Origin of the sequence: Pseudomonas sp. SIMBA_067 (genome assembly GCF_046534675.1) — a bacterium.
Classification (GTDB): Bacteria; Pseudomonadota; Gammaproteobacteria; order Pseudomonadales; family Pseudomonadaceae; genus Aquipseudomonas; species Aquipseudomonas putida.
In genome coordinates, this window is the sequence record NZ_JAWRYH010000001.1 from 283896 (window position 1) to 340726 (window position 56831).

The 56831-nt window shown below is 59.4% G+C and carries 53 protein-coding genes and 3 pseudogenes (2 of these 56 cut by a window edge); 33 read left to right on the plus strand and 23 right to left on the minus strand.

Features of this window, described 5'->3' with window-relative positions; genetic code table 11:
- Positions 1 to 917, minus strand: the 5' portion of a protein-coding gene (locus SB765_RS01355; protein ID WP_027609232.1) for a tyrosine-type recombinase/integrase. Its footprint begins 25 nt before the window's first position; 917 of the gene's 942 nt are visible here — the first part of the coding sequence; its start codon is at positions 915 to 917; its stop codon lies beyond the left edge, outside the window.
- Positions 918 to 1123: 206 nt separating this feature from the next.
- Between SB765_RS01355 and SB765_RS01360 the strand changes: the two genes are divergently transcribed.
- The 5 genes from SB765_RS01360 to SB765_RS01380 all read left to right on the plus strand — a co-directional run bounded on the left by SB765_RS01360 (position 1124) and on the right by SB765_RS01380 (position 12560).
- The gene (locus SB765_RS01360; protein WP_033693255.1) at positions 1124 to 2116 is read left to right on the plus strand and encodes a DNA-binding protein; all 993 of its coding nucleotides are present in this window, start codon (positions 1124 to 1126) and stop codon (positions 2114 to 2116) included.
- 329 nt (positions 2117 to 2445) lie between these two features.
- A complete protein-coding gene (locus SB765_RS01365; RefSeq protein WP_027609234.1) occupies positions 2446 to 9072 on the plus strand; it encodes a DUF3320 domain-containing protein in 6627 nt (2208 codons plus the stop codon).
- 532 nt (positions 9073 to 9604) lie between these two features.
- Entirely contained in the window at positions 9605 to 10609 is a 1005-nt protein-coding gene (locus tag SB765_RS01370) for a hypothetical protein (RefSeq protein ID WP_027609235.1), read from the plus strand.
- Between the two features lie 266 nt (positions 10610 to 10875).
- Entirely contained in the window at positions 10876 to 11259 is a 384-nt protein-coding gene (locus SB765_RS01375; RefSeq protein WP_027609236.1) for a Pycsar system effector family protein, read from the plus strand.
- Complete coding sequence (locus SB765_RS01380) at positions 11247 to 12560, plus strand: adenylate/guanylate cyclase domain-containing protein (protein WP_410930799.1); 1314 nt, start codon at positions 11247 to 11249, stop codon at positions 12558 to 12560. The genes SB765_RS01375 and SB765_RS01380 overlap by 13 nt, the downstream gene beginning before the upstream one ends.
- A 478-nt stretch (positions 12561 to 13038) precedes the next feature.
- Here the strand turns inward: SB765_RS01380 and SB765_RS01385 are convergent.
- The 3 genes and pseudogenes from SB765_RS01385 to SB765_RS01395 all read right to left on the minus strand — a co-directional run bounded on the left by SB765_RS01385 (position 13039) and on the right by SB765_RS01395 (position 15671).
- A pseudogene (locus tag SB765_RS01385) lies at positions 13039 to 14221 on the minus strand (Fic family protein).
- Positions 14222 to 14299: 78 nt separating this feature from the next.
- Positions 14300 to 15058, minus strand: a complete 759-nt coding sequence (locus SB765_RS01390) for an SIR2 family NAD-dependent protein deacylase (RefSeq protein WP_027609238.1) — start codon at positions 15056 to 15058, stop codon at positions 14300 to 14302.
- Positions 15059 to 15209: 151 nt separating this feature from the next.
- Positions 15210 to 15671 (minus strand): hypothetical protein, encoded by a 462-nt coding sequence (locus SB765_RS01395; RefSeq protein WP_176431015.1) that lies wholly within the window; start codon positions 15669 to 15671, stop codon positions 15210 to 15212.
- Between the two features lie 142 nt (positions 15672 to 15813).
- Between SB765_RS01395 and SB765_RS01400 the strand changes: the two genes are divergently transcribed.
- A complete protein-coding gene (locus SB765_RS01400; protein ID WP_027609240.1) occupies positions 15814 to 16089 on the plus strand; it encodes a helix-turn-helix domain-containing protein in 276 nt (91 codons plus the stop codon).
- Between the two features lie 350 nt (positions 16090 to 16439).
- On the opposite strand, the gene SB765_RS01405 is transcribed toward SB765_RS01400, so the two are convergent.
- From SB765_RS01405 to SB765_RS01420, 4 genes are all read right to left on the minus strand, one after another.
- Positions 16440 to 16880 (minus strand): hypothetical protein, encoded by a 441-nt coding sequence (locus tag SB765_RS01405; RefSeq protein WP_033693257.1) that lies wholly within the window; start codon positions 16878 to 16880, stop codon positions 16440 to 16442.
- A gap of 118 nt (positions 16881 to 16998) precedes the next feature.
- On the minus strand, positions 16999 to 17310 hold the full coding sequence (locus SB765_RS01410) for a hypothetical protein (protein ID WP_027609242.1): 312 nt from the start codon (positions 17308 to 17310) through the stop codon (positions 16999 to 17001).
- Positions 17311 to 17383: 73 nt separating this feature from the next.
- Complete coding sequence (locus tag SB765_RS01415) at positions 17384 to 18664, minus strand: tyrosine-type recombinase/integrase (RefSeq protein WP_027609243.1); 1281 nt, start codon at positions 18662 to 18664, stop codon at positions 17384 to 17386.
- A 309-nt stretch (positions 18665 to 18973) separates the two neighbouring features.
- Positions 18974 to 20173, minus strand: a complete 1200-nt coding sequence (locus SB765_RS01420) for a hypothetical protein (RefSeq protein WP_143512516.1) — start codon at positions 20171 to 20173, stop codon at positions 18974 to 18976.
- A 573-nt stretch (positions 20174 to 20746) separates the two neighbouring features.
- Between SB765_RS01420 and rfaD the strand changes: the two genes are divergently transcribed.
- A complete protein-coding gene (rfaD, locus tag SB765_RS01425) occupies positions 20747 to 21778 on the plus strand; it encodes an ADP-glyceromanno-heptose 6-epimerase (RefSeq protein ID WP_410911773.1) in 1032 nt (343 codons plus the stop codon).
- Between the two features lie 240 nt (positions 21779 to 22018).
- Here the strand turns inward: rfaD and SB765_RS01430 are convergent, their stop codons facing one another.
- Positions 22019 to 22906: a MerR family transcriptional regulator gene (locus SB765_RS01430; RefSeq protein ID WP_410930800.1), complete on the minus strand. Its 888-nt coding sequence runs from the start codon at positions 22904 to 22906 to the stop codon at positions 22019 to 22021.
- A gap of 154 nt (positions 22907 to 23060) precedes the next feature.
- Between SB765_RS01430 and SB765_RS01435 the strand changes: the two genes are divergently transcribed.
- From SB765_RS01435 to SB765_RS01460, 6 genes and pseudogenes are all read left to right on the plus strand, one after another.
- Positions 23061 to 23507: a PAS domain S-box protein gene (locus SB765_RS01435; RefSeq protein WP_197897503.1), complete on the plus strand. Its 447-nt coding sequence runs from the start codon at positions 23061 to 23063 to the stop codon at positions 23505 to 23507.
- A 250-nt stretch (positions 23508 to 23757) separates the two neighbouring features.
- A pseudogene (locus tag SB765_RS01440) lies at positions 23758 to 23956 on the plus strand (short-chain dehydrogenase); the annotation flags it as partial.
- A 6-nt stretch (positions 23957 to 23962) separates the two neighbouring features.
- Entirely contained in the window at positions 23963 to 25210 is a 1248-nt protein-coding gene (locus tag SB765_RS01445) for an NAD(P)/FAD-dependent oxidoreductase (protein ID WP_410911617.1), read from the plus strand.
- Complete coding sequence (locus SB765_RS01450) at positions 25207 to 26016, plus strand: DUF1365 domain-containing protein (RefSeq protein WP_341795572.1); 810 nt, start codon at positions 25207 to 25209, stop codon at positions 26014 to 26016. The genes SB765_RS01445 and SB765_RS01450 overlap by 4 nt, the downstream gene beginning before the upstream one ends.
- Entirely contained in the window at positions 25991 to 27253 is a 1263-nt protein-coding gene (locus tag SB765_RS01455; RefSeq protein WP_063424247.1) for an SAM-dependent methyltransferase, read from the plus strand. The genes SB765_RS01450 and SB765_RS01455 overlap by 26 nt, the downstream gene beginning before the upstream one ends.
- Complete coding sequence (locus tag SB765_RS01460) at positions 27253 to 27741, plus strand: DUF2878 domain-containing protein (RefSeq protein WP_341795570.1); 489 nt, start codon at positions 27253 to 27255, stop codon at positions 27739 to 27741. The genes SB765_RS01455 and SB765_RS01460 overlap by 1 nt, the downstream gene beginning before the upstream one ends.
- On the opposite strand, the gene SB765_RS01465 is transcribed toward SB765_RS01460, so the two are convergent.
- From SB765_RS01465 to SB765_RS01490, 6 genes are all read right to left on the minus strand, one after another.
- Entirely contained in the window at positions 27679 to 27861 is a 183-nt protein-coding gene (locus tag SB765_RS01465; RefSeq protein ID WP_082421981.1) for a DUF2256 domain-containing protein, read from the minus strand. The two genes, SB765_RS01460 and SB765_RS01465, sit on opposite strands and share 63 nt — an antisense overlap.
- Positions 27858 to 29384: a cryptochrome/photolyase family protein gene (locus SB765_RS01470; RefSeq protein WP_410930801.1), complete on the minus strand. Its 1527-nt coding sequence runs from the start codon at positions 29382 to 29384 to the stop codon at positions 27858 to 27860. The genes SB765_RS01465 and SB765_RS01470 overlap by 4 nt, the downstream gene beginning before the upstream one ends.
- An 8-nt stretch (positions 29385 to 29392) precedes the next feature.
- A complete protein-coding gene (locus SB765_RS01475; RefSeq protein ID WP_016499695.1) occupies positions 29393 to 29698 on the minus strand; it encodes a DUF6482 family protein in 306 nt (101 codons plus the stop codon).
- A complete protein-coding gene (locus tag SB765_RS01480) occupies positions 29695 to 30231 on the minus strand; it encodes a DUF3833 domain-containing protein (protein WP_341798883.1) in 537 nt (178 codons plus the stop codon). The genes SB765_RS01475 and SB765_RS01480 overlap by 4 nt, the downstream gene beginning before the upstream one ends.
- An 11-nt stretch (positions 30232 to 30242) precedes the next feature.
- Complete coding sequence (locus tag SB765_RS01485; protein ID WP_410930802.1) at positions 30243 to 30770, minus strand: chalcone isomerase family protein; 528 nt, start codon at positions 30768 to 30770, stop codon at positions 30243 to 30245.
- A gap of 100 nt (positions 30771 to 30870) precedes the next feature.
- Positions 30871 to 31041, minus strand: a complete 171-nt coding sequence (locus SB765_RS01490) for a hypothetical protein (protein WP_341798942.1) — start codon at positions 31039 to 31041, stop codon at positions 30871 to 30873.
- Between the two features lie 217 nt (positions 31042 to 31258).
- Between SB765_RS01490 and chrA the strand changes: the two genes are divergently transcribed.
- A complete protein-coding gene (chrA, locus tag SB765_RS01495; protein ID WP_410911623.1) occupies positions 31259 to 32476 on the plus strand; it encodes a chromate efflux transporter in 1218 nt (405 codons plus the stop codon).
- Between the two features lie 102 nt (positions 32477 to 32578).
- On the opposite strand, the gene paaX is transcribed toward chrA, so the two are convergent.
- Together paaX and paaY are read right to left on the minus strand one after the other, a co-directional pair.
- Positions 32579 to 33502 carry a phenylacetic acid degradation operon negative regulatory protein PaaX gene (gene paaX / locus SB765_RS01500; protein WP_410911625.1) on the minus strand — a complete coding sequence of 308 codons (924 nt, stop codon included), beginning with the start codon at positions 33500 to 33502 and terminating at the stop codon, positions 32579 to 32581.
- Between the two features lie 77 nt (positions 33503 to 33579).
- Positions 33580 to 34179: a phenylacetic acid degradation protein PaaY gene (gene paaY, locus SB765_RS01505; RefSeq protein ID WP_016499682.1), complete on the minus strand. Its 600-nt coding sequence runs from the start codon at positions 34177 to 34179 to the stop codon at positions 33580 to 33582.
- Positions 34180 to 34532: 353 nt separating this feature from the next.
- Here paaY and paaF point away from each other — a divergent pair, with 353 nt between their 5' ends.
- The 16 genes and pseudogenes from paaF to SB765_RS01585 all read left to right on the plus strand — a co-directional run bounded on the left by paaF (position 34533) and on the right by SB765_RS01585 (position 50424).
- Positions 34533 to 35306, plus strand: a complete 774-nt coding sequence (gene paaF, locus SB765_RS01510) for a 2,3-dehydroadipyl-CoA hydratase PaaF (RefSeq protein WP_410911626.1) — start codon at positions 34533 to 34535, stop codon at positions 35304 to 35306.
- Between the two features lie 34 nt (positions 35307 to 35340).
- The gene (paaG, locus tag SB765_RS01515; RefSeq protein WP_410911628.1) at positions 35341 to 36132 is read left to right on the plus strand and encodes a 2-(1,2-epoxy-1,2-dihydrophenyl)acetyl-CoA isomerase PaaG; all 792 of its coding nucleotides are present in this window, start codon (positions 35341 to 35343) and stop codon (positions 36130 to 36132) included.
- Between the two features lie 2 nt (positions 36133 to 36134).
- Positions 36135 to 37652 carry a 3-hydroxyacyl-CoA dehydrogenase PaaH gene (paaH, locus tag SB765_RS01520; RefSeq protein ID WP_410911630.1) on the plus strand — a complete coding sequence of 506 codons (1518 nt, stop codon included), beginning with the start codon at positions 36135 to 36137 and terminating at the stop codon, positions 37650 to 37652.
- Positions 37645 to 38085, plus strand: a complete 441-nt coding sequence (paaI, locus tag SB765_RS01525) for a hydroxyphenylacetyl-CoA thioesterase PaaI (protein ID WP_264363306.1) — start codon at positions 37645 to 37647, stop codon at positions 38083 to 38085. The genes paaH and paaI overlap by 8 nt, the downstream gene beginning before the upstream one ends.
- Positions 38078 to 39298 (plus strand): 3-oxoadipyl-CoA thiolase, encoded by a 1221-nt coding sequence (pcaF, locus tag SB765_RS01530; RefSeq protein WP_410911632.1) that lies wholly within the window; start codon positions 38078 to 38080, stop codon positions 39296 to 39298. The genes paaI and pcaF overlap by 8 nt, the downstream gene beginning before the upstream one ends.
- A gap of 121 nt (positions 39299 to 39419) precedes the next feature.
- On the plus strand, positions 39420 to 40739 hold the full coding sequence (paaK, locus tag SB765_RS01535; RefSeq protein WP_410930803.1) for a phenylacetate--CoA ligase PaaK: 1320 nt from the start codon (positions 39420 to 39422) through the stop codon (positions 40737 to 40739).
- A gap of 215 nt (positions 40740 to 40954) precedes the next feature.
- Positions 40955 to 41944, plus strand: a complete 990-nt coding sequence (gene paaA, locus SB765_RS01540; protein ID WP_049276226.1) for a 1,2-phenylacetyl-CoA epoxidase subunit PaaA — start codon at positions 40955 to 40957, stop codon at positions 41942 to 41944.
- A gap of 25 nt (positions 41945 to 41969) precedes the next feature.
- Positions 41970 to 42251 carry a 1,2-phenylacetyl-CoA epoxidase subunit PaaB gene (paaB, locus tag SB765_RS01545; protein ID WP_004374528.1) on the plus strand — a complete coding sequence of 94 codons (282 nt, stop codon included), beginning with the start codon at positions 41970 to 41972 and terminating at the stop codon, positions 42249 to 42251.
- A gap of 8 nt (positions 42252 to 42259) precedes the next feature.
- Positions 42260 to 43018 (plus strand): 1,2-phenylacetyl-CoA epoxidase subunit PaaC, encoded by a 759-nt coding sequence (gene paaC, locus SB765_RS01550; protein WP_410930804.1) that lies wholly within the window; start codon positions 42260 to 42262, stop codon positions 43016 to 43018.
- The gene (paaD, locus tag SB765_RS01555) at positions 43005 to 43538 is read left to right on the plus strand and encodes a 1,2-phenylacetyl-CoA epoxidase subunit PaaD (protein WP_132845513.1); all 534 of its coding nucleotides are present in this window, start codon (positions 43005 to 43007) and stop codon (positions 43536 to 43538) included. The genes paaC and paaD overlap by 14 nt, the downstream gene beginning before the upstream one ends.
- Positions 43539 to 43553: 15 nt before the next feature.
- A complete protein-coding gene (paaE, locus tag SB765_RS01560; protein WP_049276231.1) occupies positions 43554 to 44630 on the plus strand; it encodes a 1,2-phenylacetyl-CoA epoxidase subunit PaaE in 1077 nt (358 codons plus the stop codon).
- 102 nt (positions 44631 to 44732) lie between these two features.
- The gene (locus SB765_RS01565; protein WP_016499671.1) at positions 44733 to 45041 is read left to right on the plus strand and encodes a DUF485 domain-containing protein; all 309 of its coding nucleotides are present in this window, start codon (positions 44733 to 44735) and stop codon (positions 45039 to 45041) included.
- Positions 45038 to 46600 (plus strand): annotated as a pseudogene (locus SB765_RS01570) (cation acetate symporter); the annotation flags it as partial. The gene SB765_RS01565 and the pseudogene SB765_RS01570, both read left to right, overlap by 4 nt.
- Before the next feature lie 39 nt (positions 46601 to 46639).
- Positions 46640 to 47872: an OprD family porin gene (locus tag SB765_RS01575; RefSeq protein ID WP_410930805.1), complete on the plus strand. Its 1233-nt coding sequence runs from the start codon at positions 46640 to 46642 to the stop codon at positions 47870 to 47872.
- A gap of 37 nt (positions 47873 to 47909) precedes the next feature.
- Entirely contained in the window at positions 47910 to 49964 is a 2055-nt protein-coding gene (gene paaZ / locus SB765_RS01580; RefSeq protein ID WP_410930806.1) for a phenylacetic acid degradation bifunctional protein PaaZ, read from the plus strand.
- A gap of 160 nt (positions 49965 to 50124) precedes the next feature.
- A complete protein-coding gene (locus tag SB765_RS01585; RefSeq protein ID WP_341795556.1) occupies positions 50125 to 50424 on the plus strand; it encodes a hypothetical protein in 300 nt (99 codons plus the stop codon).
- A gap of 32 nt (positions 50425 to 50456) precedes the next feature.
- Here the strand turns inward: SB765_RS01585 and SB765_RS01590 are convergent, their stop codons facing one another.
- The gene (locus SB765_RS01590) at positions 50457 to 52079 is read right to left on the minus strand and encodes a hybrid sensor histidine kinase/response regulator (protein ID WP_410911639.1); all 1623 of its coding nucleotides are present in this window, start codon (positions 52077 to 52079) and stop codon (positions 50457 to 50459) included.
- A gap of 116 nt (positions 52080 to 52195) precedes the next feature.
- Between SB765_RS01590 and SB765_RS01595 the strand changes: the two genes are divergently transcribed.
- On the plus strand, positions 52196 to 52810 hold the full coding sequence (locus SB765_RS01595) for a response regulator transcription factor (protein WP_341795554.1): 615 nt from the start codon (positions 52196 to 52198) through the stop codon (positions 52808 to 52810).
- Between the two features lie 38 nt (positions 52811 to 52848).
- Here the strand turns inward: SB765_RS01595 and SB765_RS01600 are convergent, their stop codons facing one another.
- Both SB765_RS01600 and SB765_RS01605 read right to left on the minus strand, forming a co-directional pair.
- Positions 52849 to 53118: a DUF6555 family protein gene (locus SB765_RS01600; RefSeq protein ID WP_016499664.1), complete on the minus strand. Its 270-nt coding sequence runs from the start codon at positions 53116 to 53118 to the stop codon at positions 52849 to 52851.
- Between the two features lie 176 nt (positions 53119 to 53294).
- Complete coding sequence (locus SB765_RS01605; RefSeq protein WP_341795553.1) at positions 53295 to 53507, minus strand: general stress protein; 213 nt, start codon at positions 53505 to 53507, stop codon at positions 53295 to 53297.
- Positions 53508 to 53766: 259 nt separating this feature from the next.
- Here SB765_RS01605 and SB765_RS01610 point away from each other — a divergent pair, with 259 nt between their 5' ends.
- Complete coding sequence (locus tag SB765_RS01610; protein ID WP_410930807.1) at positions 53767 to 54165, plus strand: NUDIX hydrolase; 399 nt, start codon at positions 53767 to 53769, stop codon at positions 54163 to 54165.
- Positions 54166 to 54235: 70 nt separating this feature from the next.
- On the opposite strand, the gene SB765_RS01615 is transcribed toward SB765_RS01610, so the two are convergent.
- A complete protein-coding gene (locus SB765_RS01615; RefSeq protein WP_410911642.1) occupies positions 54236 to 54787 on the minus strand; it encodes an ATP-dependent Clp protease proteolytic subunit in 552 nt (183 codons plus the stop codon).
- A 244-nt stretch (positions 54788 to 55031) separates the two neighbouring features.
- Here SB765_RS01615 and SB765_RS01620 point away from each other — a divergent pair, with 244 nt between their 5' ends.
- Positions 55032 to 55448 carry a hypothetical protein gene (locus tag SB765_RS01620; protein ID WP_341795550.1) on the plus strand — a complete coding sequence of 139 codons (417 nt, stop codon included), beginning with the start codon at positions 55032 to 55034 and terminating at the stop codon, positions 55446 to 55448.
- A 137-nt stretch (positions 55449 to 55585) separates the two neighbouring features.
- Here the strand turns inward: SB765_RS01620 and SB765_RS01625 are convergent, their stop codons facing one another.
- Both SB765_RS01625 and SB765_RS01630 read right to left on the minus strand, forming a co-directional pair.
- Positions 55586 to 56173: a nucleosidase gene (locus tag SB765_RS01625; protein ID WP_410930808.1), complete on the minus strand. Its 588-nt coding sequence runs from the start codon at positions 56171 to 56173 to the stop codon at positions 55586 to 55588.
- 56 nt (positions 56174 to 56229) lie between these two features.
- Positions 56230 to 56831: the 3' portion of a carboxylate-amine ligase gene (locus tag SB765_RS01630; protein WP_410930809.1), read on the minus strand. Its footprint extends 505 nt past the window's final position; 602 of the gene's 1107 nt are visible here — the last part of the coding sequence; its start codon lies beyond the right edge, outside the window — the gene reads right to left on this strand; it ends in the stop codon at positions 56230 to 56232.

Consider the following 56831-nt stretch of genomic DNA (forward strand, 5'->3'; position numbering starts at 1 on the left):
CCGCCGAATTGCAGGGCGGGCTCCACATAGCGCAGCGCCGACTTCATGTCACTCCAGCCTACGTATTCCATCAAGGTCTTGATGTCCCAGCCTGAACTCGCCGCCCATGTGGCAAAGCCCCGCCGGATGGAGTGAGCGGTAAACGTTTGAGAGGGTAGGCCGCAGCGCTCTAGGGTGCCCCGAAGAAGGGGGATGAGACTGTGGGCAGCGAGAGGTCGATCGCTGATGTTGCCCCAACGATCAATGCCCCGGAATACGCCGCCGCGGGTGAGGCCAGAAGCTTCCAGCCAATTGAGGTATGCCTCCACAGGACATAGCTTGGTCAATGAAGGGGTTTTGTACTCCCTCCCGATATTTTGTCGATCCCCCTTGCTAGTTCCCAAGTAAAACCTTATCCCAACGTAGCGCTCGGCATGTGTGTTCTCGATGGTGAGCCTGGCGAGTTCGTCTCCGCGAAACCCTCTCCAAAAGCCGATCGTCAGCAGGGCGATATCGCGAGTCGCTTTGAGTAGGCTAGACATGTTGCCGGCAGCTCTTGCCTGAACAACCTCCTCCTGGAGATGCGCCACTGCCTTTTCGAGATGCAGCAATGCTAGGGGTGCCGCTTGCTTTTGCTGCACAGGGTGTAGTGCCCGAATGCCTTTTAACAATTGCCTGACCTTGGGTGCTTTAGTGGGGTCAGGGAATCCGTTGCTTTGATGCCAGTTGGCTAGGGCAGCCAAGCGCTGCTTGAGGGTACTGAGCGCCAGTTGGTCAGCGTACTCAGCGATATACCGTACCACTGACTCAGTGGTAGTGGGCAGATAGCCGCCCCAGGTCACCTCGTAGTGGGCGAGGGCAGCCGCATAGCTCTTCGAGGTGTTCTCTCGAATGCTCGCCTCTAGGTACCTCTCTGCCTTGCTGACCACTTCAACCACGCAATTTTCCCCGCTTCGAGCCATCAGTTGCTCGCTTTTACCATTTGTACGGCATTTCTAACCATTTTACTGCCGCTCAACGGCATGACAAGCCATAAACCTCGATTATGTCTTGCCAAAAACTAAGGAAAACTTTGTATCTAATGGTGTTAAAGTGGCACGTAATTACATGAAACGTAAAACGGTACGAAATCGTAGGGATAGACATGGCTAGAGGCGGCATTAACCTGGTACTGGTGCGCAAGGCTCGCGAGGCTCTGCTGTCGAGAGGGCAGAACCCTAGTATCGACGCGATACGCATCGAACTTGGAAATACCGGCTCAAAGACAACGATTCAGCGTTTTTTGAAGGAGATTGAATCACACGATCCCCGACCCTCGGCTTCGCCTTCGCGCTTAAGTGATGAACTCACGGAGCTGGTGAGCAAGATGCTTGAACGCCTGGTTGAGGAGGGAAACGAAGCCTTGGCGCGTGAGCGAGCCGCTTTTGAGCTGGAACGCAAAGCGCTGAAAGCTGAGAGCAGTACACTTCAAAGCAAGCTTGAGCAGTCGCAATTGGAGATGGCCAAGCTGCAGTCAGCCCTGCAGGCCCAGGGCGAAGAACTCAACATCGTTCAATCCAGCCTTCAAACTGAGATCACTCGAAACGCCCGGATCAGCCAGAGCTGCAGCGACCTTGAGATTCGCGTGCAAGAGAAGGACGCCCAGATCGAATCTTTGGAGGAGAAGCATACGCACGCCAGAGAAGCACTCGAGCACTACCGAATAGCAGTAAAGGAACAGCGCGACCAGGATCTAAACCGTCACGAAACTCAGATCTACCAGATGCAGCAAGAGGTGACAGTCCTCCAGCAGACGCTCATGGTTAAGCAGGAAGAGGCCACTCGACTGATTCGCGATAATGAGCGATTGATCGCCGAAAGCCGCCAGCACGCCAAGGAGGCCAGCCTGCATCGTGACGCTATCGAGCATCTGAGAGGCGACCTGGGTATTGCCAATGCTGCAACTGCTCGCGCGGAAGGGGCCAAAGAGCTGCTGGCTCACCAGCTCGAAACCAAGACCAAAGAGGCGAGCGAGGCACGCTCCAAAAACTTGGAGGTACAGCAGAGAGAAAGGGATTTGGTACAGAAGCTCGCAATCGCAGAAGCTGAGATCAAGGAACTGCGGGCCTCGGACGATACGGATATTGCTCGAGAGTGAACTGGCCATGAAGGGTGAAGAGCTGACGGCCTCCCGCGAGAAGATCGCCACGTTGGTGTTGATGTGGACAAGTATCAAGAGCGAGCTTCGGCAGGCTGAGGCAGAGTTGAGCAAGGTGAGATATCAGCTTCAGGTAAGCGCTACGGCACACTGATAGGCCATTTTGTTCATTGCTGAAACCTTTCAATGGTTAGCGATCGTCTAGGCGCGACCAAAGGCTCATTACGACTGTAACTGGAAGCGCTATCATCTCGCCATTCGCTCAAGAGGGGCCCTCTGGCCGGCCAATTCCGGCACTCCCTTGGGCATAACGACAAGGAAGGTTGCGCATGGACGACATCGTTCAGCCCCTCACGCACCAAGACGAAACCCCTCCTAAAGAAGTGAAGATCCTGGCCACCTTGGTGGCGAAGCTGAACCTTGCCGACTTCCAGAACGCCATTCCCGTGATTCGCGAGCTTCGCATCTCGAACGAGACAGAAGACCGCTTCGTCAATGCGACCCTGACGTTGACCTCGGAACCTGAAGTGTTCAAGGCCAAGGTCTGGCGGATCGATGAGGTTGCGGCAGACAGCTTCCGAATCATTCCAGGGCTTGATTTGGTGTTGGACGGCCCGTTACTTAGCCGCTTGACCGAAGCAGAGCTATCGACTTTTTCTTTCGTGCTCGAGGCCGATGACAAAGAAGCAGAGGGCGGTAGGAAGGAGATTGCCCGTTTCGAGCAGGTCGTAGACCTGCTGCCCCGAAATCAGTGGGGTGGTTTGCGGCATATTCCGGACATGACGGCCGCCTTCGTCCAGCCGAATGATCCGGCTGTCGAGCGTCTGCTGAAGCAGACAGCTGACTTGCTTCGTCAAAGTGAACTGTCCTCGTCACTGGACGGATATGAGGGTGGCGCCAAACGAGCCTGGCAATTGGCGTCTGCAGTGTGGAGCGCCGTTGCACGGATGAAGCTCGACTATGCATTGCCGCCCGCAAGCTTTGAACAGTCTGGTCAAAAGGTGCGCAGCCCCAGCCAGATTGCCGATACCGGCTTGGCTACCTGTATGGATCTGACCCTGCTGTTCTGCGCCGCCTTGGAGCAAATCGGCCTCAACCCGGTAATCGTATTCACCCGTGGACACGCCTTCGCGGGCCTGTGGATGAAGCCTGAAGAGTTCACCACTGCCCTTGTCGATGATGTGACGGCGGTGCGCAAACGGGTGAAGCTGCGGGAGCTGGTTCTATTCGAAACTACGCTCAGTACGCAGAATCTCGTTCCAACTTTCTCCTACGCGGTGGAGAGAGGTGAAAAACAGATTGCCGAAGACGCGGATAGCGAGTTTGAAATGCTGCTCGACATTCGCCGGGCTCGACTGCAGCGGATCAAGCCGCTTGCGAGTGCTGAGGCTCAGATCGCGCGGATTGCTGATGAGATATCGGACGATGCTCCAGCCCTCCTGGTCGAAGACGGAGCGGGTATTCCAGACGAGAGACACGAGGTGGTCGTCGAAGATCTTTCGAAGCTCGACCCAGCCGATCGTCTTGGTCGTTGGCAGCGTAAGCTCCTGGATCTCTCTCTTCGAAACAACCTCCTGAACTTCAAGACGGGCAAGCGGGCGCTGAAGCTAGAGTCCCCAGACCCGGGTGCTCTTGAGGACGTACTGGCCAGTGGTCAGTCGCTGAAGCTGCTCACCCGTCCAGACCTCATGGATGGTGCTGATCCGCGGGAGCTTGCTCTTTACGAGCAACGTGAACATGAGGATGTTCGTCGCCGGCATGCGGAAGACGCCCTCAAGCGTAGAGAGGTGTTCGTTGCCCTGAAATCTAATGAGATGGATGTGCGACTCACTGAGCTTTACCGCGGGGCTCGTACAGCCTTGCAGGAAGGTGGCTCGAACACACTCTTCCTGGCTATCGGTTTCTTGAGCTGGACGCGTGAAGACAGGGAAGGGCAGAAGTACAAGGCGCCTCTGGTTCTGGTTCCCGTCACGCTGGAGCGCAAGAGCGCTCGATCCGGGTTCACCATGGTGCTCCACGATGATGAGCCACGCTTCAACCCGACGCTGATTGAGATGCTCCGGCAAGACTTCGAGTTGGGATTGGGCTCCCTGGAGCATGAGCTGCCGCGGGACGATTCAGGTCTGGACATCGCCGGCATCTGGAACAAAGTTGGTCACGCTATCAAGGACATTCCTGGCTGGGAGCTGAGCGAGGATGTCGTGCTGTCGATGTTCTCGTTTGCCAAGTACCTCATGTGGAAGGATCTGGCCGAGAACGCCGAGCACCTACGGCAGAGCCCAGTGGTTCAGCACCTCCTGGATACGCCGCGCGATTCGTTCGTTTCGGACACCCCGTTCCCAGATGCGCAGTCGCTGGATCGTGATTACGGCCCGACGGATGTTTTCTGTCCGCTGCCTTCTGACTCGTCTCAACTAGCAGCTGTGATGGCGGCAGCCAAGGGCAAAGACTTCGTGCTCATCGGCCCGCCCGGTACCGGCAAGAGCCAAACGATCTCCAACATGATCGCTCAGTCGATTGCCCAAGGGCGTCGAGTGCTGTTTGTCTCGGAGAAGATCGCGGCGCTGGATGTTGTGTACCGTCGACTACGTGAGATTGGCCTGGGCGAGTTCTGTCTTGAGCTTCACTCGAGCAAGGCTCGAAAGACCGACGTCCTTGCCCAGCTGCAATCTGCCTGGGAAGCCAAGGGGCAAGTGGATTCCGCGGCATGGGAGGTTGAAGCGCAGCGCCTTGCCACGCTACGCGATAGCTTGAATATTTACGTCGAGCGCCTGCACCGGCGCCATCGCAACGGTTACACCATCTACGATGCGATTGGCACGGTCACCTCGGGTGGCGATGAAGCTGTTGCGCCGGTTGGCTGGGCTTCACCTGACACGCACGACCAGAAAGCCATGCTTGAGCTTCGTGAATTGGGCGATCGCCTCGAAGTGAACGCGCATGCCGTGGGGTACAGCCAGCTTACTGGCAATGCGTTGGCCACGATTGGTCAGGCGGAATGGTCACCCCATTGGCAACAACAGCTCGTGCAGGCTGCTCGAGATGTGCTGCCTGCCGTGCTGGATGTGCAGCGTGCTGCTGATCGATTCGTAGAGCTAGCCGGGCTCCCAGCTACGGATTACACCCCGACTGCACTGGAGGGGCTGTCAGTCCTTTCCCAGGCACTCCCTGCGGCTGCAGGACAAGATTGGCGATTCGCATTGCGTCCTGATGCTCGTTCGATTTCCCAGCGGTTGAGCGATGGTTGTGCGTGGGTTGAACAGCATCGAGAGATCAACGCCAAGCTATCCGCTCTCTGGCCCTCGCGAGTTATCGCAGATGCAAAGCAGGGTATCGAGTTACTACAGCAACGTCGTACCACTTTTGGTGAGCTCAGCGCAGCCTGGCCAGAGAGTGTCACCGATGAGCTTGCTCAGGCGGTGGCACTGCTTGGCCAAATAGTAGAGCTCAAGCATCAGCTCAGTGCGACCTATGGCGATGTGATTGAGTCGCTCGACATTGATCTGTTGCTGCGTGAGTGGAAGGAAGCAGAGGAGGCGTTCTGGCCAAAATCCTGGTTCGGAAAGCGTCGTATCGCAGGTTTGTTGGCTCCGTCTCAAACCACTTCGGGTGAAGCCGATCACGGTAAAGATCTGGCTACTTGGGCAGAGATCCGCGCCGTGCGCCGCGCAATTGATGAGCTCGAACCCGGGCACGAGTGCGTTGCCGTTTGGCAAGGTTCAAAGTCTGACGCTGAGCAGATCTCGACGTCGATCAAGCTTCAAGAGGCCATTCGGCTCCAGCAAGCTGACTTGGCCTGGATCGATGAGGGGTTCCAGTTGGTCGAGCAGGGCCAGCTGGGAGACGCATTGAAGGAAGAGCTCCGGCGGCTTCGCACGCTGACTCGTCTTGATAGCGATATGGCCGCGCTGTCCGAACTTGGCTCGAGCACTCAACAGCTGTGGTGCGGTGAGGGCACTAACATTGATCACCTTACCGCAGCACTGCGTTTCCAGTCTGAGCGTCGAGATATCGAAGAGCGCGGTCGCCTCGTTGATGATCACTCCGAAGTAGCAGAGGGCCGTTGTGGATCGTTGCTGAAGGGTGACTTCGATCTGCTGAAACAGCGGGCAACGGTTGAGCGTGATTTGGCCGACTTGGCTGACCTGCGGGAGTTGGTGCCTGTCTGGAGCGAGCTGAAGACCAAGCTGGAGATAGCTCGTCAGGCCGTGGTGTTCCAGGGGAAAATAGCGACTGCTGTCGCGAAGCTCGCGCTGAACCCGGAGCAGATTGCTGCTTACAAGGCGCCTCTGCAAACACTGTTGGGCGATGGCAACGCGCTGCTGCAGTCGGAAGGTGCCATCTCACTTGCTGGCGCTGCCCTGCGTGAAAAGCTTGGGCTGCTGGAGGAGCGTTCATCGCACCTGACGTCGATAGGCCACTTCACCGAATCAGGTACTGATGAGACCGCTCACCTGTCATTGAGTGACCTCAAGAAAAGCTGCGAGACCGTAGTTTCTTCTGAGGCGCGACTCAAGGCTTGGTGTTCCTGGAGAAAGGTGCGCGATGAGGCCTTCGCCGTTGGCCTCTCGCCGATTGTTCAGGCCATGGAAAGCGGAGCGATCACCTCCGGGAAAGTCCGTCGCGCCCTTGAGGTGAATTACGCTCGCTGGTGGCTGAATACCACTGTCGACAACGAGGAGGTCATTCGGACGTTCGTCAGCGTCGAGCACGAACAACGCATTCGCGACTTCCGCGCGCTGGATGACAAGTTTACCGAGCTGACGAAGGACTGGCTCCGGGCGCGGCTGTGCGCTGACCTGCCAAGCCAGGACAGCGTGAGTCGCTCCTCTGAGTGGGGCCTGCTGCGGCATGAAATGGGCAAGAAGACTAAGCACATTCCATTACGGGAGCTCATGACTCGAGCACCCGAGGCGCTGACGAAGCTGACACCTTGCTTGCTGATGAGCCCGCTTTCGATCGCTCAGTACCTACCGCCGGCTTCGACCCCGTTTGACATCGTCATTTTCGACGAGGCCTCTCAGATCCCAGTCTGGGATGCGATTGGTGCGATGGCGCGAGGGAAGCAGGTTGTCATGGTGGGCGACCCGAAACAGCTCCCGCCGACCTCGTTCTTCGACCGTGCTGAGTCTACGGCTGATGATGAGGATGTCGAAGCAGATCTGGAGAGCATCCTGGATGAGTGCATCAGCGCAAACCTACCGATGCGAAACCTGAACTGGCACTACCGTAGCCGCCATGAGAGCTTGATCGCCTTCTCGAACCAGCGTTACTACGGCTCGAAGCTTGTGACCTTCCCATCGCCGTTCACAGCTGACAAGGCTGTGCGATTGTGCCCAGTGGCAGGTGTCTACGACAAGGGCGGCTCACGTACCAACCTGATCGAAGCAAGAGCCCTAGTTGCTGACCTCGTCACTCGCCTTCAGTCGCCGTCTTTCCGTGAGAGCCGTCGTACCGTGGGAGTCGTCACGTTCAACGGTGAGCAGCAGAAGCTCATCATGGACATGCTTGATGAGGCATGCCGGAAGGATCCGTCGCTCGATTCGTATTTCGCTGAGTCTGAGCTCGAGCCTGTGTTCGTGAAGAACCTGGAGAGTGTGCAGGGCGATGAGCGAGACATCATCTACTTCTCGACCACCTACGGGAAAGACGCTGCTGGCGCGATGTCTATGAACTTCGGCCCGATGAACCGTCCAGGTGGCGAACGCCGACTCAACGTTGCAATCACGCGTGCTCGCCAAGAATTGGTGCTGTTCTCGACCCTGCGCCCAGAGCACATTGACCTTGCTCGGACGCAAGCCGTCGGGGTGCGCGACCTGAAACACTTCCTCGAGTTCGCCGAGCGTGGGCCGCAGGCGTTGGCAGAGGCTAACTTTGGCAGCGTAGGTGGATTCGACAGCCCGTTCGAAGAGGCGGTCGCAGCTGCTTTGGCCAAGAAGGGCTGGCAGGTTCATACCCAGATTGGTGTCTCCTCCTTCCGAATAGACTTGGGTGTTGTACACCCTGATGCTCCAGGACGATTCCTCGCCGGCGTCGAATGCGACGGTGCTACCTATCACCGAAGTGCGACTGCGCGTGATCGCGACAAACTGCGGGAATTTGTATTGCGGGGACTTGGCTGGGAGATCGTGCGGATCTGGTCGACCGACTGGTGGGTTGATGCCGTAGGGACTGCAGAAAAGGTTCATCAAAAATTGACGGAGCTACTCGCTGAGTCGAGAGCCAAGCAAGCCGTCATTGATGCTGCGCATGAGGCGGAGCGCCTGAAAGTCGATGCTGCTATGGCTGAAGTCATTGAGGTGGTGGATCAGGTGGCTGTTGTAGCTTCGACTTCAGTTGCCGAAGCCAATGATCCGTCTGGCGCAATGCCAGAGTTGAAGTACGCGAGAGCTGCCGCGGCTCAAGCAGCAGAAGATACCGTGATTCCTTATGTGCCAGTGGAGCACCTGGTTTACAAGGAAGCAGACCCTGCCGAGGCTGTGGAAGCGGTTGATCCAGACCGATTCTTCGAACCGAGCTACACAGCTACCTTGGAGCAGATGATTGCCCATGTGGTAGCAGAAGAGGGGCCTGTGCTCGATATGGCGCTTGCACGGCGTATAGCGCGTGCTCATGGCTGGGTTAGAACGGGCTCGCGCATTCGTGATCGCGTCGATCAAATAGCGCGGGCACGATTCCGATCCCATGAAGAGGAGCAGGCAGGAACATTCTTCTGGCCGACTCATCTCGACTCGGATATGAACGTTGTCTTCCGTAGGCCGGGTGATGACGATGCCATTCGCCCACTCGCTGAAATCTGCTTGCCTGAACTACGTGCCTTGGTAGATGAAATGACCAAGCATGGTCACGTAGGAGAGGGGCTGGTTTACGCGGTGGCCAAGGAAGCCGGGGTCGGTAAGCTTGCCCACGCGGGCCGTCAGCGTATCGAAAAAGCGATAAAGCGGATTGCTGAGTGATACTCGAAAGGGGCGCATTACCAGCGCCCCTTTTCGAGTCAGGGTGTAGCACTGGTGCTTCGAATTGCGCTGCTTCTGTGCATACACCAAGGCTAATTTGTAGAGGCAGAACAAGTCAGCAGCGAGATCGTACGCTGATGACCTGCAAGCCGTCATTTGCCGCGCGGTTTACCAGCATCGCTCCGTTTATCGCGGACTTGACCGTCCTTGTTGCGAGACCGTGGTTGTTCACCACCGCCAGGCTTTGGAACGTTCACGTTGGGGTTGAGAGGGCGACGATCTGTCATACGGAATCTCCTTCATCCAGCAATGTGAGATACAAGAGGTTTGCAGTAAATCGTGAGCCGCGCAGAAAGTCATAAACACATCATGTAGTGTTTTTCTTTCTGCGTGACACAACATAATGCGCTTAGCTGGTGTTCGCAAGCGTTTTGGATCCCTTTGAGTGTCAAAATTTTACGCCCGTCCGACGTGCCGACGATTCGATGGCGTATGCTAATGTGCCATCACGCATTCGGTATGGAGCCTCGTGATGGGTTGGAAAGGGACTGTAAGATCGCTGCAGGCATCAGCCAGACGAGCTGAGCGCAACGCTCATCGTCGGCAACGTGAGCTCGAGAAGCGGCAAAAAGAGTTCGATAAGATGGAGGCTCTAGAGCAAGCAGCGTACGAGGTAGAGGTCTATGAAAATCACATCGATCTCCTGCTTTCCATGCACAAAGAATGCGCTGAGCCGGTGCAATGGAAGAAGATCCTCTCAACGCCAGAGCCAAGGCAACCCTTGAAGGCCGGATCGCTCGAGCAAGCCGCACATCATGCATCTGCTACTTATCGCCCTAACTTCTGGGCACGGCTTTTCAAGCTTGAGCGTCGGCAGCGCGAAGCGCTTTTGGTGAGAATCGGCGTTGCCGCTGCCGAAGACGAAAGACTGTTTCAGGCAGAGCTTGATGAATGGAAGACTGCACACGACGACTGGGCTGAGGAGCGTGATATTGCTCTGCGTATCCTCGATGGTGACCGCCAAGCGAAGCTTGATGCTATTGAGGCTTTCGAGTCTTTGGAGGAAATCTCACACCTAGGCTCATCTATCCAGATGATCGTCCATGAGGGCGGAGTTCTGGAAGCGAAGCTGGCCATCCACGGTTCACACGTTATCCCTTCCGAAATCAAGTCTCTACTCAAAAGCGGCAAGCTCTCAACCAAAGCGATGCCAGCTGGACGTTTCAATGAGCTCCATCAGGATTACGTCTGCAGCTGTGCTTTGCGTGTGGGAAGAGAGTTGTTGGCCATCCTCCCGGACGACCTAGTGATCGTGACGGCGATGGATAACGTGCTCAACAGTTCGACAGGGCATATGGAGGATCAACCGATTCTCAGCGTCGCATTCTCTCGGATCGCAGTCGATGGCCTGAACCTTGAGGCAATTGATCCGTCAGACGCGATGAAGAACTTTGTGCACAATATGAACTTTAAGAAGGGTACTGGCTTCTCTGCTGTATGTTCCCTGGACTCCGAAAGGTTTGCCGTAAAAGTATAAATACAGGTAACTCCTATCCAGCCATCGCATGGATTAGAAACCACTAATTCTCAGTATTGATTCAGAAGTATCGACAATTTGAATGGGTGCGATTTGTGACAATTTCAGACGACCAAAAAATACGAATTTCGGGAATGTGGGACACACTAAAGAGATATGATGGCTATATATCTACGGTTAATTTTCGCTGTGGACTCATAGCGTCGTTCTCAGCCGCGGTCTTCGGCGGAGTGCTACTAAAAGCCGATGCAATACTGAAGTCTGGAATGGAAAGCAATTATCTGCTTGCTGGCTTGCTGGTGTTGTTAGCGTTTCTTGCTCTCCTGAGCATATATTGGGTTATAAAGACGATTTGGCCCGATTTGTCAACCAATGCCGGTGGGGCGAATAAGCCATCATTGTTTTTCTTCGGTTCGGTGGCCAAGGAATTCAACGCATTGACATATGCCTCGGAAGCGGCAGGTCGATCCATAGAGGAATTTGAAAAAGATCTGGCGATTCAGGTTCACGAGGTCGCTCAAGTAACTTTAAAAAAATTCCAAGTGGTATCGAAGGCGGCCAATTGCGTCAAATGGTGCTTGTTGGTTATGGGGTTGATCGTTCTAGTTGTTGTCATGGACAGTTTAGGAGTTAAATTATGTCTTCGCTGAAAAGTGTCTACAAATCGTTCGATTCAGTTTTCGAACGGTCAATCCCTAAAAGCACGCCTGTGTTCGATTCTGCCTTTGAGTCGTATGGGGCTAGGTCACCACGAGTATTGAATGAGCGTCAGACAATCCTCGCCAAGTCTAATATTGCTGAGGCGGAGTACGGTATTCAAGAAGCGATTAGAGGTTTATTTGGTAAAAAGAGAACGAATGCGCATAGTATAGGTGGTCATCCTGACTTTGATCATCTGGCGGAGTCTGAATCTACGGAGCGGGGGTTTAATGTTTCGCTGTTCATGGATATCAAAGGCTCGACAAAGCTCGGCCTGATATACAGTCCTGAAGAAGTGTTCTTTATCAAAAATAGCATAATTCGGTGTGCTATAGAAACTATCAGGGCTTTCGATGGTCATGTGCACCGAATTATGGGTGACGCAGTTCTGGCATTCTTCCGCTCAGATGGTGAGTCGGCGCGCAACGCGGCCATTGATGCTCTGAATTGCGGGTGCTATTTAGTGGAGTTTATGCGGCAACATGTTGCGCCGAAGCTTCGAGAGAATGATGTAGATGATGTCGGTATTCGCGTTGGTATTGATTATGGTCAGCATGATGATGTGCTATGGGGCATGTATGGCTATCAAGGCTCGTCAGAGGTGACTGCAACATCATTTTTCGTTGACGTTGCGGCAAAGCTTCAGCAGAGCGCACCTCGAAACAGGGTCATGATAGGCGAATCGATTAGGACGCTACTCGACTTGCATGATGAACTGTTAGAGCCCAAATGGGTAAATAACAAAGAGTCAATTGAGCGATACATTCTTCCCAATTATACTGGTAATGACGGGCGACCAGTAAATTACCGGAAGCATGTTTTAGTGCAGAAAAAGTACTTTGATTTACTGCCGAAGCCAGAGTGGAGCGAATCTCCTATCCAAATATCTGCTTTGCTCAAGCCAAGGGCTGATGTTGTGTATGCAGATCCTGAGCACTATCATGCTTGCTCACGTGCCATTCCAAAAGGTGCGGGCATTGAGTTCAAAGCCAGGTTCGTGATTGCAGGGAATCCGGATAATGTGAGAGTGCGATTCCGAGTTAAAAACCACGGCGAAGAGGCTGGCGCGGATAACACCTATCACGAAGACATTGAGGCGAAATTCAATCGAGAGCGACAGGAGTATTGGGCGGGTTATTGGCGGGATGCTATGTATACAGGACTCCACTACATGTCGGTATCGGTGCTAGTGGACGATAGAACGATAATCCCAGAGCAAGATTTTGGCGTTTATATTGGGGTGCCAATATAAGCTTTTTAACAAGAGAGCCTAGTTTATGCCGCAGGCAGGATTCGCTGGTCAAGCGCACGCGACGCTTGGGTGATTCGAGGATTGTTCAGGCATGACAGCCCCCAATATTAAGCTCGCAGTAACATCGCACCTGGATCCAGCCCAATGGTGCGTCGGGCTCGGGGCGGGACGCGGCTCAAGTATTTGGAATTTGGTAGAATAGGTGAAAGGCCACCGCCCGCTAGTTTAGTATATCTAGGGAAAGATTTACTCACCAAGCCATTGAGGGAAACTAATGTCTCATCTAGCCGAGACCAATGGGCGGTCTGAAGCGGGCGAGGGCGACCAGGCGCATGGGAGAGGTGCAGAGTTTGCTGGCACCCCGAAGGGGTACAAATGTACTCCTCCCCAGGTTCAGGGCTATTTGTCGATCATATACACCGCTAACGGCTTGGCTTTGAGTTAGCTACTCGATAACCAAAATGCTCGCGGGAGCAAACTACCAGAGAGAGGGGAACAGAAAATCTATCGAATGCCGCGAAAGCTTCAGGGATACCGACTGACGGCAGTCCAAAGTGATCAACCCCTCTAAACACATCAGGCTTAGTAGGCTGTGCGTGGTAGCCTCATCGAGACCCAGGCGCGCACGGATATCGGCGCGTTGCTGGTCACCCAGGCAGAGAAGCGTTTTGTAGATATCACGGCACTTAATCTGCAGTTCATGCAGGTGCTCGCCCTTACTGGCTGACAGTACGCGGCGGCTCCGCATCTCAAAATAGCCGTCGATCCGATCATTTAGCCTTTCCGGCTCCAGCAGCTTACTGAAGTACTGCAACTGTTCCAGTGCTGTCTCAGTGAAGAATCTAGTCCAGCGCAGCAAACCGCTATCCGAAAGTTCGCCACGGCCGTCTAATCCGCCTTGGCGCTGAGCATCCGCAGCGCGCAGCATCTCGTAATAGGCGGCGATATTGCGAGCGAACCCACGGCTCATGGACCACAAGCCAGACCCACTCAAGCCAGAAGCCTTGAGGTACTGATCTGTGAATAGGCGGCCCGTACGTCCATTGCCGTCCATGAATGGGTGGATCCACATCAGGCGGTGGTGCGAGGCAGCAGCGGCTAAGAGCCGCGATTGCCCATGGATCCAATCTAGACGGTACACGCGCGCAAAGTCGTTTAGGTGCAACTGCATCTGCTGCGAAGTAGGGGGGATGTGTTGGCCAACGCGGACCTCACATTTGCGAAATTCACCAGGGACCATGCGCGCGGAAATCGCTGGCTCGAATGATTGCATTTCCAGCATCCGTTCAGGCACGCCAACATAGAGTTCGCGATGTAAGCGTGCGATTGTGACCTTCGCACACACGGTGACTTTGTTGATTGGCTCATTGACGAGCCGGCGCTGGGCGTCAATGAGCCGTTTAACCTCTTGCAGGCCTTGGTCGCCTTCGATCTCATGAGGACTATCCTCGGCCCTCAGAATGTCGATCGGTGCGCTTGAGTTCCCCTCGATCTTGTTGCTGTAGTACGAATTTACAAGCTGTACCAGGTTCATCATAGGCACGCGTAATGGGACTGGAATCCCGGTGTGAAGAGCCTCGTCGAGCCTTAATGATCTGAATGATTTGTTCCAGCAGTTCCTCCGTGGCCTTGTCTTGGGTGATGTACGGAGTGAATGCCATTGCCACATTGTCCTTTGCACAGCTAGTTACCAAGGCTTAGAACGTTTCAAAGCTTTCTCTTTGCCGGGTAGTGGATGGTCATGTCAACGCCAGAGTAATCAGCTGTGGCAGTATTTTCTCAGCAGGGCCTATCAGCATGATCTCGTTCGGCCCATTCATGGATACATCTACGTTATTGACGTGTACGACCACTGCACCAGAAGCTATCGCGATATCTGGTAAGTCAGCAGCAGGCCTTACCACACCGGATGTCCCGATAGAAAGCATGACGTCACACTGTCGTGCTGCTCGGCTGGCGGTTTTCCATGCGCCTGGCGGAAGATCTTCACCAAACCACACCACAGCTGGACGCAAGCGGCCGTTGCATCGTCGGCAGCGGGGCGGTTCTATCAATGCGCCTTCCGCTGGAATGCTCGGAAATTCCAGCGATCCCGCGACGAAGCGATGACAGGTGAAACACTTGGGAAGCGTCAGGCTGCCATGGAGATGAAGCACGTCCTGATTGCCCGCCCGCTCGTGCAGGTCATCAACGTTCTGAGTGACCACAGTGACATTCCGACCGCTGCCAGATAACCGGTGGATCGCCTGATGTGCCGCATTGGGCAGAGCTTGCGTGACCTGCTGGCGCCGCCATAGGTACCAGCCCCAAACCAGCGCCGGATTTTCGCGAAATGCCTTCGCGGTTTCTAAGCGTTGAGGGTCTTGGCGCTCCCACAACCCGGTTAGTCGGTCGCGAAAAGTCGGAATGCCGCTGCCGGCAGAAACGCCAGCGCCGGTAAACACCATGATATGTTGCGCATCCCGCAATGCGTCTGCCGCTTTTGCTAAGGTGTCCATGAGCATTCATCATCGTAACGCGTGGTAGGGAAGGCTGCCAGGAGAGCGGCCGCGGGAGGCATCGGATCAGTGAACAGCCAATTCGATGGCCTTGCGCCGAAAAACCCAAGTGTGGAGGCTTCACCGTTCAACGACGGTGTGCGTTCCTGCATCAAAAGTGCGCGTACAACTGCGGTTCGTCAGCAGACTTAGGTGGAGGGGCCGTGCTGGTGATTCGCGCTTTCAGGTTTCGCGCCGAGTACAACGCGTGTGACCGTTTCCGCAGGCGTAAATCGAGATCCCCTAATTTGTAGGTGGCCACCGCAGTCTCGTAAATCACTGCGCTTTGCGAGGACTCAAGTCCACGGTGAATCACTATCTTACGAAGCTCTTCCAGGCTCCAGTGCGGACGTCCGGTGATGGAAGGAGGGCATAGCATTTGTACCTGCGCGATCTCGACGCCCGTTGCCTGAGACAGGAAGACGTTGAGTTCGTAGGCATCTTCAACCACAGCTGCTCGCTCGCTCTCACCGTTGAAAAGCGGCCGCAAGGTTACCCAAAAGCACATCCCTTCAATTTCACAATAGGAACCCGTACGGACAGTACGGGTGTGAGATTCGGACAAATAGATCAAAACGGGCTCCACTGAGCGCTGCATACCCCTAGGCGACCAGTCACCAGGGCTGGAAAGCTCAAATTATCCCACAATGAACACTATAGATTGTAGCCCTATCGTGTTCGATAGCGCTTCATCATTCCTTTTATGAGGAATGATGATGGAAATCCGTGAGTCCCTGGGTGAAGCACTGCGGCGCATGCGCATTCTTCACGGCCTGACGCAGGAAGATTTTGGAGTAGTCAGTAGTAGGACCTACGTCAGCACCCTCGAACGCGGACTCAAGGCGCCAACTATTCAAAAAATTGAAGAGTTGGCCGGCCGCATGGGGGTCCACCCACTCAGCCTCATCGTATCTGCATATCTCATCCAGAATCCGGATGTGGGCATCGACGGGCTCATCAAACAGGTGAAAAAAGAGGCGCTCAAGCCTTGACCGTAGATCCACAGCCTAAAATGAGCGCTATAGTGTTCACGCCGCCCTGAATCGATTACCATCGCTGCTCACTGAAACCCCCTTCGGGGAGCAGCGTAGCTATGCGTAGATGATTCCATGGCTAAGGTGGCCCCTTCTACATCCAAATGCCTATGGCCACCGCCGCTGCTCCCCATTTTTCAATTGGCCTGTACAGGACACCGTGTCGAGAATCGTGGAAGATTCCTGACTAGCACTGCCGAAGACTGCCGGCCAGAAGCCTGGATGGAGGAGGGCGTCGCTAAATAAAGCGGTTTTGTCTCTTGGTTATAGCGAGCGAGCCGCGGCGATGGGCCTAGCTACGAGCACCGCTAGCCATGCAAGACCCCATCTATCTCGTCCTGTGCGGCTTGAACAACCGCGTCGGGGTCGGAGGATATGATGTCCTTCGGCAGCTTACCGCCCAGATACGAATTGGATGATTCGAACCATAACGCCATGCCCCAGCCATTCAGCCTGGTGGCCAGCACAGCGATGACGCGCTGCATTCCCTGGGCCGCATTGGCCAAGGCGCAGGCATCGATGGCAAAACGTGAAAAGTACTCCACGCCCTCGTAGTTGATAGAGAAGATCACACCGTCTAAATACCGGCCAGGAGTGCCGGCGCTGAGTTGCTCAGCTAACGCCGGCAACAGCGCATTTAGCTCAGCCCAGGTCAACCAATCTCCGCTGGCCATGACTCTGGATTGTGCCTTTGACTGGAAAATCGCCTCTCGGCCGGCAATATTCCTCGCCTGTCGAATTTCGCGCATCTGCGAGACCCTCCTTAAGAATCAGGGGGTAGGGGATGTCAGCAACCCGTTCTGAGCTGCCCGCTGAGAGATAGACCACCACCAATTCGGATCCACCGGCTGACTGAGGGTCGACCAGTCAACGGCGGCCGGTGTCCTGGAAGTAGTCGTCCTGGGCAACCAGGCCCAAATTACCGTCCTCAGCCGTCGGTTCATCACTGAACAGCTGTTGAAGGCGACGCTCCTGCTTCACGTACGCCAGGGTCTGGAAAAAGTAGTGCTCGCAGAGGTGTACCTCGAATCGCTGGCCGTCGTGTTCGCTGCCATACCCCCAGCGGGCTTGTAGGGTTCCATACTGGTAACTGCCCGCAGCCAGGCGCGTAGAACTACCGCAGACGTCACACGTGACATCAGTGATGCACTCAATCTCGACCCGCCCGGTAATTTTCACTGTGAATTCCTAGAAAATGGCTTCGTGCCATGTTGGACGGCAGGCTGGCGATCGGCGACCAGGTGATTCGAGTTCAACCGCGGTCACGCATGCCAATGCGCTTAACCGAATGTGCGCGCTCCTGATCATGCGAGTGATAATAGGTGTTCTGGGTTGTACTGAGGTTGCTGTGACGCAAGTCTTCCTGCAGGTCCTTAGGATTGCGCAGCGGCGCGTCAAAGGTGGCGGAGGTGTGACGCAGCCAGTGCGCGGACGCACAGCGCAGACTTTCCATCTCGTGGTTCGCGCGGCCTTCGCTGCGCATCTTCTCTACGGCTTTATCAAACACGGTTTGGAGGAGGGCGCGGATCTGCCGATCAGACAAACCGGCGCGGCCGTTGAGCGTGGTGATCAGCGGCGTAGTTTCTCCTGAATGAGGTAGCTCGGGAAGTCCCAGGAATCGCCGATAACGTTTCAAATAGCGCTCTACGTAGATATCCCGCACGGCAATCTTCGCCGCCTTGTTGCCTTTACCCACCGCGAAGTACCACCAATTGCCTTCATCATCTAAGCGGAAATCACCCATGGTGGGTTTCCAGTTTTTGCGACCGGCGAGATCGGAAACCCGCAGGTACATGGCGAACAGCGTAGCAACAATAAATAATGTTCGCTCATGCCGCTCCGGTTCGGCGTTCGCCATTGCTTCAACGGTATCCAGGACAAAGTCCCACTGCAGCGGCGTAAGTGCCCGCGAAGAAGAAACTTCAAGTTCTTGCGTAGAAAAACGGCTGCCTTTCTTGAGGAGCCGAAACGGATTCGTTTGGGCGAAGCCATCTTCAATCAGAAATTCATAGAAGCGACTGCAGACGGTAAACACCTGGTTCAACGTGCCATTCGCAGCATGATACTCCTGGGTGCTCGGAGTTTCTGCAGCTATTACTTTGCGCGACTTGAGATTAAACGGATGCCATTTGGGGTTGGGGATGTAAGCCTCGCGAGCGTCGAGCGCGTGCGGGTTACTAACAAACCGGCTGCGGGTTACCGGACCCATCCAGTCATCTGGCGGGTTTCGACAGAAGTTCAGATAGTCTTGGGCATCCTGGCGTTTGAGTTGATTCAGCGGTTTGCCTTGGATCAGCAGCGCCCACAGTAGTAAGCGCTCGGTATGACTGCGGTACGAGTTGAACGTCTGGGCGTTGTCGGAAAAGGCGCGCAGGAACGCACGTACCGCGGCGTAGCCGCGGTCAGCCTCCAGTGCGGCGTCACACTCGCCCAGAAAGGCGCCGACGCAGGCCAGCGGTGAGCCGTGCAAACTGAAGTCTTGCTCGATGAAGTTATCGTGGGTTTCGAACAAGGGTTGGGGTGCGCGCGCCATGAAATACCAGCCAGAATTTTGAAGACAATAGACTTCCAGTTATGACAGTAATCGGAAGTCAGAAGCATTTTGGTCAGAATGATCTCAACCGATCGATGGTACCCGCCAGGCCTTAAACACGCAACGTACCCATGGACGCTTGGGGCAACGATAGTCAGCATTCAAGGATTCACATTGAGTTAAAAGGCTGAGATTGCTTTTGATGGCAAACGATTCATTTCCGGCTTACCACTAAGGCGGAAATCATGAAAATATGCCAGCGCAAGGGCATGAAAGCAGTCGATCAACTCTCTCGGTTTTCGCAAAAACTCACATATCAAAATTCATGGTCGAGTCAGCGGAGAATCGGTTATGAAGGGCATTAAGCGTCTCGTAAGCCAATCTACCACGTGTCTGGCCAAACCCATAGGTATCAATAGATCTCATAATGCTAGCCGTACGAATGCTATCCATGCGCGCCTCCGAAACTTGTTTAGTTAATATTTCATCACAGCCGTCTCTCGCCATCAGATCTGCCGCCACATACGAAACATCCCTCATAATATTACCAATTTGTCTGACGCTTAACCCCGGCCTTCCGTAAACTGTGGTGAAAAGCGCAACATCTGGCAGTCGACCTTGGATAAATGAGACGTCTCGCGCATTCAGATAGCGCTCTAAGTAGGGGGTGAATTCAGCAGGAGCGCTAATCTTAAAAGATCTAGCGGAATCAAAAATCAAATAGTTCCAAGACGAATCTTCATGGAAGCTAGAAAAAGTTGGTTGCCAAAACTTATTGCCTGACATGAATCTGACAGGAACAAGAAGATAAATTGTCATGGCCAAAATAAATAGGGAGCGTTCATGCGCAGAGTCATGCTCGCACATGGACCTTGCCGCCCTTAAAAGGTATTTTAGATGTCCCGTTCCCAGTCTCCCTACCAGCGATACACCCTTGCCCCCGATACTATTGACGAAAGAAGTTTCCACCTGTGAAGCGGGGTTGACCTCTAGAATTGCCTTAGCCGCTAAGTAATCGAAAACCTGGATACATATAGATTTAATCCCTGCGAGCGCTCTTGGACCGGACGCCTCGCTGGTTGATGCATTTGAAAAAGGGCGCCACCAATCATTCATTACCCGTTTACCATCATCGCCAGAAATAAATCGGCGAAAAGGACTAGTTGCTACCCAGTTATCGGGCGGTGAAGCACAAAATCTGAGGAACTCCTTAAAATCATGCGCCCGCAAACTCGAAAGCGGCTGTTGACGCTCGATCCAGGACCAGAGTAGTAGCCGCTCAGTCACTCCACGGTAGTATGCATAAGTAGAGCTAATTTCGGCCGATTGGTCATGCCGAATATAATTTGCAAGGAACAACCTGAGCGCATCAAATAGAGCTATTGGGTTATCTTCATGCTTGAACTTTTCAATATACCCACGAATCTGCGGATGCAGCTCAAAGTACTTATCCAAGGGAAGCGTGATTGTGTCTTGATCAGAATAAATTGGTCGGGGTTCAATCATCACGGTCGTTCACTTTGCAGGCCTGAACTCAAGTGTAGCTCAGACATCATTTGAGGACTACGGAGCGGTGTTCGCATCTATGAGGTGCAGGAGCATCTAGGATTTATCATCTAAGAATTACACAAAAAATCTCTAAGCCATTGAGTTTTCTAGATTAAAGGAGTTGGGCGCAGCCCGAATTATCATCAATGAGTAACATTGGTCTGGGGTCGATGCACTTGGAATTCGCGTATTTGGAGGGTAGTTCAAGGCTGCTCCGGTTAGGCCCGAACAGATAAGTCACTGATTTTCCAGGCGCATCTATGAACTACAAAATTCGCATCTATGAGTGCCGGTCACAATGGAAGTGGACACCGACGGCTGGTCACACCACAGGGGCATCTGCCCGACATCAGATTTAACATAATATGCATTATCCGAACATTCGTATTTTAGCGCTGCACCGTGGTTGCCCAGATGGTGAGCCTGCTCAAGGCCCTCATGCGTCGAACCCGGTTCATTCGTTGACCCAGGTTAAGGTTGGCTCTCGTTCCCTTGATTAAAATGCGGGCACCGTACCCTCACGGGGAATCTGTCATGACCATCATCGTAACCGGTGCCGCAGGATTCATCGGTAGCAATCTCGTACAGGCGCTCAACCAGCGCAACGAAACCGAGATCATCGCCGTCGACGATCTGACCGATGGCGACAAATTCCGCAACCTGGCCGACAGTGAGATTGCCGACTACCTGGACAAGGACGATTTTCTCGATCGCTTTGCTTGTGGTGAGTTTGGCAGCGTGCGTGCTGTGCTGCACCAGGGTGCGTGTTCAAGCACCGTCGAAGCTGATGGTCGTTTCATGATGGATAACAACTACCGGTTCAGCCGTGAATTGCTGGCGTCTGCGCAGCAGCAACGGGTCCCGCTTTTATATGCGTCATCGGCAGCTGTGTATGGCGCCGGGCAGGATTTTCGCGAACAACGTGAGTGTGAGCGCCCGCTAAACGTCTATGGCTATTCCAAGTTCCTGTTTGATCAACAGGTACGCCGGCAGTTGATGACAGCAAGCAGCCAGGTCGTCGGCTTGCGTTATTTCAACGTCTACGGGCCCCATGAACAGCATAAAGGTGCGATGGCGTCAGTGGCCCTGCACTGCTTCAACCAGTACCAGTCCCATGGAAAAGTCAGCCTGTTCGGCAGCTATGGTGACTATTCCAGCGGTGGCCATCTGCGTGATTTCGTCTCTGTGGATGATGTGGTCAAGGTCAATATGTTCTTCCTTGAGCGCCCACAGCTGAGCGGTATCTTCAATGTCGGCAGTGGTCGCGCCCAGCCGTTCAATGACGTTGCCTTGGCTGTGATCAATCGGCTGCGTGAGCAACAAGACCAATCGCCCTTGTCACTTGAGATTGCCTTGCTTGAGGGGGTGCTTGAGTACAGCGAATTTCCTGATCATTTGCGTGGCAAATACCAGTGCTACACCTGTGCTGACCTGGAGCGCTTACGCGCTGCCGGTTACCAGGCACCCACATTGACCGTCCAGCAAGGCGTGGCGCGCTACTGCGACTGGTTGCAGGGTATCAAAAGCCCGCCGCCTGCTCCGTTCAAACAGACGGCGGAAGCTTGATATTGCTTGCACTAACAAAAAACCAGTGATTATATCTCTGCATTGTTCATTGTTTGGACGATAATTGCTGATAACTACACTAAATAGACATTTAGTGTAGTTATTGACGTGCTGTTCTTCAGGAAGCTTACGAGCCATCTGCCCTACTCTTCACGACCTCAAATTAAACAACCCGCGTTCGGGCTGATTGCCGAAAGTGGCGAGGTTCAGGCATGACGGCAAAGGGAGCAAGCCCCTCGGTCAAACGTCAAGAGCACCCCGGTGCAAGGCGTTCAGCATGCGCGCGGCGTCGGCGCCCCCCTCGTCCAGCAGGCATAGCGGGATTCCGCTCAGGGCGGGTTGCGAATCGACCAGCCCTTCGCCTATCAGGGCCAGCGGGCACGCGATTTCCATCTGCAACGACCGCAAGCGCTTGGCCAAGCCGGGGTCCACCGGCACCTGGACTTTTATCACCAGTGCCGCAGGCTGCATGGCTGCACACACGATGGGTAGCTCTTCAAGTGGCTGCCCGCAACCGAGCACCTCGATACGCTGTAGCTCACTGCTCAACAGTAGCGCGGCGCACAACACACTGAGTTCGGCTTGCCCCTCGCTACCGGCTAGCAAAACCTGCGGCGCATCGACCTGGTTCACCTGCAGACGCAGCAGCAAGCGGGCGCGCAGGAAAGTGTCGAGAAACAACCACTGGCTGCGCTGGCCTGGCGCAGTGCCTGAAGCCAGGTCATGCCACACTGGCATCAGCACTTCACGCAGCACGGTGGCCTTGGGCAAGAGTGTGAACAACTGACCATGGATCCCCTCCAGTGCCGGCCGATCGAATGCCTTGGTTGCGCGCACAACGGCCGCGCGCCAATCGTCAAAGGCCGAATGCTGCTGCACAGACGCCTCAGGCTGGGCTGCGAGCAGATCACCGACCTTGCTGACGGACAGGCCGCTTGCTGTCCAGCGCAAGATGTCGCGTATGCGCTGTACATCCCGCGCCGTGTAAAGTCGGTGGCCACCCTCGGTGCGCTGCGGACGTATCAACCCATGCCGCCGCTCCCAGGCACGCAGGGTCACCGGATTGATGCCGGTCAAGCTGACAACATCGCGCATAGGTAGCAAATCGGGTGGGGTAGCGTCAGTCATAACGAGGGGATATCCGAGTGGTAGGCCATTCTAAACCCATATGCACCTTCTGCGGCGAGCCTCCTTGGTCCATCATGCAACAAACAGCGCCGATACCTTCTGCACAGAAGCTACGCTGCGCATATCGCATACAAAACGCCTGTAGGTGGGCCCTATGATCACCGCGAAACTCCTGCAACTGATGGTCGAGCATTCCAACGATGGCATCGTCGTCGCCGAGCAGGAAGGCACTGAAAGCATCCTGATTTACGCCAACCCCGCCTTCGAGCGCCTGACCGGCTATTGCGCCGACGATATCCTCTATCAGGACTGCCGTTTTCTTCAGGGCGAAGATCATGACCAGGCGGGCGTGGCAACCATCCGCGAGGCGATCCGCGAAGGCCGCCCCTGCTGCCAGGTGCTTCGCAACTACCGCAAGGACGGGAGCCTGTTCTGGAATGAGTTGTCCATCACGCCCGTGTACAACGAAGCGGACCAGCTGACGTACTACATCGGCATTCAGCGCGACGTCACCGCGCAGATATGCGCCGAGGAGAAAGTACGCGCGCTGGAGGCTGAAGTGGCTGAATTGCGCCGGCAACTGGGACAGATAGAGCGTTGACAAAAACCTATACAAGATCGGCTTTCTGTATAGATTAATGCTTGGCTTTCAGCTATACCTGTACAACAAACAACTTTTGTACAGGATTTCCTGGGGCCCAGCATGCCAGCGTACCTACAGCAATTCGTCGTGCGCCTCGCCAGGCTCGATGGGGCTAGCATCGACACGCGGGAAAAACTGTACGACGAGCTAAGACCACGGCAAGGCTATCTGCGCTGGACGCTGCAGTTTTGCCACCCACGCCTGGCCCGCGGTCACCCTGGTCAGCCCTGGCTTCGTCGACACGCCACTCATACGTCGCAACTATTTCCCCACGCGGCTGCCCTGCCCCGCCCCTGGAAATCAACTGTCCCGGTCTTTTCACATTGGTGTTGCGCCTGTCAGGGGCGCTACCCGCGCGCCTGCGCTTGGCACTCGGCCAACGCCTCGCCCGTCATGAACAGGAATGATGATCCATGCGTATCGCAATCATCGGCAGTGGCATCGCGGGGCTGACCTGCGCCCACCTGCTGTCACGCAAGCATGAAGTAACGGTTTTCGAAGCCGAGCAATGGATCGGAGGGCACACGCACACGCTCGATGTGGTCTGGAAGGGCCAGCGCCATGCAATAGATACCGGCTTCATCGTTTTCAACGACTGGACCTACCCCAATTTCATACGCTTGCTCGACCAGCTCAAGGTCACCTCGCAACCGACCGAAATGAGTTTTTCCGTGCATGATCCGATCACTGGCCTGGAATACAACGGTCACGATCTGAACACACTGTTTGCCCAACGCCGTAACCTGGTTTCCCCAGGCTTCTGGGGCATGATACGGGATATTCTGCGCTTCAACCGCCAGGCGCTGGCCGACCTGGACAACCAGCGAATCGATGCAGACACCACCCTGGGCGCCTACCTTCAGACACAGCGCTACGGGCAGCGCTTCATCGACCACTACATTGTGCCGATGGGGTCTGCGATCTGGTCGATGTCCCGCGCCGACATGCTCCATTTCCCCCTTGAGTTCTTTGTCCGTTTCTGTCGCAACCACGGCTTGCTGTCGGTCAACCAACGCCCACAGTGGCGGGTCATTGAAGGCGGTTCACGCAGCTATGTCGCGCCGCTGTGCCGACCGTTTGCTGAACGCATACGCCTCAACTGCAAGGTATCCCGGGTCAGCCGCGATGAGGGAGGCGTGACTCTGATGAGCGCGGCCGGCACCGAACGCTTCGACAATGTGGTGTTCGCCTGCCACAGCGACCAGGCTCTGGCGCTGCTGGAAACCCCAACCATGCTGGAGCGCGCTGTACTCAGCGCCATTGGCTACGCCAGCAACGATGTGGTGCTGCACACCGATACCCGCCTGCTGCCACGGCGCAAGAGCGCCTGGGCCAGCTGGAACTACCGCCTGGGCGGCCCAGAGCAAGCTCCCGCCGCGCTGACCTACAACATGAACATCCTGCAAGGAATCCAGGCACCGACAACCTTCTGCGTGAGCCTCAACCAGACCGCGCTGATAGACCCGGCGCAGGTGATCGCGCGCTTCCAGTATGCCCATCCGCAGTACAGCATTGCCGCGTCCGCCGCACAGGCGTGCCAGGCACAACTGCAGGGTCAGCAGCACAGTTACTTCTGTGGCGCTTACTGGGGAAACGGCTTTCATGAGGACGGGGTAGTCAGCGCGCTGAAGGTGGCTGCGCACTTCGGAGAGCAATTGTGAACAGCAGCCTTTGTCTGGGCTGGATCAGTCACCGTCGGCTGACCCCGCGGTGCCATGCTTTCCGTTACCGGATTGGCATGTTCTACGTGGACCTGGACGAACAAGCCTGGCTGATGGGCCTGTCACGCTGGCTGGGGCGCTGGCGCCTCGCACCGCTGTGCTGGCGCGAGACCGACTACCTGCCAGCGCAGACCCGCCACGGCAAAACCCTGGCACAGGCCGCTCGCTTGCTGGTGTGTCAGGCCACTGGGCATATGCCCGAAGGCCCGGTACGGCTGCTCACGCAACTGCGTTGCTGGGGGCTGTCGTTCAATCCGGTGAGCTTCTATTTCTGCCACGACCGCGACGGCTGCCTGACCGCAATCCTGATGGAGGTGCGCAACACCCCGTGGCGTGAGCGTTTTCATTACGTACTGCCGGTGCAAGAAAACCTTGCCAAGCAGTTCACCGTGGCCAAGGCCTTCCATGTTTCACCGTTCATGCCGGTGGACATGGACTATCACCTGCGCTTTTTCCTGAGCGCAGACCATGTACGCATCCACATGCAGAACTGGCGGGACGGCCGCAAGGTGTTCGAGGCCGACCTCGCCCTGCACCGTCAACCACTGGATGGAACCGCACTACGTCGATATGTCATGACCTTCCCATGGATGAGTCTGCGCACTGTCTCGGCCATCTACTGGCAAGCGCTACGCCTGCTACTCAAACGCACCCCCGTGCATGACCACACCACCAGCCAGAATGACCTGGCGCTGGGCCAACCTTGCGAGGACCCTGATGATGTCAAATCCCACACTGAGCGTTAGCAAGTTCGCAGGCCTTGCGCCCTTGCTCGGCGGTCTGGCACGAAGCGCCGTGCTCGCCCAGCTGGGCAAGCTTCGCCACGGCCACCTGCGCCTGCTCTGCCACGGGCAGCAGTGGAGTTTCGGTGATGTCGACAGCCCGTTACAGGCCGAGGTGGAGATCCTCGATGACGCCTCCTGGAGCCTGATCGCCGGCAATGGTTCGATCGGTGCTGGCGAGGCCTACATCCACGGCTATTGGCGAAGCCCCGACCTGGCGCTGGTGACCCGCCTGTTCGTCGCCAACCTTGAAGTGCTCGACGCGCTCGAGGGTGGCCTGGCTCGTTTCGGCCGCCCTGCCCTGCGCCTTCTGCACCGGCTCAACCGCAACAACAAACGCGGTGCCCGGCGCAATATTCTGGCCCATTACGATTTGGGCAACGCCCTGTTCGAGCGGCTGCTGGACCCCACCATGATGTATTCAGCGGCCCAGTTCGAACATGCTGGGCAAACACTGGAGCACGCCCAGTTGCGCAAGCTGGAGCGCATCTGCCAGAAACTTGAACTGCACCCCGACGATCACCTGCTGGAAATTGGCAGCGGCTGGGGCAGCCTGGCAATCCACGCAGCCACCCGTTACGGCTGCAGGGTCACCACCACAACGCTCTCCGAGGCACAGTACAGCCATACCCTGGCGCGTGTTCAGGCCTTGGGGCTTGAGCAGCGCGTGAAGGTGCTGCGCGAAGATTACCGCGACCTGCAAGGCACCTTCGACAAACTGGTTTCGATCGAAATGATCGAGGCAGTCGGCCATCGTTACCTGCCTGCGTATTTCCGCCAGTGTGCCTCGCTGCTCAAGCCCGACGGCCTGATGCTGCTGCAGGCGATCACCATCCGCGACCAGCGCTATGCCCAGGCGCGGCGCTCTGTCGACTTCATTCAACGTTATATTTTCCCAGGTGGCGCCCTGCCTTCGCTAAGCGTGTTGCTCGACACCGCCAGCCGGCACACCGCACTCAACCTCGTGCACATGGAGGACTTCGGCCAGGACTATGCCCTCACCCTGCAGCACTGGCGTGAAAACCTGCGCCTGGCGCGCACAGCACTGACGGACTTGGGCTACGACGACATGTTCCAGCGCCTGTGGGAGTTCTACCTGTGTTACTGCCAGGGCGGTTTCGAGGAGCGCACTATCGGCGTTGCACACCTGCTGTGGGCAGCGCCACTGGCGCGTCGCGCTCCATTGCCTGACGGTGCCTGATGCCTGGGCGCTGGCTCGTCGCCAATGCCGTCTGGTTACAGGCAGGCTGGTGGATCTGCGTGCTAGGCGCCGAACGCCCTTGGCTATTGCTGCTGGTGATTGCAGGTGTGGTGGTGCACCTGCGCCTGTGCCCGGATGTTAACGCCGAGGTCAAGGCGCTGTTGCGCGTCACCTTGGCCGGGTGTGTGCTCGATAGCACGCTGGGGGCGCTGGGCGTGTTCGGTTTCGACGCCTGGCCGCTGCCACTGTGGCTGGCGCTGCTGTGGCTGGTGCTGGCCAGCGGCATGCGCCACAGCCTGGCATGGGCCGGCAGGCACTGGCAGCTCGGTGCGCTGCTGGGCGCATTGGGTGGTCCCTTGGCCTACGTAGGCGGCGCAAGGGTTGCACAAGTCGCCCTGCCGTTGGGCACGCTGGAAACCGGCCTGCTACTGATGCCGATCTGGGCCTTGGCCCTGCCCCTGCTCGCGCGCCTCGCGGCGCGGCGCTGACCTGCGGCATCGCTCGGAGCAGTAGCGCACCTGCTCCCAACAGCGTGCCCAGCGCTTGCGCCAGTTGAACGGCCGACCACACACCACGCACACCTTGCTGGGCAAAAGACTCTTTTTCATAGCGGTTGCTGCGCATCGAGCTGCGCCAACAGCGCCTGGCCACGCTGCCACACGGCGTCGCGCCGGCTAGCCGTCATGCCATCCAGGCTGCGATACACCAGGGTCAAACGCGGGTTCGTCGACAGCAGCGGACGATGGCGGATGAGAAAATGCCAGTACAGGGCATTGAACGGGCAGGCATCGTCCTCCATCACATGATCGACCTTGTAACTGCAAGCCTTGCAATGATCAGACATGCGCTGGATGTATCGACCACTGGCGCAGTACGGCTTGGACCCCAGGTAGCCGCCGTCGGCGTGCATCACCATGCCGAGCGTGTTGGGCAGCTCGACCCAGTCGAAGGCATCCATGTACACCGCCAGGTACCACTCGCAAATCGCGGTGGGCACGATACCGGCCAGCAAGGCGAAGTTGCCGGTCACCATCAGTCGCTGGATATGGTGCGCGTAGCCCAACCGCAGGGTCTGGCCGATGGCTTGCTCCATGCAGCGCATGCGGGTGCGCCCGGTCCAATAGAATTCAGGTAACGCTCGGTCGTTGCCCAGGTGATTGAGTCCGGCATACTCCGGCATGCGCAGCCAGTAGATACCGTGCACATACTCGCGCCAGCCGATCAACTGGCGAATGAAGCCTTCAGCTGCATTAAGCGGCACCCGCCCCTCGCGCCAGGCCTGGTCGACCTCCTCACACAGACATCGCACATCCAGAAGCCCGATGTTGAGCGCCGCACTGATGCGCGCATGGAACAGGTATGGCTCGCCCTCGGCCATCGCGTCCTGGTAGTCGCCGAATGCCGCCAGGCCAAAATCCAGAAAATGCTGCCACAGTTGTTGTGCCTCGGCATGGGTCACGGGGTAGTCAAAGCCGTCGATGTCCCCGTAGTGGTCGCTGAAGCGCCGACGGACCAGGGCGACCACCGCTGCCGTGATCCCGTCCTGCGCGAAATGCGCAGCGAACGGCCCACGTAACTGGCGAGGTAATGGCTTGCGGTTGTCACCATCAAAATTCCAGGCCCCACCTGCCGGGCTGCCGTCGGGCTCCATAAGCAGGCCGGTTCGCTTGCGCATGCCACGGTAGAAGTGCTCCATACGCAGTTGACGACGCTCATGGGCCCAGCGCGCAAAAGCCTCCCGGGAGCACAGAAAACGCGTGTCGCGATGCCACACGAGGGGCAATGCGGCATCACGCAAAGCCTGCTCCAGGCGCCACTCTCCGCACTCGGTCAGGTGAATGTGCGTGGCGCCCAAGGTGTGTTGCCAGCGGTGCAACTCGCCAACGATGCTGCCGCTATTGCCATAAGCATCGAGCTCGACATAATGCACCTGCCAACCCCGCTCACGCAGGGCCTGGGCAAAGTGCCGCATGGCGCTGAATATAAGCACGATCTTGAGCGGATGATGCGGCACGTAGCGGGCTTCACCCTCCACCTCCGCCATCAGAACAGCATCGCGGGCGGGGTCAAGGGCAGCCAGGCTCGCCAGGTCGAACGACAGCTGGTCACCCAGCACAAGGCCCAGGCGCATCCTTCAGGCTACCATTGGCTGGTGAGCGTTACCGGTACGCGCAGCGGCGCAATGGGGCCGTCACGTTGCCCGCACATCTCATCATGCACCACCTGCTGTACCAGCATGCAGGGCACGGTTGGCAGGTCGGCCAACAGCTGCCGTAGCTCGGTAGTGGAGCGCACGCGAACGGGCTGCCCATGGGCATCGCTCAATGTCACAGGGCCGGCGTCGGTCAAGGCACGCAGGAGGTAGAAGCCACCCTCCAGCGACAGCAGTTCAAGTTCCTTTGCTTCGCCGGTCGAGACCAGCTGGGTAAGCGCGATCAGGTTCATGGTGTGCCCTCTGGCAGGCGGCGGAAGAACAGGGTGATCTGGCCGATTTCAACGCCCAGCTTGCTCATGCTTGAACGGTTGATCAGCGTGTCGTCATCCATGAGGTACATCCAGTCGTCCAGGTCTACCTGCCAGTGCCGCCCGTCAACTGGCAGGTCCAACTGGTACCGCCATCGCAGCGCGTTACCCGCCACTTCGCCGCGCGCCTCGCCGATCACGTCCCCAGCGGTACCCCGCCAGCGGCCAGGGCCGTCTGGCACCAGTGTCCAGGTCCGCTGCTGGCGAGTGCCATCGCTGTAGAGAAAATGTTCGTCGAGGATCAGCCGCTCGCCTTCGCGGCGGCTGTCGATCCGTACGTGGAAGCGCTTGACCACTTCCCCGGAACGCTTCTGGAACATCCCCCAGGCCTGCACCGGTCGCGAGAAGAATGCAGCCAGGTCCAGTTTCGGTTGCTCCTTGGCATAGTGCTCGACACCGACATTGCCACAGCTGCCCAGAAGCAGGCAGGACACCAGCAACAGCACTTTGTACATGTTCATGTTCCTCAGTCGTTGCCAGCCAGCCCAAGCAGGCGCTGGCGCAGTTGTGTATCCCGGGCTCCGGGGTCGAGCCAGATGGCAAAAAACGCCCTGGCAAAGACCGGGTCGGCGATTTCGCGGCTGAATTTACCGTCGACGTAAAAGCGGCAGCCCTGCCCCGGCAGGTACAAGCCGGTAATGCGCATGCCGGGGCGCACATCCACGAATGCCTCTTCAATCCCGCGGGTCCACGCCGTGCGTTGTTGCGGCGTTATGCTGCCACCGTTGAGGCGGCGCATTTCCTCGAGGCTGGCCTGTACCAAGGTGTCCCTGGACAAGGAACGGTGGTAGAGGAGCTCAAGGGCGAATGGCTGGTTCCAGTCATGAACTTGCCCTGCTGTCCATAATTGCGCTGTATACAGACGCAGACCAAACCAGGTGAACTCACCACTCCCAAGCCGTTGCGCCCCAGGCAGCTCCGCCCTCCAGCCCGCGGCCGCCGAAAAGGCAGCCAGTAGCAGACAGAGGCAAGCCCAACGACCACGGTGCGCCATACTGACCTCGAGCACGCGTAAATACTGTACAACGATAGCATCTTGTATAGATATTGCGCTAATACTGCATAGATTTTTCATGCGCAGCGCCAGATTTCGCTCACCCCACCATCTGTGTGGTGAAGAGCATGACCGCCCAGGCCACGGCAACCGAGTCTGGGGTTGCGTTGCGCCGAATACGGAAGACAGTCAGCGCCCCCAGAGGCAGGCGTGTGACACAAAGGCCCAGCACCATGGACAAGACGGTAGCAACGGTAGGGAGATCGCTCATGCTGCCTCTTGCTGATCACGACTCTGGACAGCGTAGGTGGCGAACACCAAAATTCGCACAAATGAGTACGGGTAGTCAGGGGGGCTTGGCGCAAGATCTTCAGTCCCTGGGAATACGGGCGCCGCGCGGTCGGCGCAGGATTTACGCGCTACGACAGGCCTCATGGCAGGCTGTCCGAACTAAAAAACCACAGCGTCACTAGCCCAAGGAGCCTGCCTTGTCAGAACACACTCAGTGCGGCGTGAAGCCCAGCGACTCTGCCTGGTCGGTGTTTTTGGTGTTCTTGCGCCTGGGGCTGACGTCTTTCGGTGGCCCCATCGCGCATCTGGGTTACTTTCGTGAAGCATTTGTCGCGCGCCGCCAGTGGCTCAGTGAGCGCAGTTATGCCGAGCTGGTCGCCGTGTGCCAACTGCTTCCCGGCCCCGCCAGCAGCCAGGTCGGCATTGCTCTGGGCCTTTCGCGGGCGGGGTTCGCGGGCGCTGTCGCCGCGTGGGCAGGGTTCACATTGCCATCGGCCATCCTGTTGACGCTGTGTGCTCAGGGCCTGGGTGCATGGGGAGGTGGCGCCCCAAGTGGCCTGTTGCACGGCCTGAAAATCGTCGCAGTTGCCGTGGTGGCCCAGGCGGTGTGGGGCATGGCACGTAGCCTTTGCACCGATGTTGCACGGGTAACCATCGCCCTGTTCGCTGCCTGTACCGCGCTGTTGTTACCCAACGCAATCGGGCAAATAGCCGTGATCTCAGGCTCGGCCATCACAGGCTTGATCCTGCTCAAGCCTCCGGGCTCCCCTGCAGGGGAAGAGCTGCCGTTTTCAGTCAGCCGAAAGGCCGGGCTGGCTGCGCTGGTAGTGTTCTTTGCCTTGTTGATCGGCTTGCCGCTATTGACCCGCATCTGGCCCTCGCAAGCACTGGCAATGGTCAACGCCTTTTATAGCGCAGGCTCACTGGTATTCGGCGGCGGGCATGTCGTTCTACCGTTGCTGGAGTCGGCCACAGTAGCCAATGGCTGGGTCGCAAATGACACCTTTCTGGCAGGTTATGGCCTGGCGCAGGCCATACCGGGCCCACTCTTCACGTTTGCAGCCTTTCTGGGCGCCTCGATGAGCGTGCAGCCATCCGGCTGGGTGGGCGCGACCGTTGGCATTCTCGCCATTTTCACCCCCTCCTTCCTGTTGGTGATCGGTGTGGTTCCCTTCTGGGAAACACTGCGGCGCAGCGCCCGCAGCCAGTCAGCGCTTGCCGGGGTAAACGCCGGCGTGGTCGGACTTCTGCTGGCTGCCTTGTACCAACCGGTGTGGACGAGCGCCATCGCCAAGCCAGCAGACTTGGCATGGGCGCTGATCGCCTTGATGGCCCTGATGTTCTGGAAGTGGCCGGCATGGTTGGTTGTCCTGGGCTGCGGCGTGTTCGGTTGGCTGCTCAGCAGCACCTTCTAGAGGCCGTTGAGACAGTATTGGGCAGCTCACTACAAAGGAAGCGACACGACGGCAGCCAGCCCACCAGTGGCCCTGCAATTGCCCTGGCTGTAGCATTTTTGTTCAGGCCAGCCCGCCAAAGCGCTGGTAGAAACCCTCGTTCACATCCGGCAAAGGCCCGTCGGCCGTCTCCAGCGCCGCATTCAGCCACTCCTCTGCCTTGGCAAACACCAGCCGATACAGGTTACGGCACAACTGCCGCGCAGCTCTTCCCTCCCAATCCCCTGGCAGCAGCTCGTCTGGCAGTTGCGGGTCGCGCAACAGCAGGCGGCGGTACTCGTGAATCAGCAGGGTGCGCGCCAGGAAGCAATCTTGCGCATCGAGCAATTGCTGCTCTTTTAGGCTCTGCCACAGCGGCCTGAACAGCTGGATGAACTCGCTGTACTGCTGCCCCAACTCATCGATACGCCAGCTCTCCCGCACCTGGGCGCGCATGGCCTTGGACGCGAGCACTTCCTGGGTGTGGGTTTCGAAGACGATACTGTCGTCGCTGGCTTCCAGGTCACGCAAGGTTGCGGTCAGATCAGCGCGGTCTGCCCGTGGGCAGCCAAGCAGGTTCGGCGCCATGGCGCCAAACCCCTGCCATTCCAGCTCTTCACGCAAGGCCTTGCGCTTGCCGGCCTCAAGCTGCGACAGCAACACCAGCGTCCAGGCGCCATCCCAGGCCGGCTGGCTCGGGCTGTAGACACGTTTGAAGGCTTTTTCGAAACGGCGGCGGCCAGTGCCCGTCAGGCTGTAGTAACTGCGTCGGCCAACCTTTTCAGCGGTGAGCCAACCCTCTTTGGTGAGGCGAAAGATCGACGTGCGGATCAGTCGTTCGTTGATGCCGATCGGCTCCAGCAGGTTGATCAGGCTACCCAGCCAGACGGTCCCCCCATGGGGCTCGATGGCATCGCCGTACAAGGTGATGATCAGTGAGCTGGCGCGGATTGGCGTCTGCTCCTGAAAGCGAGTGATCAGGTTGTTCAGTGGGGCAAGATTGCTCATGGGCGAACTGTGCGCGGATAAAGCACCGACTATACCTGTGCGGCGGGCCGCCTGGCCATTGCGTGACGCTACCAGGCTCATGCCGAAGCCTGGCCTTTGGGTCGGACACCGGTATCTTCCATGCGCGGGCGCCCCGGTTCGGCTTCGGCCAATGGCGGGCATTCGACCATGCTGTTCATGCAGCGCTGCGCCAGGTGCTGATACTCCGCAGTACCGCGCTGCTTCCAGGCCAACTCCTGTTCGCTCAAGGGCCGTTTGACCTGGGCCGGCGACCCCATCACCAGGCTTTGCGCTTCACATGCGAAGCCGGCTTTGACGAACGCCGTCGCCGCGACGATGCAGCGTGGTGCGACATGGGCGCCATCCATCACCACTGCGTTCATGCCGATCAAGGCGTCCTCGCCCACTTTGCAGCCGTGCAGCACAGCGCCATGACCGACATGTCCGTTTCGTTCTACCACCGTGTCGCCACCCGGAAAACCATGCATTACACAGGTGTCCTGCAAGTTGGCGCCCTCTTCCAGCACGATGCGGCCGAAATCACCCCTGAGCGATGCCAAGGGCCCTATGTAGCAACGTGGGCCGACGATGACGTCGCCAATCAGTACTGCGCTTGGGTGCACATAGGCTGTGGGGTGAACCACAGGCGTCAAGCCGTCCAGTCGATAGCAAGGCATGGAAGCTCCAGAAATGATTTGAAATGGCACCCGATCTTGTATCAAAAAATATTTGGTCGTCAATCGGCGTAGTCGTGTATCGCTTTCTATTCGCTAGGCTTTCTCCGCAAAACTGGCAATAAGATCAGCGAACTCGCAATGATCATCGCCGAATACGGCTTTTTCACTGCACGACAGCAACACTATAATTCGCAGCAAGAGATACACAAAACAATTTCCAGTGTTGCATTCACGTATCACGTAATGCATATACTGACCCCCACCTGGTCGTGATCCAGCGTCACGCCCCTGCAAACAATTCCAAGAAATGCCGGCCCCACGATGTGCCGTGCGTGCAGCCAGAGGAACCCGACATGCCGCGATATCTCGATGTGCCGGCGCCGGAAAACGGCGTTCAGCTCATTACCCTGCAACGGCCCGAGGCACTGAACGCCCTGTGTACCGAGTTACTGGCAGAGCTGGCCACTGCGCTCGACGCAGCCGCCCGGGATGACCAGATAGGCGCTGTGGTGCTCACCGGCAGCCGCAAGGCGTTCGCCGCAGGCGCTGACATCCGCGAAATGGCCGAGCGCGACCTGGTCGGCATCCTCAACGACCCTCGAGTAGCCCACTGGCAACGTATCGCCGCGTTTGCCAAGCCGCTGATTGCGGCGGTCAACGGCTACGCCCTGGGTGGCGGTTGCGAATTGGTGATGTGTGCCGACATCGTCATCGCCGGTACCGACGCCCGCTTCGGCCAGCCGGAGGTCAACCTCGGCATCATCCCCGGTGCTGGCGGCACACAGCGCCTGTTGCGTGCCGTCGGCAAGCCGCTGGCCATGCAGATGGTGCTGACCGGCGAAGCCATCACCGCCCGTCACGCCCAGCAAGCCGGCCTGGTCAGCGAAATAACCCAGCCCGAATTCACCGTAGAACGCGCCATGCAGATCGCCCGCAACATCGCCGCCAAGGCGCCGCTGGCAGTGCGCCTGGCAAAAGAGGCGCTGCTCAAGGCCGGTGATACCGACCTGGCCAGTGGCCTGCGCTTCGAACGCCATGCATTCACCCTGCTGGCCGGCACCGCCGACCGTGACGAAGGCATTCGGGCCTTTCAGGAAAAGCGCCCGGCGCGCTTCCAAGGCCGCTGATCATTTACCCCTCGACTGACGGAGCGAGTCTGTCATGACTTTCCAGCACATCCTGTTTTCCATCGAGGACGGCGTCGCCTTCCTCTCCTTGAACCGCCCCGAGCAACTGAACAGCTTCAACGCCGCCATGCACCTTGAAGTGCGCGAAGCCCTCAAGCAAGTTCGCCAGAGCAGTGATGCACGGGTGCTGTTGCTGACGGCTGAGGGCCGCGGCTTTTGCGCCGGCCAGGACCTGTCCGACCGTAACGTCGCCCCAGACGCCGAGGTGCCAGACCTGGGCGAATCGATCGACAAGTTCTACAACCCGTTGGTACGCACCCTGCGCGACCTGCCGCTGCCGGTGATCTGTGCGGTAAATGGTGTGGCCGCCGGCGCCGGTGCCAACATCCCACTGGCCTGCGATCTGGTGCTGGCCGCCCGATCGGCCAGCTTCATTCAGGCATTTTGCAAGATCGGCCTGGTGCCGGACTCTGGTGGTACCTGGTTGCTGCCGCGCCTGGTCGGCATGGCGCGGGCTAAAGCACTGGCCATGCTGGGCGAGCGGCTTGGTGCCGAACAGGCCCAGCAATGGGGGCTGATCCACCGCGTGGTGGACGATGCCGCACTGCGCGACGAAGCCCTCACCCTCGCTCGCCAGCTCGCCAGCCAGCCCACCTATGGCCTTGCGCTGATCAAGCGCAGCCTCAATGCCAGTTTCGACAACGGCTTCGATGAACAACTGGAACTCGAGCGCGACCTGCAACGCTTGGCCGGGCGCAGCGAGGACTACCGTGAAGGCGTGAGCGCCTTCATGAACAAGCGCACACCCGCATTCAAGGGGCGCTGAACATGGGCGCACTCGCAAGCACAGTGCAAGTAGCGGTGATCGGTGCCGGTGCCATGGGCGCCGGCATCGCCCAGGTCGCAGCCCAGGCCGGTCACCCGGTAAAGCTTTACGACAACCGCCCGGGGGCTGCCGCCCAGGCAGTGACCGGTATAGAACGGCAACTCGCCCGGCTCGTGGAAAAAGGCAAGCTGCAGGCCGTAGAGCGCGAAATGATCAGCCTTCGGCTATGCCCGGTCGACACGCTCGAAGCATTGGCTGATGCCGGCCTGGTGATCGAAGCCATCGTCGAGAACCTGCAGGTCAAGCAGGCGCTCTTCAGCCAGCTAGAAGCTCTGTGCACGGCTGATTGCATCATGGCCAGCAACACTTCGTCGCTGTCCATTACCAGCCTGGCTGCAGGCCTTGCACGCCCGCAGCAGGTGGTGGGCATGCACTTCTTCAACCCGGCACCGCTGATGGCGCTGGTCGAGGTGGTGTCAGGCCTGGCAACCGAACCGGCAGTGGCCGCGTGTATCTACGACACCGCCCAGGCCTGGGGCAAACAGCCGGTGCACACGCGCTCGACACCGGGCTTTATCGTCAACCGTGTGGCACGGCCTTTCTATGCCGAGAGCCTGCGCCTGCTACAGGAAGGCGCAGCGGACTGCGCCAGCCTTGATGCGCTGCTTCGCGATGCGGGTGGCTTCCGCATGGGGGCCTTCGAGCTTACCGACCTGATCGGCCACGACGTCAACTACGCCGTTACGTGCTCAGTGTTCGATGCGTTCTATGGGGACTTCCGCTTCCAGCCTTCACTAATGCAAAAAGAGCTGGTGGATGCCGGCCGCCTCGGCCGCAAGAGTGGCCAAGGCTTCTATAGCTACGCCGAAGGCGCGCAGCGCCCAGCGCCGGCCGAACTGCACAGCCCCGCCACCGCCGAAGCCTGTGTTATCGAGGGGCATCTGGGTGTGCTGCAGCCACTGGCCGAACGCCTGCGCCGTAACGGCATTGCCGTCACCCAGCGCGCCGGCAGCGGCGTGATCCTGGTCGGTGATGCCACACTGGCACTATCCGATGGCCGCCTCGCCAGCCAGCGCGCCCGTGAAGATGGCCTGCGCAATCTGGTCCTGCTCGATCTCGCGCTGGACTACAACACAGCCTCGCGTATTGCCATCAGCTGGTCGGCCGATACCAGCGAAACCGCTCGCGACCAGGCTGTGGCCCTGCTGCAGCGGGCCGACCTCAAGGTTACTGCGGTCGCCGACCTGCCCGGCCTGGTGGTACTGCGCACCGTGGCAATGCTCGCCAACGAGGCCGCCGATGCAGTGCTGCAGGGCGTCGGCAGCGCCGCCGACATCGACCTGGCCATGCGCGCCGGTGTCAATTACCCCTGCGGCCCGCTGGCCTGGGCGACCAACATCGGTATTGCCCACACCCTGCGCGTGCTCGACAACCTGCAGCGCAGCTATGGCGAGAGCCGCTACCGCCCTTCCCTGTTGTTACGTCGCTGCGAGGCCAAAGGAGGCACCCTGCATGACTGAACTCGAACTGGCACAAGCCTGTGCCGACGCCATGTATGCCCGCGACCCGGCCACCCAGGGCCTGGGCATCAGCCTGCTGGATGCCGGCCCGGGCCGGGCAAGCCTGCGTATGACGGTACGCGCCGACATGATCCAGGGTCACGGCACGTGCCATGGCGGGTTCCTTTTCGCCCTGGCCGACTCGGCGTTTGCTTTTGCCTGTAACAGCTATGACCAGGCCACCGTGGCGCTGGGCTGCAGCATTGACTACCTGGCCCCGGCATTGCGCGATGACGTGCTCACCGCCGACGCCAGCGAGGTCAGCCGCAAAGGCCGCACCGGCCTGTACGACGTGCGCATCCACAACCAGCGCGGTGAGCTGGTGGCGATGTTCCATGGCAAATCCTACAAAGTGCGCGGCACCGTGCTGGCGCAGGAGACGCAAGATGACTGAACACAACCTCGCCGATGCCTTGATCATCGACGCCGTGCGCACCCCCATCGGCCGCTATGCCGGGGCCTTGAGCGGCGTACGTGCCGACGACCTCGCCGCCATCCCGCTGAAGGCCTTGATCCAGCGCCACCCCGAGCTTGACTGGAAAGCGATCGACGACGTGATCCTCGGCTGTGCCAACCAGGCCGGCGAAGACAACCGCAACGTGGCGCACATGGCCAGCCTGCTGGCCGGGCTGCCGATGGAAGTGCCCGGGACCACGATCAACCGACTGTGTGGTTCCGGCCTGGACGCCATCGGCAACGCGGCCCGCGCCCTGCGCTGCGGTGAAGCCGGGCTGATGCTGGCTGGCGGCGTAGAGTCGATGTCGCGTGCACCCTTCGTGATGGGTAAGTCGGAGCAGGCGTTCGGCCGCGCAGCGGAGTTGTTCGACACCACCATCGGTTGGCGCTTCGTCAACCCACTGATGAAGGCTGCCTACGGCACCGATTCGATGCCGGAAACTGCCGAGAACGTGGCTGAACAGTTTGGCATTTCCCGCGTCGATCAGGATGCCTTCGCCCTGCGCAGCCAGCACAAGGCGGCTGCAGCTCAGGCCTGCGGCCGCCTGGCGCAAGAAATCGTACCGGTCGAGATCCCGCAGCGTAAAGGACCGGCCAAACGGGTGGAGCACGACGAGCATCCGCGCGGCGACACGACGCTGGAACAACTGGCCCGCCTCGGCACGCCATTCCGTGAGGGCGGTAGCGTCACCGCCGGCAATGCCTCCGGCGTCAACGACGGCGCCTGTGCACTGCTGCTGGCCAGCAGCGCCGCTGCCCGGCGCCATGGCCTGAAAGCCCGCGGTCGTATCGTCGGCATGGCGGTGGCCGGCGTTGAGCCACGGCTGATGGGCATCGGCCCGGTACCCGCAACCCGGAAGGTGCTTGAGCTTACGGGATTGTCGTTGGCCGACCTGGACGTCATCGAACTCAACGAAGCGTTCGCCGCCCAGGGCTTGGCAGTGTTGCGCGAGCTGGGCCTGGCCGACGACGACCCCCGGGTCAACCGCAACGGCGGAGCCATCGCCCTCGGACATCCACTGGGCATGAGTGGTGCCCGTCTGGTTACAACCGCCCTCCACGAGCTGGAAGTAACCGCCGGGCGCTATGCCCTTTGCACCATGTGCATCGGGGTTGGCCAAGGCATAGCCATGGTCATCGAGCGCCTCTGAGCGGGTCAGACCATCAGCCTGTTACCGAACCGAACGCAGCCGTATATGCTGCGCTCATGACACTCACCGCGTGGCTTGCAACCGCTGGCGCGCGGCGTACAAGAACAATTCGAGTGAAGCCATGAACATGTACCATGATGCCGACCGTGCCCTGTTGGACCCGATGGAAACCGCCAGTGTCGACGCCCTGCGCCAGCACCAGCTGGAGCGCCTGCGCTGGAGCTTGAAGCACGCCTACGACAATGTGCCGCTGTACCGCCAGCGCTTTGCCGAATGCGGCGCCCACCCCGACGACCTCACGTGCCTGGAAGACCTGGCGAAGTTCCCCTTCACCGGCAAGAACGACCTGCGCGACAACTACCCCTACGGGATGTTCGCCGTCCCCCAGGAAGAGGTGGTGCGCCTGCATGCTTCCAGCGGCACCACCGGCAAGCCGACGGTGGTCGGTTACACCCAGAATGACATCAACACCTGGGCCAACGTCGTGGCGCGCTCGATCCGTGCGGCCGGCGGACGCAAGGGCGACAAGGTGCATGTTTCCTACGGCTATGGGCTTTTCACTGGCGGGCTTGGTGCGCACTACGGCGCCGAGCGCCTGGGCTGTACGGTAATCCCGATGTCGGGTGGCCAGACCGAGAAGCAGGTGCAGCTGATCCGCGACTTTCAGCCCGACATCATCATGGTCACACCGTCCTACATGCTCAACCTGGCCGACGAGATTGAGCGCCAGGGCATCGACCCGCATGACCTCAAGCTACGCCTGGGCATTTTCGGTGCCGAACCTTGGACCGATGAACTACGCCGCTCGATCGAGCAGCGCCTGGGCATCAATGCCCTCGACATCTATGGTTTGTCGGAAATCATGGGCCCCGGGGTGGCCATGGAATGCATCGAAACCAAGGACGGCCCGACCATATGGGAAGACCACTTCTACCCCGAAATCATCGACCCGGTCACCGGCGGAGTATTGCCAGACGGTCAGCTGGGCGAACTGGTGTTCACGTCGCTAAGCAAAGAGGCGCTGCCGATGGTGCGCTACCGCACCCGTGACCTCACCCGCCTGCTGCCCGGCACCGCCAGGCCGATGCGGCGGATCGGCAAGATCACCGGGCGCAGTGACGACATGCTGATCATTCGCGGCGTCAATGTGTTCCCGACCCAGATCGAGGAACAGGTATTAAAAATAAAACAACTTTCCGAGATGTATGAGGTTCATTTGTATCGCAACGGCAACCTGGACAGCGTAGAGGTGCATGTTGAGTTGCGTGCGGAGTGCCAGCACCTCGATGAAGGCCAGCGCAAGCTGGTTATCGGGGAGCTGAGCAGACAGATCAAGACCTACATCGGCATCAGCACCCAGGTGCACCTGCAGCCTTGCGGCACGCTCAAGCGTTCCGAGGGCAAGGCGTGCCACGTGTACGACAAACGGTTGGCCAGCTGATTCATTCGGCTGCCTTTTCGGCCCCGGCATAGTCCGGGGCTTTTTTTTGCGTTTTATGCGCGCTTGCAGGTGCCGCGCAACCCCTGTGGGAGCGGGTTTACCTGCGAAGAGGCCGAAAAGCGATACACAAATCTTATCTGATACACCTAATACTGTTTGACGTTATGTTTTGTATCGCTTACAAATGACTCATGCCTTAGCAGGAGTCGCAGCACATGTACGCACAGCTAGTGGAAACCGGAGTCAAGCGCGTCAAGTCGCTGGAAGAAATGTCCCCCGAGGAACGCAACTTCCAGGAAAAGATCGACGCCGAAATCAAGATCGAAGCCAAGAACTGGATGCCCGAGGCCTACCGCCAGACCTTGATCCGGCAGATTTCCCAGCACGCCCACTCGGAAATCGTCGGCATGCTGCCCGAAGGCAACTGGGTCACCCGCGCGCCTAGCCTCAAGCGCAAGCTGCAACTGATGGCAAAGATCCAGGACGAGGCCGGCCACGGCCTGTACCTGTACAGCGCCATGGAGACCCTGGGCGCCGACCGCGACGAGGAGATCGCCAAGCTGCACAGCGGCAAGGCGAAGTATTCGAGCATCTTCAACTACCCCACCCTCAGCTGGGCCGACATGGGCGCAGTGGGCTGGCTAGTGGATGGGGCCGCAATCGTCAACCAGGTGGTGCTGCAGCGCACCTCCTATGGCCCCTACTCCCGCGCAATGGTCCGTATCTGCAAGGAAGAGAGCTTTCACCAGCGCCAGGGCTACGAAATCCTCCTGACCATGATGCGTCACGGCACACAGGCCCAGCGCGACATGGTCCAGGACGCGATCAATCGCCTGTGGTGGCCATCACTGATGATGTTCGGCCCCAGCGACGAACACTCCCCGAACAGCGCACAGTCCATGGCCTGGAAGATCAAGCGCCAGACCAACGATGAACTGCGCCAGCGTTTCATCGACCAGACCGTGCCGCAGCTCGAACTGCTCGGCTGCACCGCCCCCGACCCTGAACTGAAGTGGAACGCCGAGCGCGGTCACTACGACTTCGGCGAAATCCAGTGGGACGAGTTCTACGAAGTGATCAAGGGCAACGGCCCGTGCAACCAGGAACGTGTCGCCACCCGCCGCAAGGCCATCGAGGACGGCGCCTGGGTACGCGAGGCCGCCGTGGCCTACGCGCGCAAGCAACAGAACAAGAACGCCGCCTGAGCGGCGATTGATGCGGAGATCGAAAATGTCTGTCTGGACCCTCTACGAAGTGTTCGTGCGTAGCAAGCACGGCCTTAACCACAAGCATGTCGGCAGCGTGCACGCCGCCGACGCCGCCATGGCCATCGAAAATGCCCGCGAGCTGTACACCCGCCGCAGCGAGGGCGTCAGCCTGTGGGTAGTGCCTTCGGCGCTGATCACCGCCTCCTCCCCCGACGAGAAAGACCCGCTGTTCGCTCCTTCGGACGACAAGGTCTACCGCCATGCCAGCTTCTACGAGCTGCCCGATGAAGTCGGACACATGTGAGGTTGGCCATGCACAACGAAGCCCTGATCCCTTACCTGTTGCTGCTCGGCGACAGTGCCCTGGTCCAAGGCCAGCGCCTCTGCGAATGGTGTGGCCACGCCCCTGCCATCGAAGAAGAGCTGGCCCTGATGAACGTTGGCCTCGACCTGGTCGGCCAGGCGCGCAACTGGCTGGAATACGCAGCCGAACTGCTTGACGACGGTCGCGACGCCGACACCCTGGCCTTCCGCCGAGACGAGCGCGCCTACCGCAACCTGCTGCTGGTCGAGCAACCCAACGGTGATTTCGCCGTGACCATGACCAAGCAGTTCCTCTACGACGCCTGGCACTTCGCCGTGCTACAGGGCTTGGTCGGGTCCCGCGACGAGCGTATCGCCGGTATCGCCGCCAAGGCACTCAAGGAAGTCACCTACCACCTGCGCCGTTCCAGCGAGTGGGTACAGCGCATGGGGGGCGGTACAGAAGAAAGCCGCCAACGCATGCTCGCCGCCATTCCGGCACTGTGGCGCTTCACCGTCGAACTGACGGCCGCCAGCGACAACGAGGTGCGGTTGGCCGAAGCGGGTATTGCCGCCGCCCCGGCAACTGTGGGTGCCGCGTGGCTCAAACAGGTGAGCGAGACTTTCGCTTCGGTTGAGCTGCCGCTGCCCAAGGCCGCCAGCCACTTCTACCTGGACAGTCGCAAAGGCCTGCACACCGAGCACCTGGGCCTGCTGCTGGCCGAGATGCAGTTCCTGCCAAGGGCTTACCCCGATGCAACCTGGTGAGCTGATTGCCGGCGACCGTGGCGCGCGGCCGCCACGCGGCGACGACCTGGCCCGGGCCTGGGAGGTCCTTGCCCAGGTCATGGACCCCGAAGTGCCAGTGGTCAGCGTGGTCGACCTGGGAATAGTCCGCGACCTCGACTGGCGCGCCGGCCACCTGCACCTGGTGGTCACGCCGACCTACTCCGGCTGCCCGGCCACCGAGGTGATCGAGGGTGATATCCGCCAGGCGCTGGAGCAGGCGGGCTTCCCCGCACCGGATCTTGAGCGCCGGTTGACCCCGGCCTGGAGCACCGACTGGATCAGCGCGCTGGGCCGCGAGCGCCTGCGCCTCTACGGCATCGCTCCGCCGCAAGGCAGCGCCAGCAAGCGCAGCCTGCTAGGTGAAGCACCCCAGGTGTGCTGCCCGCAGTGCGGCAGCGCCCATACCGAATTGCTCAGCCAGTTCGGCTCCACCGCTTGCAAGGCGCTGTACCGCTGCCGCGAGTGCCTGGAGCCGTTCGACTATTTCAAATGCATTTGAGCCGTGGAGAACGCCATGAGCCAGTTTCACAGCCTGACCATCAAGCAAGTGCGCAACGAAACCCGTGATGCGGTTTCGATTGCCTTCGATGTGCCCGAGCACCTGCAGGCGCAGTTCCGCTTTACCCAGGGCCAGTACCTGGTCATGCGCACGCAACTGGACAACGAAGAGGTCCGCCGCTCTTACTCTATCTGCAGCGCCGTGCAGGACGGCGAGCTGCGCGTGGCCGTCAAGCGCGTGCCAGGCGGGCGTTTCTCGGCGTTTGCCAACGAAGTGCTCAAGGCCGGCCAGCAACTGGAGGTGATGCCGCCAGCGGGCAGCTTCTTCGTACCGCTGGACGCTGCCCGCCAGGGCAATTACCTGGGCGTGGCCGCTGGTAGCGGCATTACTCCAATCCTGTCGATTATTGGCACCACCTTGGACAGTGAGCCGCACAGCCGCTTCACCTTGCTGTACGGCAACCGCTCCAGCTCTGGCGCGCTGTTCCGCGACAAGCTCGAAGACCTGAAAAACCGCTACCTCGACCGGCTGAACCTGATTTTCGTGTTCAGCCGCGAGCAGCAGGATGTCGACCTGTACAACGGTCGCATCGATGCGGACAAGTGCGGCCAGCTGTTCTCCCGTTGGCTGGATGTGCCAGGCCTGGACGCCGCCTTCATCTGCGGCCCCCAGGCGATGACCGAAACCGTACGTGACAGCCTGCAGGCCAATGGCCTGGGCAAGGAGCGCATCCACTTCGAGCTGTTCGCCGCCGCCGGCAGCGAAACCCGCCGCGAAGCCCGTGAGGCCGCGCGCCAGGTGGATTCCGCGCTCAGCCACATCACCGTGATCAGCGACGGCCGCGCCCTCACTTTCGACTTGCCACGCAACACCCAGAACGTGCTGGACGCCGGCAACGCCATCGGTGCCGAGCTGCCCTACTCGTGCAAGGCCGGCGTGTGCTCGACCTGCAAGTGCCGGGTGATCGAGGGCGAAGTGGAAATGGACAGCAACCATGCCTTGGAAGACTACGAAGTGGCAGCCGGGTATGTGCTGTCGTGCCAGACCTACCCGGTGAGCGACAAAGTGGTGCTCGACTTCGACCAGCTTTAAGACCGCGCCGCCTGCTTCGCGGGCATGCCCGCGAAGAGGCCCTCTGCCGCAACACCCGCGTGACCTCAACAAAACAATTACAAAACCAAGAGATCGCTTGCCATGACACCCGAACGCATAGAAAGCATCGCCAACCACCCCGATTTCCAACACCTGGTGCGGCGTAAACGCCGCCTCAACGGCAGCCTGACCCTGGCCATGCTGGTGATCTACTACGGCTTCGTCCTGTTGGTGGCGTTCTCACCCAGCACGCTTGGCCAATCCCTTAGCGGCGGTGTGACCACCGTCGGCATGCTGGTGGGGGTGCTGATGGTGCTGCTGTCCTTCGCCCTGACCGGCATCTACGTACACCGCGCCAACAATGTGCTCGACCCGCTCAACGAAAAGGTCAAGCAGGAGTGTGCACAATGAACTGGACCGCCATCTCGATGTTCATGGTGTTCGTCTGCTTCACCCTGCTGGTCACCCGCTGGGCGGCCTTGCGCACCCGCTCGGCCAGCGACTTCTATACCGCCGGTGGGGGCCTGACCGGCATGCAGAACGGCTTGGCGATTGCCGGCGACATGATCAGCGCCGCCTCCTTCCTGGGCATTTCCGCAATGATGTTCATGAACGGCTATGACGGCCTGTTGTATGCCCTGGGCGTGCTGGCCGGCTGGCCGATCATTCTGTTCCTGATTGCCGAACGCCTGCGCAACCTGGGCAAGTACACCTTTGCCGACGTAGTCAGTTATCGCCTGGCACAAACCCCGGTGCGCCTGACTTCGGCGTTCGGCACCCTGGTCGTGGCGCTGATGTACCTGGTGGCGCAGATGGTCGGCGCCGGCAAGCTGATCGAGCTGCTGTTCGGCATCAGCTACCTGTACGCCGTGATGCTGGTCGGTGTACTGATGGTTGCCTATGTCACCTTCGGCGGCATGCTCGCCACCACTTGGGTGCAGATCATCAAGGCGGTGATGCTGCTGTCGGGCACCAGCTTCATGGCCTTCATGGTGCTCAAGCACTTTGGCTTCAGCACCGAGGCCATGTTCGCCAGCGCCGTGGCCGTGCATGCCAAGGGCCAGGCCATCATGGCCCCGGGCGGCCTGCTGTCCAACCCGGTGGATGCCATTTCCCTCGGCTTGGGCATGATGTTCGGCACCGCCGGCCTGCCGCATATCCTGATGCGCTTCTTCACCGTCAGTGATGCTAAGGAAGCACGCAAGAGCGTGTTCTACGCCACTGGTTTCATCGGTTACTTCTACCTGCTGCTGATCGTCATCGGCTTTGGTGCCATCGTGATGGTCGGCACCGAGCCGTCCTACCGCGACGCCACCGGTGCAATCATTGGCGGCGGCAACATGATCGCCGTGCACCTGGCCCAGGCTGTCGGTGGCAACCTGTTCCTTGGCTTCATCTCCGCTGTGGCCTTTGCCACCATCCTGGCCGTGGTCGCCGGCCTGGCGCTGTCCGGCGCATCGGCGGTCTCCCACGACCTGTATGCCTGCGTGATCCGCCAAGGCAAGGCCACCGAGCAGGAGGAAATGCGCGTATCGCGTATTGCCACCCTGCTGATCGGCCTGCTGGCGGTGCTGCTCGGCCTGATGTTCGAGTCGCAGAACATCGCCTTCCTCTCCGGCCTGGTGCTGGCGGTGGCTGCCTCGGTCAACTTCCCGGTACTGCTCCTTTCGATGTTCTGGAAGGGCCTGACCACTCGCGGCGCGGTGTGCGGCAGCATGGCCGGCCTGGCGTCGGCGGTGCTGCTGGTGGTACTGGGCCCGGCAGTGTGGGTCAACGTGCTGCATCACGAGAAAGCGCTGTTCCCGTACAGCAACCCGGCGTTGTTCTCCATGAGCCTGGCATTCCTCAGTGCGTGGGTGTTCTCGGTTACCGACAGCTCCGAACGTGCCAGTGAAGAGCGAGGCCGCTACCTGGCCCAGTTCATCCGCTCCATGACCGGTATCGGCGCTGCCGGCGCCAGCAAGCACTGACCTCAGGGACGAACAACCATGTCGGGTAAAACAACAACAATGAACCGCACTCATTTCATGTCAGCCGCCTGCCTGGCCACTCTTGCGTTGCCAGTGCCGGCGATGGCCGATTTCATCGGCGACAGCCACGCACGGCTGGAGCTGCGCAACCACTACATCAACCGCGACTTTCGCCAGAGCAACGCCCCGCAGGCCAAGGCAGAGGAATGGGGCCAGGGCTTTACCGCCAAGCTGGAGTCCGGCTTCACCGAGGGCCCGGTCGGCTTTGGCGTTGACGCCATGGGCCAGCTGGGTATCAAGCTCGACTCCAGCCGCGACCGCCGCAATACCGGGCTGCTGCCCTTCGGCCCGAACAGCCACGAACCGGTTGATGATTACAGCGAACTGGGCCTGACCGGCAAAATCCGCGTGTCCAAAAGCACCCTGCGCCTGGGCACCTTGCAGCCAATCTTGCCGGTGGTGGTCTACAACGACACCCGCCTGCTCGCGTCCACCTTCCAGGGCGGCCTGCTGACCAGCCAGGATGTCGATGGCCTAACCTTCAACGCCGGCCGCCTGACCAAGGCCAACCTGCGCGACTCCTCGGGCCGCGACGACATCGGCTATGGCGCTGCCAGCAGTGACCACCTGGACTTTGGCGGTGGCAGCTACGCCATCACCCCGCAAACCAGCGTCAGCTACTACTACGCCAAGCTCGAGGACATCTACCGCCAGCAGTTCGTCGGCCTGATCGATACCCGCCCCTTGAGCGAAGGCGTGAGCCTGCGCAGCGACCTGCGCTACTTCGACAGCCGCAACGACGGCGCCGAGCTTGCCGGCAACATCGACAACCGTAACTTCAACGCCATGTTCACCCTCGGCGTGCGGGCGCACAAGTTCACCGCCACCTGGCAACAGATGTCGGGCGACAGTGCCTTCCCGTTCGTCAACGGCGGCGACCCGTTCACCGTCAACCTGGTGACCTACAACACCTTCACCCGAGCCGGGCTGGACTCTTGGCAAGTGCGCTATGACTACGACTTTGTCGCGATGGGCATCCCCGGCCTGAGCTTCATGACCCGCTACACCGACGGCCGCCACGCCGAAACCGCCACGGTCAGCAATGGCCGCGAGCGCGAGCGCGACACCGACATCACCTACGTCATCCAGAGCGGCCCGTTCAAGGACGTCAGCCTGCGCTGGCGCAACGTCACCTTCCGTTCCGGCAATGGCCTGACCAACGCCGTTGACGAAAACCGCCTGATCATCGGCTACACCCTGGCGCTGTGGTAACAGCGCCCCCTTACATTTGAACAGCATGGAGAACAGCATGTCTGCCGCCCCTACCCTGCAAAGCTTCATCGCCGGCCGCTGGCTCGGCCAGCACGGCGCCCAGGCCCTGCGCAGCGCCCTCGACGGCCACGTACTGGCCTACAGCCACGAAGAGCGCCCGGACTTCGCCGAAGCCGTCGACTTCGCCCGTGCTCGCGGCCTGGCCAGCCTGATGGTCATGGACTTCCAGCAACGCGCTGCACGCCTGAAAGCGCTGGCCCTGTACCTGGCCGAACGCAAGGAGCAGCTGTACACCCTGTCGCACCATAGCGGCGCCACCCGTGCCGACAGCTGGATCGACATCGAAGGCGGCAACGCCACGTTGTTCGCCTATGCCGGCATCGGCAGCCGCGAGCTGCCGTCGGGCAACCTGGTACACGAGGGCCCGGCCATCCCGCTGGGCAAGCAAGGTCACTTTGCCGGCAGCCACATCCTGGTGCCGCGCGCAGGGGTGGCGGTGCACATCAACGCCTTCAACTTCCCCATCTGGGGCATGCTGGAAAAGTTCGCCCCGACCTTCCTGGCGGGCATGCCGTGCATCGTCAAGCCGGCAACTTCCACCAGCTACCTGACCGAAGCCGTCGTCCGCCTGATGAACGCCTCCGGCCTGCTGCCAGAGGGCAGCCTGCAATTGGTGATCGGCAGCACCGGCGACCTGCTCGACCGCCTGCAAGGCCAGGACGTGGTGACCTTCACCGGTTCCGCCGATACCGCCGCCAAATTGCGCGTCACGCCGAACCTGATACGTAATTCGGTACCGTTCACCGCCGAAGCCGACTCGCTGAACTGCGCCATCCTCGGCCCGGACGTAACGCCAGACAGCGAAGAGTTCGACCTGTACATCAAGGAGGTGGTGCGTGAAATGACCACCAAGGCCGGGCAGAAGTGCACCGCCATCCGCCGCGCCATCGTGCCGGCCAAGCACATCGACGCCGTTGCCACGCGCTTGCGCGAGCGTTTGAGCAAGGTGGTAGTGGGTGACCCGTCGCTGGAAGGCGTACGCATGGGCGCCCTGGCCTCTCACGACCAGCAGCACGACGTGGCCGAGCGGGTGCGCAGCCTGCTAAAGAGTTGTGATCAGCTGTTCGGCGCCAGCGATGGCTTTGCTCCGCGTGGCGAGGGCGTGGCCGAGGGTGCATTCTTTGCCCCGACCCTGCTGCAGGCCCGCGATCCGCATGCCGAAGGCGGCGCCCACGATATCGAAGCGTTCGGCCCGGTCAGCACGCTGATGGCCTATGACGATCTCGACGAAGCTTTGGCGCTGGCCGCCCGAGGCAAAGGCAGCCTGGTGGCGACACTGGTCACCGCCGACCGCAGCATCGCTGCCAAGGCCATTCCGGTGGCGGCTGCCTGGCATGGCCGCCTGCTGGTACTCGACAGCGAAGCCGCCAAGGAATCCACCGGCCACGGCTCGCCTCTGCCGCAGCTCAAGCATGGCGGCCCGGGCAGGGCCGGTGGCGGTGAAGAGCTGGGTGGCTTGCGCGCGGTCAAGCACTACCTGCAACGCGCCGCCGTACAGGGCTCGCCAAGCATGCTTACGGCAGTCACTGGCGAATACGTACGCGGTGGTGAAGTGATCGAGACTGAAGTGCACCCGTTCCGCCGCTACTTCGAGCAACTGCGCATCGGTGAATCCCTGCTCACCCATCGCCGCACCGTCACCGAAGCGGACCTGGTCAACTTCGGCTGCCTGTCGGGTGACCACTTCTACATGCACTTCGACGAAATCGCCGCCAAGCAATCGCAGTTCGGTAAACGCATTGCTCACGGCTATTTCGTTCTGTCGGCAGCTGCCGGCCTGTTCGTCTCGCCTGGCGCCGGGCCAGTACTGGCCAACTATGGCCTGGACACCCTGCGTTTCATCAACCCGGTGGGCATCGGCGATACCATTCAGGCGCGCCTCACCTGCAAGCGCAAGATCGACCAGGGCAAGACCAGCCCGCTGGGCCAGCCGCAGGGTGTGGTGGCGTGGGATGTGGAGGTGACCAACCAGCTGGGTGAGCTGGTGGCCAGCTATGACATCCTGACCTTGGTGCTGAAACAGCCTGAGTGATTTGTTGACCTCGCGTGCCTCTTCGCGGGTAAATCGGACCGCGAAGAGGCACGCACAGGTTACATAAAGGCCAAGGGCCACCTCGTACATCTGCCCTAATCGCCCACCTCGCCCCTCGGCGTTATAGTCCAGCGATAACAACGCCAAGGAAGCTCGCATCATGCACGCCCTCAAGCTCGTCCTCAGTGCCGCCCTCCTGGCCGGCGTCGCCGGCTGCCAGACCATCAAACCCTCCGAAGACACGCTCAAGCAGCGCACCGAGTTCATTCTGAACACCAAGGTTTCGAACGTCGCCGACGTGCGCAGTGACAGCACCATCACCTACTACACCGCCACCACCGCCAAAGGCCGGTACGAGTGCCAGATGCCCAGCGGTGGCATCGTCGCGCTGGCCGGCATGGGCCTGTACGAGCCAACGCCGTCCTGCATGAAGGAAGGCCAGGCGGTCATCCTGCAATAACCCACGCACAGCCCCTGCGCCCTTGCGCCGGTCTAAAGCGCCGGCGCCGCAGGCTCCTCGCGCAATGCGCGCAGGGCCGCACGCAGTTCAGCTGGGCGTACCGGCTTGGAAAGCACGGCGATATTGCGCTCATGCACCGCTGCCTGAATCTTCTCCGGGTCATGCCCGGTCATGATCAACGCGGGTACGTCCCAGCCGCGCTGGGCCCGCAACTGGTCGATGCAGTCGAGCCCGGTTGCCTCCTGCCCCAAGTCATAATCGGCAACGATCACTTCACAATCGCTGCTCAAGCCAGCAGGCGAACTATGCGCCTCCACTTCGCACCCCCAGCGCTGCAGCAGCGCCGAGGTCGCCCGCAGCACATTGTGGTCGTCTTCCACCAGGCATACCCGCAAGCCGCCAAGCAGGCCGGCCGCTGCCGGCGAGCGCTCGCCCACAACCAGGGCTGGCTGAGCGCTGAGGCGCGGCAAGCCTTGCAGGCTGACCGCCGTGCCGTGGCCTGGCCGCGAACGCAGCTCTACTGTCAGGCCCATCAGATGCCCCAGCCGCCGCACAATCGACAAACCCAGGCCCACACCCTCGACATCGTTGTCGCGTACCTGGCGTACCCGGTAGAACTCTTCGAACACCAGCCGCTGATGCGCTTCGTCTATGCCTCGCCCCTGGTCATAAACGACGATGGCAAGGCCTTCGCCGCAGCGCCGTACCCCCAGCAGCAGCGGGCGATGCGCTGCATATTTGAAGCAGTTGGACAGTACGTTCTGCACCATGGTCGTCAACATGCCGCGGTCGGTGCACGTCCAGTACGCGCAGGGCCGCAAGCGTATCTCCACCCCCGCCCAGCGGGCGGGCTCGGTGTTCTGACGCACCAGCTCCGCCAGAAATCCGGCCAGGGCGAATGTCTCGCTGCGCGGTTGCACGCGCCCGTTGTCCAGGGTGTAAAGGTCGAGAATCGAGCGAAAAAGCTGCGATACATTGAGCAGCGAGCGGTCGATGCTGTCCACCAGTCGCCGCTCCTCTTCGCCCAGCTGCGCCTCGCGCAGGCATGCCGTGAACAGGCCGATAGAGTGAATTGGTTGGCGCAGGTCGTGGCTGGCCTGCGCCAAGAAGCGGGATTTCTCGCGGTTGGCCGCCGCAGCCTGTTCAGAGGCCTTGCGCGTGCGCTCCAGCAGCAGGTGCGCATACACCGGGATGACCGTGCTGGTGGTAAGCAACATCAACACCATGAACGGGTTGGCCTGCCAGTAAGGCGTGATCTGGTACACCACCAGCAACGCCGCCAGCGCCAACACCGTGGCAATCGCCAGGTAGCGCGAGCCGAAGCGCATGCCGTTGCCCAGGTTCACCCACACCATCACCGCATAGATCGGCAACGCCGCCTCGCCACCTACCACCAGGCCGAAGCAGGTACCGGTGTAGTCATGCACCATGCCCAGTACCCGTCGCCAAGGGTAATTCCCGGGCCAACGGGCAATGGCCTGGCGCAAACCGATGGACACCAGCACAAAGGTGACGATGTAGTAGATGACCGGCAGATAAGGCGCAAGCGAGCTGCCCGGCAGAAAGCCCAGCACGGTCATGTAGACCAGCGCACAGCAGGCGACGATCACGCGCAGGTTGGCTTGATCGAGTTCGTTGTTCTTGTCCAGGTCCATGGCCAGCCTCCCTGTGCACGGGGTCGCATTGCTGCCATCCGTAGGCAGCACCCTTTCTCCGAGGCTGCTAAATTAGCATGGCCTTCTACACTTGCGGCTACAGGGAGTTGCCAAGCGTGACGTGTCGCATCATCGTGGCGGATGACCATCCGCTGTTCAGGGAAGCCCTGGCACGCACTGTAAAGCGCGTGGTTGCGGGTGCCTGCATAGAAGAGGCCGGCAACCTGGATGAAGTAATGGCCTTGGCTGATGGCGGGGAAGTACCTGATACCCTGATCCTCGACCTGCGTTTCCCCGGGCTGGTGGACATCCAGTGCCTTGCGCGTTTACGCCAACAGTTTCGACGTACCACGCTGATCATCGTGTCGATGGTCGACGACCCCGCTATCGTCGAGCAGGTGATGGCTACGGGAGTCGAGGGCTTCATCGGCAAAAGCATCGCCGCAGATGAGATAGGTGCGGCAATCCTCGCCATACGCAATGGCGAGGTGCTGGTCAGGTATGCGCCCTCAGGCTTGCTGCCCAACCTCGGTGGCGAATGTGCAGTGGGGCAACTTACCCACCGTCAGCAAGAAGTACTCCGGCTGATTGCCCAAGGCAAGACCAACAAGGAAATTGCCAAGGCCCTGAATATCTCCCCGTTTACCGTGCGCATACATGTCTCGTCGCTGCTCAAGCTGCTTGGGGTCAGCTCGCGTACGGCTGCTGCGGTGAAGTACACCGGCAGCTGACACCATAGGTCAGGGGCTGCCGGCGCTCAGATGGCGGGTTAGACCGTCGCCGCCGGGTCCCCCACCGACTGGTTCGGCTTGCTCCCCGAAATTCGCCAACTCACCGCGGTAATCCCGTAGCGCTCGGCCATCGGCCGGCTGATCTTCCTGATCTTCTCACGCCCGAACTTGGGAATGATGCCGATACCCGCATCGCAACTTGCCCAATGCCAGGCCTCGGCATTGTCCAGGCGTTCCAGGCGAATGATGAAACTGCGCGGTTGGCCATGCAGTTGGTAATCGATGATGTAAAGCTGTGGGCTAGGCATCGCAGGGGGCCTCCTCTTCTCCATGGATGACTCCCTGATTGATCAGGCCATCGCCAGAAGATTCAAAATTTTGTCGAACAATTGGCACCAGCGGCCGTTACAGGTGCCAGAGCAGGCCTGTTCATGGGCGATTCCGGGTCCGCAAACCCGGAATCGCTGCGTGTCAGCAAGGGTGTTCAGCGCTGACTGCGACCGCTGCCGTGGCTATTCTGGCCACCCTTGCGCCCAGCGTCCGAAGCACGCTGGCGGTCGTTGGCGAAGTTGCCGCCAGAAGCCTGCCCGCCCTTGTGACCCGCGCGCGAAGCCCGTTCCCGGTCGTTGGCAAAGTTGCCCGGGTTGGTTTCCTTGGTGCCGCCGCGCCGGCTTGTTCGCTCTTGGTCCTGCGCCATTTGGTTTCTCCTTGCGATTGATTGGCTGGTCGCATGAGCATGTGCCCTGCCTTTGTTCCGAGCGGCCGATTGCCGGGTCTGCTCAATGCTTTTGACTGCAGCTGACCAGTGGCACGAAAAGGACGCCGACAAAATGTTTGCGTGGGGTGCGCGATTAAAGGCCAAATCCCTGTCTTGACCGTTCGTCGGATTAAACGCAACGTTTGTTTCTGCCAAGGGCCGAATCCTCATAAAACAAGCGCATCGCTCAGGAGGCCTGATGAAGTTGAACAAGGACCGCGCCACCATCATCTGCCGACATGGCAAGCAAACCCATAAATGGTTATGGGTGAGAAAGTCCAAAGGCGCCTGGACCCTTCCCGGTGGCAAGATTGAACCTGGCGAAACGCCCATGCAGGCAGCAGAGCGTGAATTGCTCGAGGAGACCGGGTTGCAGGCCGATTCCCTGACCTTGTTGATGCGCCACGAAACCTCCGAGCGAATGCACTACGTATTCGAAGCAGAGTTTGCCAACGCACCGCAACCCAAGGCACGGCATGAAATTGCCGATTACCGCTTCGCCCACCTAAACCAGGCACCCGGGCTCAAAGGTGAAATCAAATCGCTTATCCGCTCGCTACTGGCTTGCGACAGAACCACTGCGGCGTCAGTCCGGTAAGGCTGCGCGGAATGTTGTCGCCGAACCTCGGGAGCGGGTTTACCTGCCAAGAGGCCCGCAAAGGCAAACGCTAGGCATGCACACTCCACTGAACTGACTCCGGCTCGATCGGCATCTCGTCGATGGCATGAATCATCCCGTTCTCCAGGGCCTCGCGTGGGCTCAGAATTCGCGGGTGGGCCATCAGGTATCGCGGCACATCCAGCACCTGCGCCGCACCCTCGGTCCGTTCGGCAACGATCTGCGCATACAACTCCAGATCGTAATCGAGGCTCATTGCATATTCGGCCATCCGCGCATGGTCAACCGAACCATGCAAGGTCCAGTGAAACGGATGGAACAGGAACTTGCTGAAGCTGCACGCCGTGCGCCGCTCCCCCGCCAGGAACAGAATATTACCCATGGATTCCACCGTGCCCAGGTTGTGGGTATGCACCGCTACCGGCAATGCCCGCAAGAAGTTGTACAGGGTAAACCCGTAACTGCATTCGCCGCCCATGGTGGCGATGTTCAATTGCAGGATCCCGGCGCCCTGTTGCAACGCCCGCGAGCAGGTGTTGATCAGGTTGCCACAGGTCGACGAATTGATCGGCCCGGTGAAATGAATGATATGTCTGGCCATGCTTTCCTCCAGGGTTGGCAGGCATCCCTTGCACTGCTGGGTATCGTCACCCTGCCCGGCCACCTGCCAAGGCTGACCTTCCTAAAGCCTGATATGCGGTGGAAACGCCAGGGGCTGCAAAGTTCAACCCGGCATCGGTCTCTCCGTTGGTCAAGCGCGTTGAACCTCCGCTACTGATCACGAGTCGACCGATTCAGGACCGTCTTGAGGACCTGACGAGGGCCCTGTGCCCTGGAGGTGGAAAATGCGCTTTTCTGTGCTGATGGTGATGGTTGCAAGCCTGGCCAGTGGCCAAGCCCTGGCCGAAGCTTGCAATGTGCTGACCCGCTCCTCCAGCGATGCGGTAACGCCGGTGGACCGGCACACCTGCTACAGCTACAGCAATCTGCCTGCAGAAGCGATCAACTGGTCGTGCAGCAACGAGAGCAAGGACATGCTTAATAGCGAGAAGCGCAAGGTAGAGCGCTGTGCGGATGGCAGCGTTGGCAGCTGCATCGCGCCCTTGACTCAGGAAGCGCTGGCCAATCCCAAAGCCGTCGGTGGCGACAAGCCGGCTTTGCCCAAGGATGCCCGCGTGATCACCTACTACTACGATACTCCCAGCCTGGGCCAGGCACGAACCGACTGCGAGCGTAACAACGGTGTCTGGCAGACTCATTGAATCTTCTAACCCATGCCTGTCCCTGTCGCAGCAACTAGCTTGCTCATCAACTGCAAGTCAGCGGGTGCGCTATGGGACCGGCTCTAGCCGCGAACACCGGCAACGCCGGTGCCATCCACCGCGTTTTCGATCAGCGCTCAAACCTGGCTGAACAACACCCGCTTGAATGCCTCGGCCGCCAGGTGCACCTGCACGGCCCAATCCCCTGCGGCATCGCTGCCGGCATCATCGGAAATGTATTTCAGGCACACAAACGGAATACCTTCGTTACGCGCTATCAACGCCAGCACGTAGGCTTCCATGTCGACCACATCATAAGGCGCGTCGCCATGGTTGACTTCGAAGCTGTCACCGCTGCCACAGGTTTCCAACGGCAGGCCGGGGATTGCTGCGCCATGTTCCAGGACTACCGGGATATCCGAAAAGGGTGTTTCGTAACGGGCAAAGCCCAGCGGTGTCACGTCCATGTCGCGTTGTACAAAACGGTTACAGCACACCACCTGGCCCTTGCCATGGCGCTGGCTGCCCGCCGAGCCAAGGTTGACGATAAGTCTGGGCCTGCGGGTTGCAACCGCCTTGGTCAGTGCGATCGCCGCATTGACTTTGCCAATGCCGGTGAACACGGTGTTCACCTCTGTGAAGACATCGCCAGCCTCGGCCTCGAGGGCGAAGACGAACAGCGTGTCATCCAGGGAAATGTCGGGGAATTGCTTGATCAGCATCATGGAGCAGGTGTTTCCGCGTGGCTGCAAGGGGCGCGGCCATTGTCGGCCAACCCCGGCTAATTGCAAGTCCCGGCCGCCACCACGGCCTGCAGCGCCTGTGCCTTGTCGAGCCCGCCCTCGATGGCCTGTGCCAGGCGGTGCAACTGCTGGTCGGCATGGGTGCCGTCGCGCAGCAGGTGCCGGGCATGCTGACAGGCACGCTCGGCATCCACGCTGTCGACCGGCACCTGCTCCTGCAACTGGCCAAGCCAGCCTTCGGCCGTGACTGGCTGTTGCTCGTGCATACCGATGAATTGTGCATGGCGCCCATAGCGCATGGCGCGCCAATAGTTCTCCTGGGCGATCCAGCGCAGTTCGCGGTTGCTGGGCAACAGGTCATGGCGACCGGTAATGGCGTGCTCCACCAAATGGCGAAACAGCGCGGCGATGCACAGGGCATCTTCCAGTCGCGGGCAGCCATCGCAGATACGCAACTCTACCGTCGGGAAGCGCCGCGAAGGCCGAATGGCCCACCAGAAGTCGCCATCCACAGCCAAGGCACCGGTTCGCTGCAACAAGGCCCGGTAGCGTTCATAGGCGGCCCAGTCCGGCAAGGCCTCGGGCAAACCCATGTGCGGCCATTCCCCGCAAATCACTCGGCGGTAGCTCATGTAGCCGG

Excerpts from the sequence above, each read along its gene's own strand:
- rfaD (WP_410911773.1), top strand. The coding sequence starts at position 20,747 with ATGACCATCATCGTAACCGGTGCCGCAGGATTCATCGGTAGCAATCTC.
- paaG (WP_410911628.1), top strand. The coding sequence starts at position 35,341 with ATGACTTTCCAGCACATCCTGTTTTCCATCGAGGACGGCGTCGCCTTC.
- SB765_RS01380 (WP_410930799.1), top strand. The coding sequence starts at position 11,247 with ATGTCTTCGCTGAAAAGTGTCTACAAATCGTTCGATTCAGTTTTCGAA.
- SB765_RS01600 (WP_016499664.1), bottom strand. The coding sequence starts at position 53,118 with ATGCCTAGCCCACAGCTTTACATCATCGATTACCAACTGCATGGCCAA.
- paaB (WP_004374528.1), top strand. The coding sequence starts at position 41,970 with ATGTCTGTCTGGACCCTCTACGAAGTGTTCGTGCGTAGCAAGCACGGC.
- SB765_RS01490 (WP_341798942.1), bottom strand. The coding sequence starts at position 31,041 with ATGAGCGATCTCCCTACCGTTGCTACCGTCTTGTCCATGGTGCTGGGC.
- SB765_RS01430 (WP_410930800.1), bottom strand. The coding sequence starts at position 22,906 with ATGACTGACGCTACCCCACCCGATTTGCTACCTATGCGCGATGTTGTC.
- SB765_RS01415 (WP_027609243.1), bottom strand. The coding sequence starts at position 18,664 with ATGGCGCGCGCACCCCAACCCTTGTTCGAAACCCACGATAACTTCATC.
- SB765_RS01405 (WP_033693257.1), bottom strand. The coding sequence starts at position 16,880 with ATGCGCGAAATTCGACAGGCGAGGAATATTGCCGGCCGAGAGGCGATT.
- paaI (WP_264363306.1), top strand. The coding sequence starts at position 37,645 with ATGACTGAACTCGAACTGGCACAAGCCTGTGCCGACGCCATGTATGCC.
- SB765_RS01610 (WP_410930807.1), top strand. The coding sequence starts at position 53,767 with ATGAAGTTGAACAAGGACCGCGCCACCATCATCTGCCGACATGGCAAG.
- paaA (WP_049276226.1), top strand. The coding sequence starts at position 40,955 with ATGTACGCACAGCTAGTGGAAACCGGAGTCAAGCGCGTCAAGTCGCTG.
- SB765_RS01480 (WP_341798883.1), bottom strand. The coding sequence starts at position 30,231 with ATGTACAAAGTGCTGTTGCTGGTGTCCTGCCTGCTTCTGGGCAGCTGT.
- paaH (WP_410911630.1), top strand. The coding sequence starts at position 36,135 with ATGGGCGCACTCGCAAGCACAGTGCAAGTAGCGGTGATCGGTGCCGGT.
- pcaF (WP_410911632.1), top strand. The coding sequence starts at position 38,078 with ATGACTGAACACAACCTCGCCGATGCCTTGATCATCGACGCCGTGCGC.
- SB765_RS01605 (WP_341795553.1), bottom strand. The coding sequence starts at position 53,507 with ATGGCGCAGGACCAAGAGCGAACAAGCCGGCGCGGCGGCACCAAGGAA.
- SB765_RS01460 (WP_341795570.1), top strand. The coding sequence starts at position 27,253 with ATGCCTGGGCGCTGGCTCGTCGCCAATGCCGTCTGGTTACAGGCAGGC.
- paaX (WP_410911625.1), bottom strand. The coding sequence starts at position 33,502 with ATGAGCAATCTTGCCCCACTGAACAACCTGATCACTCGCTTTCAGGAG.
- SB765_RS01390 (WP_027609238.1), bottom strand. The coding sequence starts at position 15,058 with ATGGACACCTTAGCAAAAGCGGCAGACGCATTGCGGGATGCGCAACAT.
- SB765_RS01575 (WP_410930805.1), top strand. The coding sequence starts at position 46,640 with ATGAACCGCACTCATTTCATGTCAGCCGCCTGCCTGGCCACTCTTGCG.
- SB765_RS01470 (WP_410930801.1), bottom strand. The coding sequence starts at position 29,384 with ATGCGCCTGGGCCTTGTGCTGGGTGACCAGCTGTCGTTCGACCTGGCG.
- paaC (WP_410930804.1), top strand. The coding sequence starts at position 42,260 with ATGCACAACGAAGCCCTGATCCCTTACCTGTTGCTGCTCGGCGACAGT.
- SB765_RS01590 (WP_410911639.1), bottom strand. The coding sequence starts at position 52,079 with ATGGACCTGGACAAGAACAACGAACTCGATCAAGCCAACCTGCGCGTG.
- paaE (WP_049276231.1), top strand. The coding sequence starts at position 43,554 with ATGAGCCAGTTTCACAGCCTGACCATCAAGCAAGTGCGCAACGAAACC.
- SB765_RS01485 (WP_410930802.1), bottom strand. The coding sequence starts at position 30,770 with ATGGCGCACCGTGGTCGTTGGGCTTGCCTCTGTCTGCTACTGGCTGCC.
- SB765_RS01465 (WP_082421981.1), bottom strand. The coding sequence starts at position 27,861 with ATGAAAAAGAGTCTTTTGCCCAGCAAGGTGTGCGTGGTGTGTGGTCGG.
- SB765_RS01455 (WP_063424247.1), top strand. The coding sequence starts at position 25,991 with ATGTCAAATCCCACACTGAGCGTTAGCAAGTTCGCAGGCCTTGCGCCC.
- SB765_RS01565 (WP_016499671.1), top strand. The coding sequence starts at position 44,733 with ATGACACCCGAACGCATAGAAAGCATCGCCAACCACCCCGATTTCCAA.
- paaZ (WP_410930806.1), top strand. The coding sequence starts at position 47,910 with ATGTCTGCCGCCCCTACCCTGCAAAGCTTCATCGCCGGCCGCTGGCTC.
- SB765_RS01615 (WP_410911642.1), bottom strand. The coding sequence starts at position 54,787 with ATGGCCAGACATATCATTCATTTCACCGGGCCGATCAATTCGTCGACC.
- SB765_RS01475 (WP_016499695.1), bottom strand. The coding sequence starts at position 29,698 with ATGAACCTGATCGCGCTTACCCAGCTGGTCTCGACCGGCGAAGCAAAG.
- paaD (WP_132845513.1), top strand. The coding sequence starts at position 43,005 with ATGCAACCTGGTGAGCTGATTGCCGGCGACCGTGGCGCGCGGCCGCCA.
- SB765_RS01365 (WP_027609234.1), top strand. The coding sequence starts at position 2,446 with ATGGACGACATCGTTCAGCCCCTCACGCACCAAGACGAAACCCCTCCT.
- SB765_RS01585 (WP_341795556.1), top strand. The coding sequence starts at position 50,125 with ATGCACGCCCTCAAGCTCGTCCTCAGTGCCGCCCTCCTGGCCGGCGTC.
- SB765_RS01445 (WP_410911617.1), top strand. The coding sequence starts at position 23,963 with ATGCGTATCGCAATCATCGGCAGTGGCATCGCGGGGCTGACCTGCGCC.
- SB765_RS01375 (WP_027609236.1), top strand. The coding sequence starts at position 10,876 with ATGGAAAGCAATTATCTGCTTGCTGGCTTGCTGGTGTTGTTAGCGTTT.
- SB765_RS01400 (WP_027609240.1), top strand. The coding sequence starts at position 15,814 with ATGGAAATCCGTGAGTCCCTGGGTGAAGCACTGCGGCGCATGCGCATT.
- paaK (WP_410930803.1), top strand. The coding sequence starts at position 39,420 with ATGAACATGTACCATGATGCCGACCGTGCCCTGTTGGACCCGATGGAA.
- SB765_RS01360 (WP_033693255.1), top strand. The coding sequence starts at position 1,124 with ATGGCTAGAGGCGGCATTAACCTGGTACTGGTGCGCAAGGCTCGCGAG.
- paaF (WP_410911626.1), top strand. The coding sequence starts at position 34,533 with ATGCCGCGATATCTCGATGTGCCGGCGCCGGAAAACGGCGTTCAGCTC.
- SB765_RS01370 (WP_027609235.1), top strand. The coding sequence starts at position 9,605 with ATGGGTTGGAAAGGGACTGTAAGATCGCTGCAGGCATCAGCCAGACGA.
- SB765_RS01435 (WP_197897503.1), top strand. The coding sequence starts at position 23,061 with ATGATCACCGCGAAACTCCTGCAACTGATGGTCGAGCATTCCAACGAT.
- paaY (WP_016499682.1), bottom strand. The coding sequence starts at position 34,179 with ATGCCTTGCTATCGACTGGACGGCTTGACGCCTGTGGTTCACCCCACA.
- SB765_RS01620 (WP_341795550.1), top strand. The coding sequence starts at position 55,032 with ATGCGCTTTTCTGTGCTGATGGTGATGGTTGCAAGCCTGGCCAGTGGC.
- SB765_RS01625 (WP_410930808.1), bottom strand. The coding sequence starts at position 56,173 with ATGATGCTGATCAAGCAATTCCCCGACATTTCCCTGGATGACACGCTG.